Genomic DNA, 57,671 nt, shown 5'->3' with positions numbered 1-57,671 from the left:
CATATCTAAGAGTTTGTGACTAGCTTCAGCTCTTAAAATACTCTTTGCATCTCTAACACTTAACTCTTTTTTTCTATCTTCTTTGTTCATAGATTCAAAGATCTTAGAAAAAGATTCTTGAACTTTTGCCATCTCAGGAGGAAGATTTGTATCGCTAAATTCAACATGGATCTTATCAACTTCAAGTTCGATGATTTTATCGTCCATCTCTCCATCATTGACACGTCTCTCCATAACTTCTAAAAGTCTTTGATAATCATCTTTTTTGCTCTCGCTTGCACTCTCTGGTAGGGGAGGGAGAAGTTTTTCAACTATTTTATTTAAAACATAGTTATCTATTTTTTCTTGGTTTTGCCCCTCTTTTTCTTCTTTTACAATAGCAATAGCAGCGATAACTAGATCTCGGATCATTGACTCAACATCACGACCAACAAAACCAACTTCAGTATATTTGCTAGCTTCTACTTTGATAAAAGGAACTTTCATCATCTTTGCAAGTCTTCTTGAGATCTCAGTCTTTCCAACACCAGTAGATCCAATCATAAGAATGTTCTTAGGCATGATCTCACTTTGAAGTTCTTCGCTTAACTGCATTCGTCTATATCTTGTTCTAAGAGCAAGAGCTATTGTTTTTTTAGCATCTTTTTGTGAGATGACATATTTGTCAAGATACTCTACAATCTCTTTTGGAGTTAAATTCACTGAGTGTCCCCTTGAAGTGTAAGTACTTTTATGTTGTGGTTTGTGTAGATACATAGATCTGCTGCGATAGAGAGGCTCTCACGAATGATCTCTTCTTCGTCTAGATCTGAGTGCTTTTTTAAGGCTCTTGCAGCTGAGAGTGCATAGTTTGAACCACTTCCAATTGAAGCTATCTCTCCATCCTCAGGCTCAACAACATCGCCATTTCCTGTAAGAATAAATATATGGTCATTGTTTAAAACTATCATCATAGCTTCTAAGCGGCGAAGAACTTTGTCTTTTCTCCATGCTTTAGAAAACTCGATAACAGACTTTAAAATGTCGCCTTTTTTATCTTCTAAAAAATCCTCAAACATATCAAAGAGATTAAATGCATCAGCTGTACTTCCTGCAAAACCAGCGAGGATCTTGCCATTATGAAGTGTGCGGATTTTTGTAGCATTTGCTTTTAGAACTGAGTTTCCAAAAGTAACTTGTCCATCTCCACCAATTACAGCTTTGTTTTTACCTTTATAGGCAAGTATTGTAGTAGCATCAAACATCGTTATCGGTCTCCTTTAGGAGGAACAAGTCCCTCTTCAATTCCTCTCACTGAAGCTATGCTTTGTGACAAGAGAATTTTTATCATTTTATTCTCCCTGTACATCCACATGTAGTTTTGCGTGAATAGCGTGACCTAGCTTTAAGTCAAGCTCATGTTCACCTACAGTTTTTATAGCAACTTTATCTATTATATGCTTTTTATCTATCTCAATATTGTGTTGTTCAAGAAGTGCAAGAGCTACTTCATCTTTAGTAATTGCACCAAAAAGACTACCATTTTGTCCCATTTTTTTAGTAATGATAATTTCTAACTTATCAAGCTTTTTAGCGATCTCTTTTAAACTTGCAATCTCAGCAGCTTCATCAGCAGCTCTTTGTGCCTCATCAGCTCTGTGTTGTTCTAAAATCTCAGCAGTAGCATGTTTTGCAAAGCCTTTAGCTACAAGAAAGTTTTTTCCATAACCATCTTTAACTTCTTTAACTTCACCTTTTTTACCTAAACTTTTTACATCTTTAATCAATAATACTTTCATATAATTTTCCTTAAATTTTTTATCTTACAATCTCTCCAGCATAAGAGACTATTCCTCGAGTTAAGTTTCCTATTTTTTCATATCCCATATCGCCCAGTATTCTAGCACAGTGAGCTGAACGGCTTCCTACATGACAATAAAGTATAATATTTTCATCTTTACTTAATTTTGCATCATCTAGGACTTGAAAAAAACTGCTTGTTGGAACAAGTGCATCAGCACCTTTTATATGACCCATTTGCCACTCCATGTGCTCACGAACATCTATAAGTTTAAACTTTGTCATGCCTAGTTCTCTAGCTTCTATAAGTGATAGTAGCTCATCTGCATCTAGTTCTGCTTTATTTACAAGTAGCTCACACTCATCTTTACTCAATCCTCTTGAGTGATTGTGAACTATCTCTTTCATATCCATCTCTAAGCGTTTTTTTGCAGCGAATTCTGGTGTACAATAGATACCACAGTGACAAGTTCCATCTGTTGGAATTTCATTTTCTATAGCTGGTTTACAAGGACAGACTCTATCATCAACACTTTTTGGTTTATCTCCACTGCTATCAACCATAAAACATGGACAAAATCTTTTTCCATACATCATCTTGTTTCTAGCGAGACCTAGTTGTACGCCCTCATTTAATTCAGCTTCTGGATGGTATTGCCATCCAAATTGAGATAAAACTTTGTCTGTAAAGTCTATGGTTTTTTCTAACTCTGCTTGAAATTCATGAGAGTTTATATCTATCTTTATTATACTCATATGCCACCTTTTGTTATCTGTTTTTTCTAGCTTTACCTTCGATAATAAATCTTAAAGCATTTAGTTTTATAAAACCCTCTGCATCTTTTTGATTGTAAACTTCATCCTCTTCAAAAGTTGAGTACTCTTCTGAGAAAAGTGAAACACTAGAATTTCTTCCGACAACCATAATATTGCCTTTATAGAGTTTTAGACGCACATTTCCTTCTACAAATTCTTGAGATTTATCTATTGCAGCTTGGAGCATCTCTCTCTCTGGAGAGAACCAAAAACCGTTATAGATGAGTTTTGCATAGCGAGGCATCATCTCATCTTTTAAGTGAGTCGCTTCGCGGTCAAGTGTTATGGACTCCATAGCACGATGAGCTTTTAGCATAATTGTTCCACCCGGAGTTTCATAACATCCACGAGCTTTCATTCCAACAAAACGATTCTCAACAATATCTATACGACCAATACCATGTTTTGAACCTATCTCATTTAGAGTTTTAAGCATTGTAGCTGGACTTAACTCTTTACCATTTAGTGTTATTGGATCTCCGTTTTTATAACCAAGTTCAATATACTCAGCCTCATCTGGAGCATTCTCAGGAGAGCAAGACCATAACCACATACTCTCTTCTGGCTCAGCGTTTGGATCTTCTAAGATACCGCCCTCATAAGAGATGTGAAGTAGATTTGCATCCATAGAATAAGGTGATTTTTTACCTTTTTTCTCTATAGAGATACCATGCTTCTCTGCATAAGAGAGTAATTTTTCTCTTGAGTTTAGATCCCATTCTCTCCATGGAGCTATGATAGTTAGAGTCGAGTCTTGGCTTAGGTAACCCATCTCAAAGCGAACTTGATCGTTTCCTTTTCCAGTTGCACCGTGACTAACGCCATCAGCACCAGTTATTTTAGCGATCTGGGCTTGTCTTTTTGCAATTAGTGGACGAGCTATAGAAGTTCCTAGTAAGTATTCACCCTCATAGATTGTGTTTGCTCTAAACATAGGATAAACATAGTCTTTAACAAACTCTTCTCTTAAGTCATCTATAAAGATATTTTCAGGTTTGATACCAAACTCTAAAGCTTTTTTTCTTGCAGGCTCTAACTCTTCGCCTTGACCTAAGTCTGCTGTGAAAGTTACAACCTCACACTTATACTCATCTTGTAACCACTTTAAAATAACACTAGTGTCTAGTCCGCCAGAATAAGCTAAGACTACTTTTTTAACTTCTTTTTTCATACTAAATGTCCCTTTTGCAAAATAAATGTCGCGAGTTTACAATAAAAGAGATTAAAAGTGGGTTAGCAAATTGTGTAGAGTAGATTTAAGTGAAGAGTGTTTGATTCAAAAGGGAGTTAAACTCTTAGCCTTTTGAGTCAAATAGTATACCAACTACTTCTTGCATTTTTGGAAGAAAATCCATAGCTTGTTCAGCTGGAAATCGTCTAAGCATCTTGTTGGTTTTTTCTTCTATAACAGATACATAAAAAATATCATCTCTATCAACACCAAATTTAATGTCGGTGGTAATAGGCGACATCGCATCGTTTAGTTGTTTAACTAACTCTTGGACTTGCTCTTTAGAATTTATCTTTTCATTTGTGTTAGAGTTCTCTTTTTGAATCTCTTTTACAATATCAACTTGCTTAGGTTGTTTAACTACAGCTTCTACCTGTGCAGATTCTCTTCCTTGAGTTTCTTGCATATTTGTTTGTAATTGTTGTTGTCCTGCAACATTTGCTACGCCATCCATGACTTGCTCCTTAATTATAAAGAATACTATAAATACAAAATCGGCATATTCATAGATGACTTTAATTAAAAAGCACAAATTTGTAATATATGTCCTAAAAGCTACAAAAACTATGATAATCTTTCACGTATGAAAGACTACCTAGAACTACTAAAATCAGAACCCATTTTTAGAAGATTATCAACTATTCAACTCATCGCATATTTTGGTGCATGGTTTAGTAATATCGCCATTTATACGCTACTTTTAAATCTTAATACATCAGCATCTGTTATAGCTTTTGTTGCTATGCTTCACTTCCTAGCAGGTGTTATTCAAGCTCCTTTTTCAGGCTCTATTATCGATAGTTTTAAACCTAAGAAGATCTTGCTCATACTCATAACTATAGAGATCTTTGCAACGTTTTTCTTGATTTTTGTGACTTCAGTAGATGATATGTGGCTTTTGTATCTTTTGATATTTTTAAAAATGGCAGCTGCAAGTTTTTACTTTACAACTGAGATGTCACTTCTTCCTAAGATCTTAAGAGGTAAAAAACTTCAAAAGGCTAACGAACTTCATTCCATCATTTGGTCACTCTCATATACTTTAGGAATGGCAATAAGTGGTTTTTTTGTCTATTGGTTTGGTGTTAAAGTTGCTTTTATTGTAGATGCTTTGATGTTTGTTGTTGGTTTTATCTTGCTTTATAATTTAAAAATAGAGATAAATATAATTAAGACAGATGAAAACCTTTTTGAGATGATGAAGGATACTTTTAGATATATAAAAAGAACTCCACAGGCATTGCATCTTATGATTATCCACGCTTTTGTAGGACTTACTGCTTTTGATGCACTTGTAGTTTTAATGGTAGATCAGTACTATGTAGGCATCATAGCTAGTTCACTAGCTCTTGGTCTTCTTCACTCAGCTCGCGCAGTTGGATTAGTGATTGGTCCGATGCTAATTAGCCGCTTTGTAAATAACAAAACTTTAGTCTATGTTTTTATGGCTCAAGCTGTAGCGGTTTGGATCTGGGCAGTTTTAATGAGAGACTTTTATCTTTCACTTTTTGCTAGTGTCTTTGTTGGGTTTTTCACTACAACTCTTTGGTCTTACACTTACACTCTTTTGCAAAAAAATATAAAAGAGAAGTATTATGGACGCATGGTTGCATATAATGATATGCTATTTTTAAGTTCAGCTGCTCTTGTCTCTTTTATGATAGGTTTCTTAGCTACACATGACTTCTCTTTGCAGAGTATAGCTGTGCTTATGGGAGTTGGCTTTGTCCTTGGTGGGCTTTATTTTAAATGGATTTTAAAAACACAAACAATTAAGGATGTAAGTGATGATTTATAACTCTAAGATTGGAGATATTGATTTATCAAAGTTAACTAGACTCTATCCAGCCGCAGTTGTAGAGATGCAAGGCGATGAGGCGGAGATGAGTTTAGAATGGATAGAGATGAATGGGGAGAAAGTTAACCTAAAAGAGTATATATTGGTCTTTGATTTTACGCTTGCAAATGAAGAAAAAAAGAATAAAAAAATTCTTCATTTTAAAACAAAAGATGAGCTGATCAAAACCATGCAAGAGGTAGCACAATTTTTTCAAAACTAATCTCAAATGATACAAAAAGAGTCTTTCGCCTAGCCATCCCAGCAGCTTTAAAACATCTTGTAGATATTTTACAAATCCTTATAGATATGCTTATGGTTGGGATGATTAGTGTCTCAGCACTTGCGGCAGTGGGTCTTAGTATGCAGTTTATGATGGTTATAAATGTTTTGATGACTCTCTATGTGGTTGGTGGAAATGCTGTAATTGCTCGTTATATTGGTCAGGGCAGAAAAAAAAGAGCTTCTGCACTGCTTTATGGGCTTGGGCTTTTTGCTATATTTTTATCTATATTTGTAACTATTGGCGGATACTATGGAAGTTCTTATATTTATGAACTTATGGGAGCATCGCAAGATGTTATCTTAGAGGGTTCAAGATATTTTGAGATCCTCTCACTTGGAATCGTTCTTATATTTTTGGACAATCTTCTTTACAATGCACTCTCAGCAGCAGGAGACACTTCAAGCTCGCTATATATAAAACTTTTCTCTGCCGGTGTCAATGCTTTTTTTAACTATGTACTTATTTTTGGTCATTTTGGCTTTGATGCTTATGGAATTGAGGGAGCTGCCGTTGCTACTTTGATATCTTATTTTTTAAGTATAGTAGCCTACTATTTTCTTCTAAAGAGATCTAGTTCTAAGCTAAATTTTATACCAATTATCAAAATGAATGACATTATAAGAGCATTAAAAGTTGGTTGGAGTGCAGCGCTAGATCGTGGGATCTCGAGTATGTCTTTTTTAGTTTTTGTCTCTATCATCGCAGCCTATGGAACAGCAGGACTAGCTGGTTATCAAGTAGGGCTTCGAATAGAAGGTATCGCTTTTATGCCAGGGTTTGGTTTTTCTATAGCAGCCATGGCTCTAGTTGGTCAAAATATTGGCGCAAATGACAAAATAAGAGCCTATAATATGGGAATAATTAGTGGACGCGTAGCCTATGTTTTTATGGGAAGTGTTGGTGTGTTTATGATACTTTTTCCAGAGTTTCTAGTCTCATTTTTTACACAAGATGAGCTTACAATTGTAGTTGCATCGCAGTATCTTATACTTGTAGGTTTAGCTCAGATCCCACTTGCCATAATGTTTGTTTACTCTGCAGCGCTAAGAGGTGCAGGGGCTACAAAAACAACTCTGAAGATTAACTTTTGGTCCTTATGGCTTTTTAGGGTTTTGCCATCATATATAGCATATAAAATGGGATTTTCTTTGGTGGCTATATTTGTTATTATGAATATTGAAACTCTTTTAAAAGGAATTATATATTGGTATATTTATCAAAAAAGAGAGTGGTTAGATACAAAAGTTTAGATGAAAAATGTTACAATGTGTCCCAAAAATGAAAAACGATAACAAAGAGTCATATTGAATACACCACAAAAGACGAAACAAAAGACACTCTTACTATCCATCAGCGTACTTTTAGTATCGTGGATAGTGGGTTATGCCTTTTTAAACTATCAATTTACAAACTCTATAAATGAAGAGCTTGAGAAGATTACTAACTCAACTCAAAAACTCTTTAAAGCAAAACTGACTGAAAATAGTTTGGCACTCTCTCTTAAGCTTGATGAAATAATTAGCTCAGAAGGTTTAGCTAAAGCAGTCGCTAATGAAGACTATCAAGAGTTAGATGCAATAGTTTCACCATACTATGAACGATTAAAAATAGCTAACAAAGATATAGAGATACTTACATTCCGTTCTGCTGATGGCATGACAATTTATCGTGCACACAAGAGAGAGTTTAGAGGCGATGAACTTAACAAAAAAAGAACACTTATAGTTGATACTAACAATATGCAGAGATCTTTTAGTGGGTTTGAAGTTGGTAAGTTTGAGATGACTTATAGAACTACACAAGCTATATTTTACAAAAAACAATATGTTGGAAATGTAGAGCTAGGAGTTTCTCCAAGATACTTTATCAAAGATTTAGGCATTATATTTGATATAGAAGTAGGCATGGCTATTAAAAAAAGTATATCAGATCTTATTATTGAAGATGATAAAGTTTTCATAGATGAAAATTACAATTTAATTAGAGGAAGTCAAACCCTAAAAAACTACTTTACTGATAAAGAATCTATGCCTAATTTTAAAGTAAATATGAACATTCCTTTACAAAACCATTTAAGCCAAACTTTGGGTTATCTTATCGTTGGTCTTGATAGTTCAGAGATTGTCAATCAAAACAGAGACTTTATGTATAAGCTTCTTTTTATGGGCATATTGGTGGCGATACTGCTTGTTATAGTTCTACATAAAAGTTTCAATATGATGCTTGATTATTTTAAAAAAAAAGTATTTATAGATCATCTTACTGGTTTAAAAAACAGACAAGCCCTAAACATTAAACTCTACTCAGGAGAGGCATACGTTTTGATTTTGAGTAACATTAAAGAGTTTAGCCTTTTAAATGAGATCTACGGTATAGATGTTGGAAATGAAGTTCTGATTCAAGTAGCCCGTGAACATGAGAAGTTTGCAAAAGCTAATGGCTTTAACTCTTATAGAATATCTGCGGATGAGTATGTACTTCTTAGAGAGGAGAAAAATATTCAAGTAGATATTTATACGGAGATACTAGATAAGCTTCATCATAAAATAAATAATCTATCTATCTATGTTCCTATTATTGAAGAGACGCTAAGAGTTGAGATCTACTCAGGCGTCTCATTTGACCATGAACTCTCACTAGAACAAGCTCAAATGGCTATAAAAAAGGCTAAAGAAAAAGCACTTCCATATCTTGCCTATTCGCAAAATGTAGATAGTAAAAAAAGCTCACAACATATTTTAGGGATGAAAAAAATCATCAGACATGCATTAGATAACAAAAATGTTATTCCATTTTTTCAGCCAATTACAGATAGAGATGGAGTCATAATTAAGTATGAAGCTCTTGTGCGCATCATAAACTTTGAAAATGGCAAGAAAAATATTATATTTCCAGATGACTTCTTAGCCGTTGCAATTAAGAGTGGTTTATATATAGATGTAGCACATGAAGTGCTTTCTCAAGCCTTGGAAGTTTTTGCAACAAGACCTGAAAAAATTTCTATAAACCTCTTACCAAATGATTTTTTTAATTACTCTTTAATGGATAAGTTAGTAGAGTTGATAACTACTTTTAACTCACCACAAAAAATTGTTTTAGAAATTACTGAACAAGAAGGTATAGAGGATTTTGATAGACTTCATAGGGCTATAAAAGAGTTTAGAAGACAAGGAGTTTTGATAGCAATTGATGACTTTGGAAGTGGCTATGCAAACTATGCTCATATCTTAAAGATCAGACCAGACTACTTAAAGATCGATGGTTCACTGATTAAAAATATCTTAGAAGATCAAGAGTCACAGATTTTAGTAAAGAGTATTATTCGTTTTGCAAAAGATCTTAAAACAAAAACAGTAGCAGAATTTGTAGAGAGCAAAGAGATCTATGAGTTGCTTAAAGAGTATGGAGTTGATGAGTTTCAAGGCTACTATTTTGGTCGTCCTAAAGATTTTATAAATAATTACAAAGAGATAGAGATTATATGAAGTTACAAGAAGAGATAATAGAAATAATACAAGATAATAAAAGTCTTGTAGAGTATAAAAATAACCAAATCATTATTTTGAAAAAAAAGCTAAGAGATGGTATCTATAAGATAATAGATGATACGCAAGAAGCAAAAGAGGCACTAAGGTTTTCGATCAAAAAAGCACTAGATCTAAAGCAGAGTGATATAGTTGTAATCAAACAAGAACAGATATTTATAAAAATTTTTGATGTTGAAAAAAAGAAAAAGATCACTGAAAAAGATGCCAATACTGTAGCTGGTAGATTCAATGGTATAGAAGAGAGTGAGTTAAAAGATTTTTACAAAGAGTATTTCTCAAGAGCAGAGAGTAAGAAGTTTTTTAACAAAATAGTTAAAGCATTTACAGAGAAATATTTTTTAGAAGAAAAGATAGATAATGATAGATATGAAAAGTTTGTTTTTGCATATGTTCAAGCTATCATTATGCAAGAGTTGGTTAATGAATTTGATCATTGTGAAGACTTTTTAAAAGGTTTTAGCGGATATATATTTAGGATACATTTCAACGAAGTTTTTGAAGGTGTAGCTGAGTTTATGTTAAATGAGATCTCTAGATCAAATGACTTTATGGTTGAGTTTTTAAAGTACTACTCACTAAATATTATTATAGTTGATGGTTATAAATATAAAGTTCCATTGTTACTAACTGAAGAGGGGATGAAGTGGAATGTAGTCTCAATGCTCTCAGTTGCCAAGGTATATATCAGAACAAAAGTATCTATACAAGAGATAAAAGAGTATGCAAGGGAGTTAGATAAAAAGATAGTAGAGTTTTTTGTAGATGGAATCTCGCCAGTAGAGTACAACAAAGAGTGTAGAGAAGATAGACAAAAATTGACAGATCTTTTAAGAGTTGAAGCTAGAGTGCTTCAAGATATGTTGGATGATATATATGGCATCAAAGATCCAAAAGAAAAAGAACAATTAAGAATTGATATAGAAGAAAAAAAGCAAGAGATAAAAGATATAAAAAAGACAATAGAAAATATCTTATCTAAAGAGATAAAAAGAGGAGTGCTAGATAAGTACTTAAAACTAGAGCGAGAGATGGACAGTATTTTAAGAGACATCAAAGCTCAAGAAAAGATTTTAAAACAAAATACTGCATCATTTCTATCTATAAAAAAGTCACTTGTAAAAGCACTTATATCAAAAAAACAGCGAATATAAATATTTTTTGAGATAGGATTTTGCTATGAATTATCAAGACTATAAAAAAGCAGTAGATCTCTTAAATCTCTACTCACACCACTACTATGTTTTAGACGATGCTCTTACAACGGATGAAGTCTATGATAAACTTTACCATGATGTCTTAGCATATGAACTCACAAATAGCAAAGAGGTATTAGCAAACTCTCCAACTCAAAGAGTTGGAGACGCTATATCTAGTGGGTTTGTAAAAGCTTCTCATCTCTCTCGTATGTGGTCACTTGAAGATGTTTTTGACTCAGATGGACTTCAAAAATGGCTTACTAAAACCTACAAACTCGATAGCAAGATCTCTTTTTATTGTGAACCAAAGTTCGATGGTGCCTCACTAAATCTCATCTATGAAGATGGAGTTTTAACTAAAGGCATAACTCGTGGAGATGGAGAGATTGGAGAGTTAATTACTCAAAATGTAAAGACTATCAGATCTGTTCCACTTACAATAAAACATAAAGAGCGTATAGAGATCCGTGGTGAGGTTGTTATCTTTAAAGATGAGTTTGAAGCTATAAACGAGCTTAGACTTAAAAATGGTGAAGCTCTCTTTGCAAATCCTAGAAATGCAGCGGCTGGGAGTTTAAGACAACTTGATGCGAGCATTACCGCTTCAAGAAACTTGGTTTTTTTACCCTATGGAGTAGGAGAAAATTCTTTAGAGTTTAAACTTTTGAGTGAAGTTATGGAGTACATCTATGAGCTTGGCTTTAGAAAACCACCTCTTAGAAAAACTTGTGAGGGTTTTGATGAGATAGAGTCCATATATAAAGAGATGTTAGAAAAAAGAGACTCTTATAGCATGATGCTCGATGGAATGGTTGTAAAAGTAAATGAGATAGCATCGCAGATAGATATGGGCTATACAGTTAAAACTCCTCGTTTTAGTGTTGCTTATAAGTTTCCTGCCGTTGAGAAGATCACAACCGTAAGAGAGATTGTGCTTCAAGTTGGTAGAAGTGGAGTGGTTACTCCCGTGGCACAAGTAGAGCCAACCGACATCGATGGAGTTGTAGTTGAGAGAGCAACTCTACATAACTTTGATGAGATACAAAGAAAAGATATTCGCATAAACGATAAGGTAATCATTCTTAGAAGTGGTGATGTTATTCCAAAGATCATTAAGGTTTTAACTCATGAGAGAGATGGAAGTGAAGTTGCATATATAAGACCAACGGAGTGTCCAATTTGTGAGAGCGAACTTTTAGATGAGGGAGTTTTACTTAAGTGTCAAAACTTAGCGTGCTCAGCTAGAGTTGTAAACTCCATTCTCTACTTTGCATCAAAAGCATGTCTAAATATTGATGGTTTAGGAGTGAAAATAGTTGAGGCTCTTTTTAACTCAGGACTCGTAAAAAGCGTAGTGGATCTTTTTGATCTTACTCAAGAAAAACTTCTAACTCTTGAGGGTTTTAAAGAGAAAAAGGCACAAAATCTTTTGAGATCTATAGAAAATGCTAAAGGTTGTGACTATTTTAGATTTATAAACTCTTTGGGGATTGAGCATATTGGAGAAGTAGCTTCAAAGACTTTGAGCGAAGCTTTTGGATCTGCTTTTGTAGATGCTACTAAAGATGAGATAATTTTATGTGATGGTATTGGTGAAGAGATGGCTGAGTCTCTTTTGGAGTTTGTGAGAGTAAACCGTGAGACAATAGCCATTTTGCAAGATCTTATAAAACCGCTTGAACCTGTAAAAAGAGAAGAAGCACAGGAAAACCCATTTAAAGCAAAAACTGTTGTTTTAACTGGAAGTATGAGCGAGTCACGCGGAGTTATAAAAGAGTTACTAGAGTCTCTTGGAGCAAAAGTTTCAGGTTCAGTTTCTAAAAAAACAGACTTTTTGATCTATGGCGAAGATGCTGGAAGTAAGTATGATAAGGCTATGGATCTTGGAGTTGTTTGTTTAGATGAAGATGAGATGAGATCTAAGCTTATATGAGACTAGATAACTACCTTGTAGCTAACGCATTGGCTAAGAGCAGAACGAAGGCTGGAGAGCTTATAAAAGCCTCTTTTGTGAGTGTAAACTCTAAAGTAATAACGAAGAGTTCATTTGTACTAAAAGAGAGCGATGAGGTAGAAATAAAAGAGCATAAAGCTTATGTTTCTCGCTCAGCTCATAAACTAGCTTCGTTTTTAGATGAACTTGAACTTGAACTTGATCTTGAAGACTTTGTAGCTTTAGACATTGGATCTTCAACTGGTGGCTTTACAGAGGTTTTACTTGAAAATGGTGTAAAAGAAGTTAGCTCTGTAGATGTTGGATACGAACAACTTCACAAGAGTATAAAAGAAGATCCACGAGTCACTTCTTATGAGTCTTGTGACATTAGAGAATTTAAGAGCGAGAAGCACTTTGACATAGTTGTAAGTGATGTCTCTTTTATATCTTTGTTAAATATATTAGACGATATTGACAGACTCGCATATTCAAAAATTATACTTCTTTTTAAACCTCAGTTTGAAGTAGGGCGTGAGGCAAAGAGAGATAAACATGGTGTTGTAACAGATCCAAAAGCCATAGAGAGAGCGATGATCAAGTTTGAAGATGCTACAAAGTTAAAAGAGTGGAGACTTGTTAAAAAATCTCCATCAAAATTAACTGGCAAAGAGGGCAATTTAGAATATTGTTACTTTTTTACAAAATAAACTTGATAACCTCTTTTTTACCTTTATCGGTTATACTCAGCGAATGAAAAAATTAATTACTCTATCATTACTTTTTGTTATTGGTTTTTCTATACTGCATGAGTATGTTTATGTAGCATTAGAAGATGATCATTGCACTGTAGTAGAGTATATTAGCGAGTTTGACACACCACAACCTCATGGAGATCTATGTAGTATTCATTTTGAATACCATCAGTCATATTTACTCTCTAAAAAGGTTATGTTACAAAACATTGACTACAAAGTTACCGCAAACAAAACTGACAAAGAAATATACAACTTCAAAACCCATCTAGAATTTTATAAACCCCCAATCGCATAATCCTTTACGAAACAAAACTAGATTCTGAATCAAGTTCAGAATGACGAGATGTAGTTCAGAATGACGACATATTCAGAATGACGAGATATTAGTTCAACATGACGACATATTAGTTCAGGATGACACACACAACCGTCACTCCGTGCTTGACACGGAGTCTCATGAGATTCTGAATCAAGTTCAGAATGACGAGATGTAGTTCAGAATGACGACATATTAGTTCAGGATGACACACAACACTATTGATTACAAGAGGATACATAATGATAAAAATATTATTAGCAGTTGTCCTAATCTCAGCATCGCTATTTGCACAAAATTTTGATGCTTTTTTAGACAACGCACTAAAGAGTAGCCCTTACTTGAGATCTTCAAACTTAGAGATCTCTCAAGCAAAAGAGCAAGGTCGGATCCATACAAGATATGAAAATCCAACACTAGATCTAGTTTACTCTAGGTTTAAACCAGATGGTTCAAAAGATGAAAATGGATACAGCGTAAGCATTACTCAGCCCATTAGACTATGGGGAGTTAGTAGTGATGCAGATGCTCTCTCAAACGCAACTATTAAGAAAGCAACCTCGAGTTACGCTCTCTCTTATGCGGAGTTTATTCGTGATCTTTCACTACTTTTTACAGAGTATGCAGATCAAAGAAAAATGCATGAACTTTCAAAAGAAGAGTTAGAAATAGCAAAACATATTTATGAGATCTCAGTACAAAGAAATATGGCAGGGACTATTTCAAAGGGCGAGATGCTTCAATCTCAGGTTGATTTTGAAATGGTAGAGATAAAAGCACAAACTCTAAACCTTGACATACAAGAAAAGTACTTTACTCTTTTAGAATTTGCTGGAATTTCACAAGAGATAGAACTAGAATTTACTCATGAGTTTAAATTAGCTAAGGAAACATCGCCTGCAAATAACCCAGAGATAAATTTTCTCCTAAGCTATAAAAATGAAGCAAAAGCTCTTTCTCAAGTAGGTTCTCACAAAGTAAAGTGGGTAGATATAAGTGCTGAGTATGAGAATGAGCCAGATCAAGATGTGTTTAGAGTTGGAGCTTCAATTCCACTTGCTATTTTTAACGACTCAAAACAAGAGATGCAAATAGCGAAGCTTGAAGCAGACAAAACTCATTTTCTAATAGAGAACCAAGAGGCAAAGCTATCTATTGAGATAAAGAGGCTTAATAAACAAAGAGATCTGCTCTTGCTTTTAAAATCTAAAAATGAGAAGACTCTAAAAACACAAATAAAACTTTTAGATATGTTTGAAGATGGCTATAAAATAGCAAGTATTAACTTACTAGAACTTCAAAATATTAAAAATAGAGTGATACAAACAAAAGAGTCTCTTATAGAAATTGAGACTTCGTTAAGCAAAAATATTATCACAAATAATTATCTCATAGGAGTATATAATGACTAAGATTTTTTTACTAACAAGTGTTTTAGCACTGACACTATTTGCAGTTGACATACCAACAAAACATGCAAAAATGAGAGAGTTCTCAAAGTCCATAGAGTTAAACTCACAAATAGTCCAGCTCTCAAATGCAAAACAATCAGTTATGTCACTTGTTGGCGGTCACATAGAGAAGTACTTTGTAAAAGTAGGTCAAAGTGTGAAAAGTGGAGAAAAAATAGCTCTTATAGAGTCTATAGTCCTCTCAGATATGACAGCAAACTTCATCTCTTTAAAGACTCAACTAGACTCACAAGAGAAAAACTTTCAAGCCTCTAAAACTCTTTATGAAAAAGGGATGACTTCGATGCAAGAGTTAAACCAAGAGAGCATTAAAAGAGATGAAGCTTTAGCAAAACTAACATCTTTAAAATCTCAACTAAGTACTTTAGGCATAAACACAAGCTCACTAAAGCGAGCTTCATCTAGTTACATCCTTTATGCTCATAGTGATGGAATTGTCTCACAAATACTACAACCACTTCACTCAAGCATAAAAGAGGATACTCCGATCATCTTAGTTACAAAAGAACAAGCTTTTTATTTGAAGTCTTTTTTACCTCTAAAGTATGGATCTAGAGTAAGAGTAGGGCAAAAGATAGTTATAGATGTTGAGGATGACAAAATAGCTTCTAATGTTACTCAGATACTGCCAGAAGTAGATGAGAAAACACAAAGAATAGTCCTTCTCTCAAGCATAGATAGTAGTTTTAACAAGCTTTATGAAAATGCTTATACGAGTGCTAAACTTTACTTTGACAATACAAAAAGTTATGTAGCAGTACAGAGATCTGCACTCTCTTTTTTTAACAATGAATGGGTTATTTTTACCTCTAAACATGAGCAACACAAAGAAGAAGCTCACGATGAACACGAAGGTCATGAGCATGAAGAAGAGAATGAAAAACATACCAAAGAAGTAGATGAGCATGAGGGTCATGGTGAAGAAAAAGAAACACCTTACGGAGTTCGTGTTGTAAATATTGTAGCTCAAGATGAAGAGTTTGTAGCAGTTGAGGGATTAAGAGTTGGGGAGATCTATGTTAGTGACAAAAGTTACTTCGTAAAGTCTCAGCTACTCAAATCTTCCCTTGGCGGACATGGTCACTAAGGAGAGAGGATGCTAAATAATCTTATAGATATTTCACTAAAGTACAAGTTTTTAGTACTAACTCTTTTCATTGCCATTAGTGCTTTTGGTTTTAAAGCCTATAAAGATATACCCATAGATGCTTTTCCAGATATAACGCCAAAGCAAGTTGTCATCTACACTGAGAGTAATGGTAACTCCGCTGAGGACATTGAAAAACTCATAACTTACCCCATAGAGTCAGCACTCTCAGGAATGGCTGGAGTTAAGAAGATAATGTCAAACTCGTTTTTTGGACTCTCTTATGTTTCAGTCTTTTTTGAAGATAAAATGGACATATACTTTTTACGCCAACTTGTAAATGAGAGGCTTAGTAGTGTAGATATTCCAGAGGGTTGGGGCAAGCCAGAACTTGGACCAAACACCACAGGACTAGGTCAAGTCTTTTGGTACAGACTCAAAGATGCGAGTAGTAGCTACACACTTCAAGAACTCCGTGAGATGCAAGACTACATTGTCACTCCACTACTAAAAAGTGTTACAGGAGTTGAAGAAGTTATAGGTTGGGGTGGAGATGAAAAACAATACAATGTTTTAGTTGACACTAAAAAACTTCAAAATGTTGACATTACTTATGAAGATGTTATAACTGCACTTCAAAAAAGTAACCTCTCAGCAGGAGGTCAATACTTAGAGTTTAACCGTGAACAGTACTTGATCCGTGGATCTGGGCTTTACAAATCTTTAGATGATATTAGAAACTCAGTTTTAAAATCAAGCGAAGGTCAAGCTGTAACTATTGGCGATATTGCTGAGGTTGAAGTTGGCGTGGTTCCACGCTTTGGAGCAGTTAGCATAGATGGAGATGAAGCTGTTATGGGAATGGTTCTACAAAGAACTGCAACAAATGCTGCAAAAGTAGTAGGTCACATAAAAGAAAAACTTCCAACCATAAACTCTACGCTTCCAAAAGATGTGAGCATAGAGACTATTTATGACAGAACTGAGATAACAAACAAGGCGCTAGAAACTATGACATCTGCACTTATGATGGGGATGATTTTAGTCGCATTTATATTGTTTTTGTTTTTATTTGAGTTTCGTTCTGCATTTATAGTGATCTTGTCTCTACCAATATCGCTACTTATTGCTTTTTTGCTTATGGATTATTACGGACTCTCAGCAAATCTTATGACTCTAAGTGGACTAGCAATTGCGGTTGGGATGATCGTAGATGCGACTATAGTTGTAGTTGAAAACACCTTTCGTAAACTTCATAATGAAGAAGAAAACTCCAAATTAAAGGTAATTGCAGATGCAACAAAAGAAGTAGCAAAGCCCATAACATTTGCAGTTCTCATCATTGTAGCTGTGTTTATTCCTCTTCTCTCACTCGATGACTTAGCAGGAAAACTATACTCTCCTATGGCACTTAACATTGTCTTTGTCATGCTTGGCTCGCTTTTTGTGGCTTTAGTTTTAGTTCCTACTTTAGCGTTTTTCTTACTAAAACCTACAAAAAATTCACAAAACAGACTAATGGACGCTTTAAAAGGAGCATACGCTCCACTACTAATATTTTCACTCTCAAATTCTAAAAAAATCTTAGCTTCTGTTAGTATTATATTTTTAGCTTTACTTTTTGTGCTTTTACAACAAGGTCGTGAGTTTATGCCAGCACTAAATGAAGAGTCGATCATGTATAGAGTTATAGCCATTCCAGGGACTGCTCTTACTCAGTCGGTTGAAAATGCTGCAATGATAGAAAAACACATACTAAAAACCTACCCAAATGAGGTAAGTTCAGTGCTTTCTATGGTTGGTAGAAGTGAAAAAGGCGAGACTGCTCAGGCTAACTATATGGAAGTTTTACTCACTCTAAAAGATGGCATAAAAGATCTACCTGCTCTTACACATGAAATGAATGAAGATCTACAACATTGGTTTGAACACATTGCTTTTGTTCCAACTCAGCCCATTGCTATGAGGATAGAAGAGCTTTTAGAGGGTGTGAGTTCTGAACTTGCCATAAAAATATATGGCTATGACCAAAAAGAGTTAGATGCTATTTCTAAAAATATTCAAAATACAATAAGCGGTGTTCGTGGACTTGTAAGAATGGAAGTAGAGACTCAACTAGGTCAAGCTCAGATAAAAATAGAGCCAAACTACTTAGCACTTGCTCGTTATGGCATTAGTGTAGATGAGGTTATGCAGGTTATTCGTAATGGCATTGGCGAAGAAGAAGTTACTCAGATGATCGAGGGCATTAGAAGGTTTCCGATCGTTGCAAAGATCAAAGATGCAAAAAAAGACATTGAGGCTTTAAAAGAGGTAATTCTTCGCTCAAAAAATGGCTCACTTGTAACACTAGATCAGGTTTGTGACATTGGGATCTCACATGGAGCATCGTTTATAAAAAGAGAAAATCTTAGTCGTTATATGGTTCTCTCGATGGAAGTAGATGGACGAGATGTGGCTTCATTTGTAAAAGAAGCAAACAAGCTTATAAAAGAGAGTGTTGAGATGCCAACTGGTTACTACATCGACTGGGCAGGGGATTTTAAAAATATGCAAGAGGCTACTCAAAAGCTTATGGTCATCATCCCTATAACTATCTTTTTAGTTATCTTACTTCTATATACTGCATTTAACTCCATCTCAAAAGCGATGCTGATTTTAATAAATGTACCTTTTGGTTTCATAGGAAGCATAATAGCTCTTATAGTAAGTGGCATTTACTTGTCTATTTCCGCTGTTGTAGGGTTTTTAGCTATTTTTGCAATAGCCATCTTAAACGGCATAGTTTTAGTCAGTTTTATAGATGAGCTAAGAAGTAAATTTCCTAACGAAGATCTAAAAGTTTTACTAAAAGATGCAACACTACTTCGTCTTCGCCCAGTGCTGATGACAGCATTTACAACGCTATTTGGGATCTTACCACTTCTATATGCAAGCGGTGTCGGAAGCGAGATCCAGTACCCACTCTCAGTGGTCATAACAGGCGGGATCATAAGTTCAACTATACTTACACTTTTAGTTTTACCAGCTGGTTATTACTTGATGTATAGAAAGAAAACTTAGATATTCCTACTTGTTCCCACGCTCCGCGTGGTAACACATATAAAGTTAAGCTCTTAGAGTTAGTCTTCTCATCTCTTTTATAGCCTCAGCTAGACCACAAAAAACGCCTCTTGCTACTATGCTTTGACCGATGTTTAACTCGGTTATCTCTTTTATGCTCATCATATATGAAACATTGTGGTAGTTTAGTCCGTGACCTGCTGCTACTTGGAGTCCTAGTTTTTGTGCGTGAGTTGCTGCACTTTGTAGCGCTTCTAGTGAGTGTTCAAGCTTACTTGCCAACTCATAGCGAGGAAGTATAAGCTCTTTTATGGCGTGGTTTGAGTGAGGAAGGTTAGAGTTTAGCATTGCAAAAAGGTTTGCAAAAAGTCCTGTGTGAAGTTCTACCATCTCAGCGCCCAACTCTTTTGCCATCTCCATAGCTTCAATAGTCGGATCTACAAAAAGAGATACTGGAATTATGGAGTCGTGGAGTTGTGTTATTGCAAAGGCTATTTCATCTTCATATTTACATAGATCTAGTCCGCCCTCAGTCGTTACTTCTTCTCTTTTTTCAGGAACTAAAGTTGCACGATGAGGTTTTAAAACACTAACAATATTTAAGATATCTTTGTCAATGCTACATTCTAAGTTTACTGGTAGTTTTGAGTGCATCATAATGTTTTTAACATCTATATCTTGAATGTGTCTTCTATCTTCTCTAAGATGTATTGTGATCTGATCTGCTCCATTTGCACAAGCGACACTAAGAGCCTCTAAAATATCTGGATCATTTACTCGTCTTGCTTCTCTTAAAACTGCTACATGGTCTATGTTTACGCCTAATTTCATACTGCTCAATTTTTATCCTTTACATTTTTAACAAACTCTTTATAGTTGTTCTCAAGCTTTTCATGATCTTGTATCAACTCTCCAAAGTGAACTTGAATCTTTTTTTTCTCTTTAAATGGAGCCTCTTTAAAAGTTCTCTCTAGTGTGTCATTTATAAAGACAGGCACTACATCTAAGTTGTTTGCTTTTGCAATTTTTTTTGCACCACTTTGAAACTCTAAAATATCTGTGGTTTTGTTTCTCTCTCCCTCTGGGAATATATAAATGTTAAAGTCATCTACTTTTTTTAGAGTGTGTTTGATCTCTTTAAAAAACTTTAAAAGTCCTCTTCTGTTTTGTAGATCTACACTAATACAACCGCTATATCTAAAAAAATCACCATAAAAAGCGTCAAATAACTCTTGTTTTGCTATCCAAGTTCCACTCTTGTCATGCTTTGCAAATATGTGTTCCATAACTATAATATCTAGTAAAGAACGATGGTTTATAGCGTATAAGATCTTGTCCCTTTGAGGTATTTCACCTATAAGTTCTACTTCTATATTTAAAAACTCTATGATTGCGTTTGAGTATGATTGTCTATCTTTTGAGAGTTGTTTATAAGCTAGTTTTAGAGATATAAATGGATGAAAATATGTCTTTTTAAAGACTTTAATCTGTTTGTAACCAAGTTCAACCATAAAGATGAACTTGCCTAGTTTTCTTAGCATCTATTATTTGCGATGCATAGGGTGTTGATAATCGTTTCTCTCACAAGCACTAAACATTGTGATGACTCCGATTGACAAAACTGTAGCTAAAATAATTGTTCTCATATTGTTCTCCATGCAGTATATTTGTTTTAAAAACTCTTTTTTATTATATCATCTATTTTATTTATCTTAGAGGTATTCGCAAAACAAGATTTATCCCCACAAACCATAAAATCTTTATCTTGTGAAGCTCTTTTTACTACAAAAGGGTAGTTTAAAAATGCTAACTCATTAGCTGAGATCTCAAGGTTTTTTATATTTGACTTTATGACTCTATCGCCCTTTAAATATCTTAACATTTGAGATAACATATATGGATAAATAACAGGTCTTCGCCCAAGCTCATAAGAGTTGTACTCTAGCGTTTTAAAAGCAAAATGAGAATACTTGTCATCTTCTAAAAGGGTAGATAGTGAGAGTAGGGCATCGAGCATTATACTGACTGAACTTGTATATGTGTTGTCAGCTATCTCAGCTTTGGTCTCAAACTCTCCTTTACTAAAGTACCAACTTCCACGATCGTAAAACTTCTCTAAAGCTATGTTTGCAAACCTTTGAGCTTGAATGAGGTAGATCTCATCTTGTGTGGAATTAAATGCAGCTATAAGAGCCTGAGTTAAATAGGCATAGTCTTCTAAAAATGCTTCAACTTTTGGCACTTTATGTATAAGCGTTGTGTGATATAGTTTTGAGTCTATAAACATGCTTCGAAGAAGTGCATCTAAACTTTTTATAGCTCTTTGTTTGTACTTGTTGTCAATGTCTCCTAAAGTAAAGAGTGCTTTTATCATCATGCTAGACCAAGAAGTTTGGATCTTTTTGTCTATGAAAGGGTACTCTCTTTTAGATCTGATGTTTTGTAAAATCTTTTTAACATCACTAAAGTAAGAAGGAATAACTCCATTGTCAAAACGGATGATATTTTTACCCTCAAAGTTTCCACCTTGTGTTACGCTCATCTCCTTTAACATTGACTCTATATCTTCGTAGTTGTTGTTTTTCAAAGCATCGTAAACTTCATCGTAACTATAAACAAAGTAAGTTCCCTCTTCGCCCTCGCTATCTGCATCAGAAGCACTATAAAAAAGGTCATCTTCACTCATTGACTCATACCAAAAGTCAGCACACTCTTTTGCTGTAGTTAAAAAACTCTCATCTTTGTAAGTCAAGTATGCTTTTGCGTAAACATCGCAAAGTAAGGCGTTGTCGTAGAGCATTTTCTCAAAATGAGGAACTAGCCACTTCTCATCTACGCTATAGCGGCAAAATCCTCCATCTACAAGGTCGTAGATTCCACCTTTTTTCATAGAATTTAGAGTGTGTAAAATCATAGCTTTTGCAGCTTTGTCGTCGTAGAGTCTATCAAGAATTGTAAGTGCATTTAGAGTTGAAGCGTGAGGGAATTTTGGAGCAACTGTGAAGCCTCCATGTTTTGTTTCGTAGTTGTTTTTTACTTGTAGCATAAAGTTTTTTACAAAATCTTCTTTTAGTAGAGTTGCCTCTTTTGGATGCTCTTTTTTGTTTATAAACTCCTCAATCTCATCTGCATTTTTTAAGATCTGCTCATCATTTTCTAAGACTTTTTGACCTATGATTTTTGTAAGCTCAATAAAGCCCATACCCTCGATCGAGCTTTGAGATGAGTGCGGTGGAATGTAGGTTCTTGCAAGAAATGGCTTATTCTCTGGCGTACAAAATATAGAGGTTGGCCAACCACCTGAGCGGCGATTTAGTAGCATATAGACTTCTTGGTAGTGTTTGTCAATGTCTGGTCGCTCTTCTCGATCTACTTTTATAGAGATAAAATGCTCATTTAAAATGTCTGCACACTCTTCATTAAGAAATACATTTTCTTCCATAACATGACACCAATGACAAGAACTGTAACCGATGCTGATAAAAATAGCTTTGTTCTCTTCTTTTGCTTTGCTAAAGGCTTCATCACCCCACGGGTACCAGTTAACTGGATTGTCTTTGTGTTGTTGCAAATACGGAGAATCTTCTTTTTGGAGTCTGTTTGACATCGTTACTCTTTTGTGTTGGTTTTTATATTGTAGAGTAGGGAAAATTTTATGATGATATGCTTAAAGATTTGAGATGAAAAAAAATCTTATTATAAGATGATATTTCTCATATCTTTTAGCAACTCACATAAAAGGTCTGTTTCGTTTTCTATATAGTACTTTTGTAGAGTCTCTATCTTGTCTTTGGAAATTTTATCTTTTAGCCCTAAGATGATTTTGTCTATATCTTCATCAAGGACAAGTGAATAAGATTCAAATTTAGCTACAACATCATCTATAATCACTTGAAGTTCTTGTGTTGTGATGTTTTGAAGTTCAACTCTTGCTAGTGGTATGATTTTTTCTTCGATCTCTTTAAGGGTGTATTGTAGTTCTATAAAAAGCTTTGTAAATAGTTTATCGTTAGTTAAATCTTTCTCTAGATCTATACAAAGCTTATAAATAGTGTTGATTTTCAGATTGCCAGATGTGCCTTTTAGTTTATGGATAAAATCTTTCATCTCAGTAGAAGTTTTAGCGAATTTTAAAGACTCTTGTAGATCTACGGTATAGCTTCTAAAGAAGCCTGTGTAGTATCTGTATATAGACTGCTCATCACTACTGAGTTCTTTTTGTAAGCCTAAAATATCGATACCGTTGATGTCAACTAGTAAACTCTTTTTATTATCTATCTCTTTGACATGCACTATCTTAAAATATTTTCTAAGTAATTTCTCCACTTCACTCATGTTTATAGGCTTTGAGAGGTGTCCATTCATCTTTGACTTAAGACTAAGATCTTTGTCTTCTTGCATAACTGCAGCACTTAGAGCTATGATAGGCGTAATTGTGTCAAACTCTCTTATTTTCATAGTTGCTGTGTAACCATCCATGATAGGCATATGAATATCCATAAAGATAATGTCATAACTCTTTTCTTTTGCTTTTTGTAGAGCTTCTTCTCCATTATTTGCTAACTCAACTACAAAGCCGATATTTTCTAAGATTTTAGTTGCTACGAGCTGGTTTGTCTCGTTGTCCTCTACTAAGAGAGCATTATGTACTTTTTCTAGTTGGAACTTTTCATCTGAATCATCTTCTATTTTTTGTTCTTGATATTTTTTGTTAAAGAGTGTTTCATAGAGTGTTGATGGGGTGTATGGTTTGTTTAAAACTTTGTTTATAACAATGCCATCTTTTTTTGCTTTAGCTAAAAGAGCTTCTTTATTGTGAGCTGTTACAAACAAAATATTTTCAGTTGAGATACCATCTCTTTGGATCTTTTGTATAAGTTCTAAACCATCAAGTTTTGGCATTTTCCAGTCTATCATTACATAATCAAAATCAGCATTTTTTATCTTTGTATAAGCATCTTCTCCATCTACGGCAGTTTGAAGCTTAATTCCCCATGAAGTAAAGATGTTTGAGACATAATCTCTTTCTATCTCACAGTCATCTACAAACAAAAAGTTAGCTTGTTTAAATTGTGAGATTGTCTCATAGTTAAAGAGTTCATCTTTGATATATTTTAGTTTAAGAGTAAAGCCTAGTGTAGATCCTTTGTTTAGTTCACTCTTTAGCCAGATCTCTGAGTCCATTAACTCTACGAGTTTCTTAGATATCATAAGTCCAAGACCAGTTCCTCCATACTTTTTAGTAGTAGAACTATCTCCTTGCTCAAATGCTCTAAAGAGTTTTTTTTGTTTCTCTTGGCTTATTCCTATGCCTGTATCTTGAACTGAACACTCGATGGTGACATTTTCATCATCTAGATCTTTTAGCTCAAGATGAACATTAACATGTCCTTTATCTGTAAATTTTATACCATTTCCTATGAGGTTTGTAAAAACTTGAGTGAAACGAAATTGGTCGCCTATAAGAGTGTTTGGGATCTTTGGATCTACTGTAAATATATAGTCAAGCCCTTTTTCAAATGCTTTATAACTAAACATATCTGATAAGTTTTGCATCATATTATCTAGAGAGAATTCATCTTGAAGTATATCTATCTTGTTTGCTTCTATCTTTGAATAATCTAAAATATCATTAATAACACTGAGTAAAATTTTAGAGGAGTTAAGAGATTTTTGTAGATATTCTTTTTGAATAGGATTTAGATCTGTCTCAAGAGTTAGCTTTGTTAAGCCTATCATTCCATTTAGTGGTGTTCTTATCTCATGAGACATATTTGCTAAAAACTCAGACTTAGATCTGTTGGCTTTTTGAGCTAACTCTTTAGTGCGTTTAAGCTCATCTTGTTCGACTTTTCTTTGTGTTATATCTTTTGTACTTATAAGAAAACTCTTTTTATCTGGCATCATAGCCATAGACATACTTATGGTGATCTCTCCGCCACCTTTAATTACACAAGTCTTTTCAAAATTCTCTACATGTCCATTTTTCAAAACTTTTTGTGTTATATCTTGAGCTTTTTCTTTATCCTCTGGGATAGTCATATCTATACACTTTTTAGTTAGTAACTCTTCTCTAGTAAAACCGGTCATATCAAGATAAGCATAGTTAAACTCTAAAAATTTAGAGTCTAGATCTAGAATCGCTAAGCCATCTTTAGAAGTATCAAAGATAGTCTCAAAGAGTTGTTTATGTTCTTCATTTTTAGTAATATCCATACCAATAGTTGCTAGATAATCCATACTTCCATCATCTTTTTTAACTAAGGTATTTGACCACTCAAACATTCTCTTTTGACCATCTTTAGATATCCAAGCATTTTGGTGACTCTTTATGACCTTTCCATCTTTTGCATTTTCTATAATGCTTAAAACTTTATCTTTAATCTCAGGTGGTAGAAGAACCTTCCATTTGTATGGCTCGCTTGATATCTCTTCTTGTGTATATCCAGTAAACTCTTCTGCATAGTTGTTGAGTTTTATCATAACTCCATTACTGTCAACAACGGTGATAATAGCATTAGCACCATCAATAATACTAGAGACAAAGTTTTTTTCATACATAATCTGTTTTTGAAGTTTATGCTCAGCAGTTGTGTCTCTAACTGCGGTATATATTAGATCTTCATCTTCAATTTTAATAACTACAGCAGTAATAGAAGCATTGAAGGTAGATCCATCTTTTCTTTTAATGATAGTCTCAAAACTACTTCTCTCTTTAGATATAGATGCTACAAGTTTTTCTAACTCCTCATCTTTATACTTCATCTCCCAATCACTTACCTTTAGGTTTCGCATCTCCTCATCACTATATCCTAACATCTCACGAGCTAGTTGACTGTACTCTATAAGCTCAAGCTTTTTATTGATAATAAGTATGCCATCAGAAGAGAGCTCTAAAAGACTCTTGTATCGATTTCTTTCTTGATTTACCTTTGCATCTAAGAGTGTTAACTCTGTAATATCTTGGACTGTACCATAAGAAAATAGTGGGTTGCCATCTAAGTCAAACTCAGTATTACACTGTTCACTTACATACTTAATACTTCCATCTCTCATTATGATTCTATGTGCGATGCTGTAAGGTTTTTTTGTCTGAAGAGAGTTTGTGTAAGCTATACTTATTTTTTCTTTATCATCTGGGTGAATCATGTTTAAAAATAGACTATAACTTGGAGAAAAACTATCTTTATCTACTTCAAAAATATTGTAGATCTCATCTGACCACTCTATTTTTTGAGTTTTACTGTCAAGTTCCCAAATGCCTATCTTTGCTATTTTTTGTGCAGTTTGCAGCTGTTTTAAAGCTTTTGAGAGTTTATTTTCATTGTTATACTCATTAGTTATATCGCTTATGTAGCTTATGTATTGAGTAATGTTACCATCTTTATCTCGATCTACTATTGTTTGATCTAGCATCCATTTCTCTTGTTTGCCTTTTGTTATGATCTTATATGGAGTGTGTTTGAAAAAATCAACTTCACTTTTAGACAAGCTTAGTAACTCTTTTTTTACTTTTTCTACATAATCTTCATGGATACAATCTAGATATGAAATCTTATTTTTTAAAAAGTCTTTGGCTTTGTATCCAAATATTTTTGATATATTTTTTGATACATATTCAACACTCAGTTTGGCATCATTATTCCAAATAAAAAGTATAGCGTTAGTGTTATCAAATAGTTTTTCAGTAACTTTTTGCTTAAGATGTTTTTTCATTAATATTCCAAATTCTTATGATTGTTTGGATTCTAGCAAGAAAGATATAAATACTGCATAAATAAAAAAACACAAATCCTTAGACAAAAAAAAGACAAAGCAAAGCAAAGTGAATTTTGCAGAGAAGAGATAAATGCCTTTTTTAGTTAAGGTGTGTGATAATGACACTGTTTATAAAGACAAATCTACTTTAGATATAACAATTTTTAATAAAGGAAAAAAATGAATAGAGTTACACCATATGGAGCTGCACAAAGTGTTACTGGATCTTGTCACTTAGTAGAACTGCTAGGCTTAAAGATACTTATTGATTGTGGAATGTTTCAAGGCGAGTTTGGTTTAGAAAAAAACTATGATGATTTTGAGTTTGATGTGAATGAGATAGACTATCTTATCATTACTCATGGACATTTAGATCATATAGGAAGAGTTCCAAAGCTAGTAAAAGATGGTTTTAATGGCGTTATTATCGCAACTCAAGCAACAAAAGAGATAGCAAATATCATGTTAAATGATAGTGCAAAAATCCTCAAAGAAGAGTACAAGACTCTAAGAAGAAAAGCTAAAAGAAGAGGTGATGAGAAGAGAATAACAGAGCCACTATATACAATAGATCATGTAAAAGAGGTTTTTTTAAAAGAGTGGCAAATCCTTGAGTATCGTAAAGAGCTAAACCTCTCAAAAGATGTAGCTATCACATTTGGGGATGCTGGACACATCTTAGGAAGTGCCTTTGTGATGATAGACTACAAAGATAAAGAGAGTAAAAAAAGAGTTGTTTTCTCAGGAGACATAGGAAGTAAAGAGAGAATGATCTTAGATCCACTTGACACACTCAGTAGTGCTGATACTCTTTTTATAGAGTCAACATATGGAGATAGAAATCATAGATCTCTAAAAGAGAGTATAAAAGAGTTTAAAGAGACTGTAATAAACACACTAAAAAGAGATGGAAATGTCATCATCCCATCTTTTGCAATTGAGCGAACACAAGAGATACTTTGGCTTCTTAACAATATGCAAGCGGATGGAGAACTCCCAAAATGTCAAGTTTTTTTAGATAGCCCACTTGCTACAAAAGCAACAAGACTATATGCTAAATATCCAGTGCATCTAAACGAAGAGCTAGAGCTTCACGCACAGGAGAATGGCAATCCTTTTAAGTTTGCCTCGCTAAATATAAGCGCTACAAAACAAGAGTCTCTTTTGATAAACAAAGTAAAAAGCAGAGCTATCATCATAGCAGGAAGCGGGATGTGTCATGGCGGTCGTATAATGCACCATCTAAAACACCGTTTATGGAATGAGAAAAACTGTGTTATTTTTGTAGGTTTTCAAGTTGAGGGAACTTTAGGAAGAGAGATCATTAACGGATATGAGTATGTGAAAATATATGGAGAAGATATAATAGTAAAGGCTCAAGTAGAGACTATAAATGGCTTTTCAGCTCACGCAGGACAAAATGATATGATAGAGTGGATGTCAAATATACGAGACCTAAAGAACTTGTATTTAATCCATGGTGAGAAAGATAAGATGAAAATCTTTACACAAAAGATAAAAGAAGAACTAGATCTAGATGCCAAGATAGTTAAGTATGCTGAGATTGTGGAGTTATAATAAGAAGAACTTTAAAGACTACACTCAATGCACAGCGCAGATGCTAACTAAAGGCTTGTATATATCTCTTAAGTTATAAAGATTTGCTATCCAAGAACTTTGTGCTAAAATAACTGAATTTATTAAGCATTCACAAATAACATGAATGCTGTCAAATATCAGGATAGAAAAGCATGATTAATGACTCAACAAAAGATTTGACTCCTCTTGATATGTCTTGTATGAAAGGCATATCATCTATACAAAAATTTCTGATAAAACAAAATGCAAAAGTAGCACCTCGCATCTTAAGCCTCGCATCTGAGATGTACTCTCAAACAACAACAAAGTCAGATATTTTTGAGTGGATTATGGAACTATAAAGCAAAGGATGAAAATGGCAAACGTACCTCATCAATTTGAAAAATTAACTTCCAGAGAAGAAAAAATAGTCGTCATGATTGGTGCAGGTATGTCATACGGTTTGGTGCCTATGGCAAACGAATTAAAAAAATCATTAGAGTTAGTTACTAATAATTTATTAATTAAAGACGATACGCTATCAGCAGAAGGTGACCCGTATAAATATGCTGATATTGTCTTGAAGTATATACATAATCAAGATAAACTAGTTCTTGCACAGAATATGGGGATTATTAACAATCCAAAATGGTTTGCTAAAGTTGGTCTACCTCTAAGAGGCACGACACCAAGACATAGAGTAATTGCTCGTTTTGCCAGAGAAAACTTGCTTCACGAAGTATGGAGCTATAACTGGGACACTGTTTTAGAATCGGCTTTGGAGGCCGTTGGATTTACACGTGGACGGAAAGATGGAATAAGACAACCTTGGAATACACTTTTTGACTGTATGATTACTTATGATAATTTAACTGCCATTCCTACGGATGGTTTTTTTAAAGTTTATAAGCCTCATGGTTGTTTACATGCTATGAAAAAAGCTCAGGAATTACAAATAAGTAATCATACTGAATCAAAAAAAATTGCTGACCGTTTTATGGTAGGATACAATGAACTATCATCAGATAAGAAGTGGACAGACCAAGAGCCTGGAGCTACTTTTCTAAGTTTGATGCATACAAGTCTAAATCATCATGTAGTGGTTATCGGATGGAGTCTGCCAGAAAAATATGTGCATGACAAACTGGAGTATATAATGAAACCTATTAAAGTAGAAGTAGAACATCTTTCCATTATTGACCCATCTTATCAAACAGGACATGCCACTATTGCTAATCGTTACAAACTGAATCAAAATGACACACATTTTGCAGTTTCTTCAACTCAAAAAGGTTTAACGACAGATAACCTCTTTTTGGCATTACAAACAAAATATTCATTGAAGCAATTGCTAAAAAATACAGATGAACAAAGTGACGAGTGGAATACCATTAAAAATGTTCTTAGTCAATGTGATTTGGGAAATGCTAAAAATGCACTTATCTATTGGGCGGATGATTTTTTACCAGCATGGATTCGTTTGTGTTGGCGTACCGGGCACTTAAAAGTTAGAACTTTTAATCCTTTTGACATTCGATTAGAAAAACAAGATGTGCATATTCCCTATCAAGGTATTGAAACTATTCGTATCGATATGGAGATGGCAGCTACAATTTTCCATTACATTCAAAACTCAAAAATAAATTGGGATTTCTCAACATTTCCAGGAGGACTTTGGGATTATGAAAACACTCGATTGGTAATTCCTCTACCAAATGCAACATTTTCAACATTACATGTAATAAAACCTCTTGTTAAAATGATTGAAGAAAAAGTAGCATACATCACAAGCATTGTTATTATGCCAATAACGCATAATGCTCTTCATAATTCATCAACTAATATATTAAGAAATTCAATTATGCAAATTGTGTCAAAGCCACAATTACTGCAAGATAATTTCTGGAAAAGTACCAACAATCTTATAGACTATGAGGACATAATATGAATTCTATTGAAACAATTAAAACATATCTCACAAAAAATTATCGCAATCTTTATGATGATTCTTTTTCATTTTGTGAATCTTTGGAACAAACACAAATAAAACCGACATGGCTTTGGATTGATGAACATTTAAAAACTACAACAACAAAACAAGATGGTGGGCTGATAATAGATCCAGAAATTGGAGTATGTCTTTTTATTCTCCCTTACAATTCACAAAAATTAAACACTCAAATTGCCAAAGCACTTAATTATCGCTCTAAACTTTTGTTTGAATACTTGCCAGAATCTGCAGATGTCAATGGAATGTGGAACATAATAGTGCATTGGTATGTTGAAGAAAAAGATTTAAGTGATTGGGTAAAACAAGTCGCTGATATTCGAAGAGAGAGTGCACAAATTGAAGAGGTACCTATTGATGCCATAATATATAAGCAAAATGAAATTGAAAATGCATGTGTAAAACATCGATTTCCAAGATTGCTGCTTCAAACGCGTTCAATACTTTCAAAAGAGAAGTATGATGATATCGAAAAATGGTCAAGTGCCAATACTAAAATCAAGCTTGCTGTACAACAAGCAAAAAAGCATTTAATAGATAAATTTGATGAAAAATTACATCAGCAAATATTTAATGAAATTGATGTTTTTATTGACAAAGAGGAACAAACTGAAGAAACATCTGAAGTATCTTTAAGGGATACTAAAACTTATCAAAATATTTCTATAAACAATTTTCGTAATATTAACAAGTTAGATATTCCATTAGGCGACAAAAACTCTATTACTGCATCAATTGTTCATGGTCCGAATGGTACAGGGAAAAGTAGTATATTTGAAGCATTTTCATTTGGTCTTGGCAATACATCGAAACGGTATAGAAATTATTTTGATGATAATAACCACAATAGAAGGAATGCTTACAAAAAAGAGTATCTTTTTCCAATCAATAAAAAGGATTCTCCTACAATTAATATCAATGCAAAGAATCATCCTATTGACTGTGAGCATGATGTACACGAAAGTTCAAAACGTCTAAACATGATTTCTGGCACACTTCTTTCACAAGAACAAACTGGCGAGTTTACCAAAATGCCTAGAAGTGAACTTGGTAATATTATTCTTGGACAATCATCAACGTTGGCAATGGCATTGCAAGAATTTATTACATCAAGATATAGTCAAGTACGTGAAACTCAAAAAGATTATTTAAGACGCTATGGAATTAATGCTCAAGTAAGGAAGATTGATACAGCATCTCACAAAGTCATTGGCTCATATCTCAATCAAGTATTTACAGTTCCATCATCTTTTTTAAATTGGCTTTCGAATCATCAATTGTCAGAACATCCATTTTTTATGGCTGCACAAATATTCAAAAGTGAATGGAATGATTTTTCTGCTCAAAAAGTGATTTATGAAAAAACAATAGTTAGTGGTAGTGAAAACCAAAAACAACAGATAATTTCAAAACTTTTATTAAATAAAGGGAAACTATTATCGAAAAATCATGAGTTTTACAATTCAGTAAATAAATATGCAACACGCTTTGATTATGATTTAATTGCAGACATCGAAAAATGGTCGCAGTGGCTTCAGGCACAAACATCTTTAGCCAATAAAGATTCTTCTCATATTACAGAAATTAAAATTCAACGCAATGAATTTTCAAAACAGCGAGAAAAAGTTATAAAAAATGGACAACGACTAAAAGCGAGGGTTGAACATATTCAAACAGTTCAAATTTTCATGGATACACATTCATGGGATGAAATATCTCCTAATGAATGTCCTACATGTGGGTCTGATTTAACAAATCGCCAAGGTGCCCATCAGGCTATCTCATTATTATTTCAGCAAAGTCAAAGTGAACAAAATACTCTTCGAGATGAATATAAAACACTCAGCGATAAAATTAAACAATTGGATTTAACATTACTTAGTTTGGGTAAAATGCCAAATCCACTTTCATCTGAAAGACAGATTGAACTTCAAGAAAAGCTACTTTGGCTAATTCCAAATGATATATCTTTTAGTGATTACCTTTCATCAGAATCAAATACAATATTTCTTAAAGAGATCATACAGATTGTTCAACTACGCCAACCAATAAATGAAAAAATATATACTGAAGATGAAATAAATGCAATGTCTATAGATATTGCAAAAAAAATTGAACATGAAATTAATAGTATTAAAGAAAATTTTGAACAAGAAAGAGCTTGGACACAAGTTGAAAAAGCCATTAATGAAGAAATAATGCATATTATTGATGAACATTTACCATCAACTTATCAATTGCTATGGATGGAAATTGCTGAGGCATTAACACCTGCACCGTGGCAATATCAAGGTAAAGTTCAACTTGACGCTGACTTGAAAAACAAACAATCAGCCGTAACTGTTGATATAGTTGGAGATGATGATGGTATTCAACGTTTGGCACACTATATACTTAACGGTGCCGAAATTCATGTCTTAGGATTAGCATGGTTTTTCACGAGATATTTAACTTTCGGAAGATTTCAACATGCAGCTATTGTTTTAGATGATCCTGCTCAGGAAATGGATCAACATACCTTCAAGGATTTGTGTAGATTTTTTGAAATATTAGTACGCTTACACCGTGTAAAAAAAATTCCTCTTTCCTTTGTTGTGATGCTACATCAAGATGAACGAGCCGTTGAACTTGTAAGGATGTTAAATGGTTGGCTACATCAATTACGATGGAATCATGATGGTAATGTTGATATGATGACATTAAAATTAATGACCGATGAATTTAAAGCACCATTCCCAAATTTTTTAAGTATTGCATAGACGAGCCTCTCTGAAATTAAATTATGTCCCTATTACGAGGGACAACATCTAACTTTTAACACGTTTATACAACACAGATATATTGCTTGTTTTAAATATTGATGAAAGGAAGTTATAATACTTGGAATATTAAGCTAAATAAAAAAGGTAATTCATGCACCCATTAAGACTAGATATTGACAACTCTGTCTATTTACAAGTTTTATTTTTTGTAAAACAGTTTAAAAAAGATGTACAAAAAAGTTCAAGACTTATAGCTTGCAAATTGTTTACGAAGAAAGCTTTTCAAAGTCTCTTTTAAACATACTTACTTTCATCTCCAAAGATAAAAAATTATCCGCCATAAAATTTAAAGACAATCTAAAAGAAAAAATAGAACTTCTAAAGCAATCCCCATTTAAGTGTAGAAAATTAAGATCTATAAATAATAAAACTATCATAATTTAAGAAAGCGTTTAAAATTCCAGTATCTACTTTCAAACTATTTTGAACTTTTATTTCTTTCTATAATGCGACATAAAGTAGTTAAAAGAGTGTTTTAGAGCTTTGTTTGTTAACTCTACAAAGTCTTTGATCTCTTTGTAATTTTCTTCGGCTTTACTTGAGAGGGTGTCAAACTTTTCGTTTGCGTCTTTATAAAGGCTCTCAAGCTCTTTTGCACCTATATCAAATTGTTTTTTAGCTTCTTCACTTAGATGGGAACTTGCTTCTTTGATCTCATCTATCTCTTTTTGGAATTTAACCAACTGTTTCTTTGCTTCTGTAACTATTTCGTCTTTCTTCATAATATACCCTTTTATTAAGTTTACTTATCTTAATTCTATCATAGATAATTTGATATATATATTTGACCTAACAGTTGCTTAAGTAGAGACTATGAGTGAATCTACATTTTAATTGTAAAAATTATTTACCAATTGTTTGGGCAAATGTTTCTAACTCAGCATCTGAGTACTTAGCAACTTGACCTTTCATTACAGCTTTCATAACTCCGCCGTAAGTTCCACTTTTGTAGCCCTTTAATGCTGTTGCGATCTCTGTATGTGATAAATCTGCAACAATTTTTGATTTGCCAAGTGCAACTTTTTCAAAGTTAACGCCATGACAAGCTGCACAAGCTTTTGGTTCTACTGCGCCCATGAGAACGACACTACTAATAAATAATACGAAAGCAATTTTTTTCATCTTAAACCCTTTTTTGTGTTAAATCTTTTGAGAGTATACTACTCTACACAAAATTAAAAACTTATCTATTAGAAAATTTTAAATATATTCAGAAAAATTTTATATTTTAATTATCAAAAACTGGCGTTACATAAGATTTTAAAATACAAGCAGATATACTAAAGGCGAAGATACTTTTTAAGTAAAAATAAACTAAGTGAAGGTGTAGATGCTAAAAAAAGTTGTAGTCGTTTTTATATTGATCTTGATAGTTATAGCGATGTTTTACTATAAAGACAAAGTAAGAGAGCAAAAGATAAATCACATCATGGATCAAGTCTCTATCGCCCTAAAGTCAAAACTCAAATCTGACAAGATGGATGATCTAAAGATGGCACTCTTTTTATCTAAAAATAAAGCTCTGGTTGATGCTTTAGAAAATGATGATGAAGATCTAGGCTACAAACTACTCTCAGATATAACTACAACCATAAAACAAGAAACAGATCTATTGATAAGAGCTCAGATCATAACAAAAGAGTTTAACATCTTCGCTAGAAGTTGGGATGATATGTATGCTGGAATGCCACTGGGTGAGTATAGAAAAGATTTTAAATACTTTGAGACTAACAAAGCACCAAGAACTTCCATAGAGATAGGAAGACGACTTGGCATAAAAGCCACAGTTCCCATATATAAAGACTCTGAGTTTTTAGGTTTTGTAGAAGTTATATCTTTTTTTAAATCTACCACAGAGTTTTTTAGCTCCATGGGTGTAGATATATATGTTTTATTGGATATAGAGCATATAGAGACTGCGGTACTTATGATGGAAAATTTAATGATAGATGAGTATATTGTCTCAAACAGAAACTACAACTATGATCACATTCAAACCTTAAAAAAGATAGATTTCCAAAAGCTAAAGTTAGATGGACTAGCTTATGAAGATAGTAAGTATATCTTTTATGAGACTATGTATGATGGAGACTATAAAGATATAGGTGGATTTGTTTTTGTGCTTGAGGAGAAATATTTAGACTACTTTAGAAATCCAGAAGATGATATATCTTTTCTCATAAATGTTACAAGAAGCGGACTCTATGATGTTGTAAAAAGAGAGAAGTATAACAACAATGTTTATAGTAAATACTCGGCTAACTCTATGGTTTATCTCCAAGATGTAATAGATACACAAGATAGACAGATCTTTTTGGATGAGGCTTATGAAAAGTTCGATGCGTACTCAAAAGATGAGCTTATACAGATGATGCTAGAGAGAAGTGTTGTTAAAAAAATAGATGGAAAGATAAAATGAGAATCCTACTTTTAGAAGATGAATATTCACTGCGAATTAGTATAGAAGAGTTTTTAACAGATATAGGTTATGAAGTAGATGGTTTTATGGATGGGCTTGAGGCATATGATGCCATATATGAGAGAGTTTATGATATCTTGATTTTAGATGTAAATGTACCATCATTAAGTGGTTTTGAGCTTTTAAAAAAATTAAGAGAAGATGATAAAAAAATTCCTGCAATATTTTTAACTTCTATGAGCAATATAGATGCAGTAAAAAAAGGCTATGAAACGGGCTGTTGTGACTATATAAGAAAACCATTTGACTTAGAAGAGTTAGAACTTCGCATCGACCAAGCATTGGCTAGTTTTTTACAAGATGATAGCTCTTTAGTGCATTTTGGTTATGAACTTTCATATGATATGAAAAGAGGCAAACTTACCTTAGGACAAGAAGAGATCTTGCTTAGAAAAACAGAACAAGAACTCTTAGAAGTGCTTATAAAAAATAAAAATGCAGTTGTATCTACTCAAATGTTTCAAGATGAGGTTTGGGGAGAATATGTTGAACCTGCCACCATTAGAGTACAACTCAATAACTTACGCAAAAAATTACCAGATGATGTTATACAAAATAGAAGAGGCTTAGGGTATATCATTGAAAGATAACCAAAATTCAGCAAAATACGCACTAATATATACATCTTTAGTCTCTATGATACTCTTAACTCCGCTTTTCTTTTACTTTGTATATATGAAAAATATTCACTCTATAGAAAATGAGTTACTACTAAAAGAAAAATCAATACTAATCATAAAAGCGATGCAAGAGTACAATCAACATGAAGAGTATTTTGAATATCCAAGATTTAAAACATTTGAATCAGGGCTTTATAATGAGAGGTTTAAACCTATTTTTTCTCTTATAGACTATAAGATAAAGTATTTTAAAGATGGCTATCACTTAGAAGACAATGACGCTTACTTAATAGTAAAACTTCCAAAAGGTAGATATTTTGGAGCCTCTTATCTTATAGTAAAAAACAAACTCTCTTTTGCTTCTGTTTATGAAAAAGTTTTATATATACTCTTTAGCATAGTTATTCTTATCTTTACACTTAGTGTATTTTTTCTACAAAGTTTTGCAAAGCCATTTCAAAGAATGAATAAACAGTTAGACAACTTCATAAAAGACTCTATGCACGAGATCAATACACCACTATCAATCATAAATGTTAATATTGACCTCTACAATAGAAAAAATGAACCAAATAAGTATATGCAAAGAATGAAGGCTGCATCTAAAGTTTTATCCAACATATATAACGATATGGACTATCTGATAAAGCATGAGAGGTTAGAGTATGAAAAACAAAATATCAACTTCGATAAGTTTTTAGGAGAGAGAATAGAATACTTTAGTGAAGTAGCTCTTATGAAAAATATAGTTATAAAATCAAATATACAAGAGTCACTGCTAGTTTATATGAATCCAAAACAACTCCAAAGAGTTATAGACAATACTCTCTCAAACGCAATCAAGTACTCATATGAAAACTCAAAGATAGATATAAGTCTTCATAAAAAGGAAGAAAAACTTTATATGAGCATAAAAGATTATGGTGTTGGGATAGAAAATGTTGAGAACATTTTAAGCAGATACTATAGAGAAAATATCAATAAAGGTGGCTTTGGCATAGGTCTGAGCATTGTAAAATCTATAATTGATAAAGAAAACATACAACTCATCATAAACTCAACTCCGAAGAAAGGAAGTGAATTTTTGTACGTATTTACTTCTATAAATAAATAAATCTAATAAATAAACATCATTTTACATTAATTTTACAATGAAGAGATAAACTTGTTTCTGAAATAAAAATAGGAGGAACAGAGTATGAAAAAAACTGTGATGATATCGCTGTTAGTGGGTGCTTCACTTTTTGCTGCTGATTATAGTGGTGTAATAGAAAAACCCAATGCAAGTAAGATAATCAAAGATGATTTACTAGCTAAAGCTACAGTCTACGCTATGCCAGAAGGTTGTATAACAACAGATAAGGATGCTATTGCAAGAGGTGCTTATATATTTCACAACTTAAATAGTAAACAAGCAGGACAAAAGCCACCAAAAGGCATAGATATAAAAGATAGTGATACTAAACAGTACGGAAACTGTGTAGCTTGTCATAATATTGAAAAAGCTCAAGGTGGTGGAAACATAGGTCCAGATCTAACTCGATACAAGGCTATGTTTATGGATAGTGGTGTTAGAGACCATCAGTTTGTTTTTCAGAAAATTGCTGATCCCCGTATAGACAACCAAAACACACACATGACAATTAACTTAACTACTAAGTTATTTACAACTAAAGAGATATGTGAAATTACTTCATATGTTATTTCAACAAAATAAGGATAAACAAATGCAAAGAAGAGATTTTTTTAAACAACTAGGTGCAGTAGCTGCGGTAGCTGCGATAAGTCCAGCAATAAGTTTTGCAGATGAAGCAAAAAAACTATCAGGACCAAATGATCTTTCATATAAAGCAGCAGTAGATGCAATTACTGGTGGAAAAGGTGCAGAAGAATCTTCAAAAGTAAACTTAAAAGTTCCAGAGATTGCTGAAAATGGTGCAGTTGTTCCTGTAACTGTTGAGGTTGAGTCTCCTATGACTGATAGTGATTATGTGAAATCTATTCATATCTTAGCTACAAAAAATGCTAACACTAGATGTATTGATGTACATTTAACTCCATCAAATGGAAAAGCTATGTTTGCAACTCGTATAAAATTAGGTGGGACTCAAGATGTAGCTACCGTTGTTGCACTTAGTGATGGCACATTTTTAACTGCAACTCAAAATGTAAAAGTTACTATTGGTGGATGTGGTTGATATTCAATCATTTAATAAAAATCTAAATTGAATGCTCTGAACAATTATTCAGTTGGATCCTGAATCAAGTTCAGGATGACGTGTACTCCGTCATTCCGTGCTTGACACGGAATCTAGTTTATAGATTAATCAGAGGGTTCAAATAAAATAAAATAAATTAAGGAAAATAAAAATGTCAAGTAGAAAATCACTTATTAAGATTAAGCCAAAAAGTTACAAAGATGGTGAAATAGTTAAAGTTAGTTTTATGGTTATGCATCCTATGGAAACAGGAATGCGTAAAGATAAAAAGACTAAAGAAGTTATTCCGGCAAAGTACATAAACAGTGTTAAGTTTGACTATAACGGAAAAGTTATTACAACTATGAATGTGTGGGAGTCGCTATCTACAAACCCTGTTTTTACAACATATATGAAAGTAAATGGTGAGGGAAAACTAAGTGTTACGTTTAGTGATAGTACAGGTGAAGTTCACGAAAAAAGTATAAAGATTAAACCAAAAGGATAATCAATGAAGGGCACAATTAAAATAGTACTTTCTCTCACGCTACTTTGGTCACTCTCTTTTGCGAGTGAGCAGTTTTCTATGAGTGATGCAGATCGTGAAATGTATGCTGAGATGTTAGAAGATAATCCGGCTGATATTATGGTGGGAAATGGTAGCGAACTTCTTGAAGAGTATTGTGGTGGAGATGCTGGACTTGCAGAATTTTTAAATGTTAGCGAAGATGAATTACCAGCTTATATAGCAGGTTTTCCACGATATTTAAAAGATTTTAAACAAGTAGTTGCTCTAGATCAAGTACTTCAAGCTCTAATGAGTAAAAATGGACACAAGCCATTTGCTCTAAAGAGTTCAGATATGTTTGACATGGGTGCTTATGCGAAGTCTATAGCAAATGGAGAAAAAATTCAAATAGATGTAGATGCAAATAAACATATAAAAGAGTCTTATGAACTTGGCAAACTCACTTTTGAGCAAAAAAGAGGCTCAAGAGGACTCTCTTGTCTATCTTGTCACTCATCACAAGTTATAGGAAGTGTCTTAAGAACTCAACCATTACCAGACTTAAGTGCAAAAGGTAATGCACCAGCTGCTACTTGGCCGGCGTATAGAATGACAAAGTCATCTCTTAGAACTTTGCAACGCCGTTTTCAAGGATGTATGAATAACGCTTTGTTAGCAGTTATTCCTTTGGGCTCACCTGAGATGGTAGGACTTGAAGTATATCTGACTCAAGAAGCCAAGGGATTTGAAATAGCTATCCCTGGACTAAAAAGATAAGGGTGAAATAATGGAAATTTCAAGAAGAGATTTTATGCACATAGCTGCTATCTTTGGGCTAGGTGCGGTTAGTGTTGGATGTTCTAAAAGTGGCGTTAGAACTCCTGCACAGATATCACTAAAAGATATTTATGATTTTAAGGCAACTGGAAACTTTACTCTTTTGCATATGTGTGATATTCATGCGCATTTAAAGCCACTATATTGGAGAGAGCCATCTACTTTAATCTCTGCTCCAAATCTTGTGGGAACTCCTGGTTTTTTATGTGGTGAAGCTTTTGCAAAACACTATGGACTAGAGCCTAGTAGTTTAGATGCTTACTTTGATACGCATATAGATTTTGAGACTTTAGCTAAGAAGTTTGGAAAGATGGGCGGAGTAGCTCATATGAAAACCTACCTAGATCATGTAAGAAAAGAGAGAGGGGCTGAGAATGTTCTCTTTTTAGACTCTGGAGATACATGGCAAGGAACAGGTGTAGCACTAAAGACAAGAGGCGAGGCGATAGTAAAAGCTCAAAACTACTTAGGTGTAGATGTGATGGTTGGACACTGGGAATTTACTTATGGTAAAGAGAGGGTAAAAGAGCTCATAGAGATGCTAGATGCTAAGTTTATCTCTCAAAATATAGTAGGAAATGACCCATTTGCTGATGAGTATGAGGAGTTGATTTTTGAGCCTTATACAATTGAGCAAAGAGGTGGAGCTAAGATTGGAATCATAGGACAATCTTTTCCATTTACTTCAACTGCTAATCCTAGAGAGTTTACAGAGGGGTGGAGTTTTGGCATCAGACCGGAGACTCTTCAAAAGTATGTAGATGAGTTAAGAGGTGAGCACAAAGTTGATTGTGTTGTTGTCCTCTCTCATGATGGTTTTAGCGTTGATCAAGAACTAGCTCGTATGGTTCATGGCATCGACTTCATTCTTAGTGGACATACACATGATCCATCGCCAAAACCTATAGTAATAGATGGTACAGTAATTGTTATAGCTGGTAGCCATGGTAAATATGTTGGTCGCCTAGATATAGATGCAAAAGATGGAAAAGTCCATGGTTATGAGTATAAACTTGTGCCAATAGCATCTAATCTAATTCCAGCAGATCCAGAAGGTGTGAAGCTTGTAGAAGAACTTTATGCTCCTTATGCTGATGAGATGAATGAAGTTTTAGGTAAAACTAAAAACACTCTATATAAGAGAGATACGTTTTTCTCAACTTTTGATCAACTTATAAACGATGCTATCATGGATGAAATGAAATGTGATATCTCTTTTACTCCAGGATATAGATGGGGAACTACAGTCTTAGCAGGCGAAGATATTACTATGGACAATGTCTATGAGATGTGTGCGGTTACTTACCCTGATGTATATACTTTTGAGCTAAAGGGTGAAAATATTGCAAAGCTTTTAGAAGATATAGCTGACAATGTTTTTAATGCAAATCCTCTCTATCAACAAGGAGGAGATATGAGTCGTTTAGGTGGAGTTACATATAGCATAGCTGTAGGTAATAAGGCTGGCGAGCGAATATCTAGTCTAAAAGTTGGCGGAGAAGCCATTGTTTTAGATAAAATATACATTGTCTCATCATGGGGCGGAAACTTGCAAAATGCAGGACAAAATCTTCAAAAAGATAAAATCAGACCAGTGTATGATGTGGTTCGTGATTATATTAAAGATAAAAAGGTGGTGGATGTAAGCAACGAGGGAAATGTTGTTTTACTAGACTATGATTGTGGGTGCCCGACTAAGGGTTCACAAAAAAATAACTTGTAAAGGAAAAAGATGAAAATATTAAAAATAAGCCTAATTGCAGCACTTGTTTGTGCAGCGAGTGTAAGTGCAGATGATGCAAAACCAAAGAGAAGTCTAAAGGGCAATATGCAAGAAGTTTATAACACACTTCCAAAGAGTGTAGATAATCTAGGTGCTGCTTTTACTGAGGGTGTTTTTTATGGTCGACTAAGAGCTAACGCTTTTAGATGGGACTGGAAAGATAAAGATCAAGATAACAAAGCTTTTGGTGCAGGTGGTAGTATTTTATATAAAACTGCTCCACTCTATGGTATTAGTGCTACTGCAGGACTCTACTACTCAAACAGTCCAATCTCTAACTGGAGACAAAGTAACAATAGCGTGGGTGAAGTGAAATCAGGGAAAGATACATTTAGTAGATACAATGTTGATAAAGATGGCGATTGGGAGATGGCAGTTTTAGCCCAAGCATACCTACAATACAACATCTCAAAAACAGACTTTAAACTTGGTCGTCACACTTTTGAGTCTGCACTAACTGCATCTAATGACACTAAGATGATCCCAAATACTTTTGAGGGTGTGAGTGTTGAATCAAAAGATCTACCAGATACAACTCTAAAAGCTGCATATTTCACAGCTCAAAAACTTCGTGATCATACTACCTTTCATGATGTTTTAACATTTAATGATGGAACTTCAAACTGGAACAACAATGATGATTCTGGTGTGCATAAAGGTCTAACATATAAAAGACTACAAGATTCAGGAAAAGATGTTGATAATGAGCTTATAGTTGTAGCAGCGAGTAACAAGTCCATACCAAACCTTAAGGTAGATGCGACATATACAGCAGTTCCAGATATGGTCTCAAGCCTTATTGGAGAGTTAAACTATGCTATACCTGTTGGCGGTGTGACAATTACTCCGGGTGTTCGTTATATGAAGCAGTTTGATGATGGGGCTGGAAAGGTTGGTGGAGCAGCTCTAAGTGGTAAAATAAATGCTGCTAATGCTAGAACAAATGGTTATAAGAGTGGAGATTCTCTAGATGCTTCTCTTTGGATGGCTCGTTTAGTGGCATCTGTTGGAGCATTTAAAGGGCTTGTAGGATACTCAAAAGTAGAAGATAAGGCTGATATCGTTGCCCCTTGGCGTGGATTCCCAACTGGTGGATATACTCGTGCAATGGCACAAGTAAACTGGAGAGCAAATGCTGAGACTATGATGGTTGAAGCAAAGTATGACTTTGGCAAAGCAAACATATTAGACGGTTTTACTGCTATGGCTCGTTATGCTATTCAAGATTCTGATGAGAAAAAACAAGGTAATGGCGGTGGACAAGCTGACTTATCAATTTTTCACATGGATTTAAAACAGCAAATCACGCCTCAACTAGATGCTAAATTTCGTTTAGGGATAGTTACTGCTGATAGCAGAGTTAGCGGTAAAGATGAAGACTCATATAATGAGTATCGTTTTGAAGTTAACTACTTGTTTTAAAAATATGGAGCACAAAGCTCCATATAGAAAATATTACTAAAAGGTTGTGTGTATGAAGTCATTACTGTTAATAGCGTTAGCTTTTCATTCTCTTTTCTCCTTTGAATATAATCTTGAGCCAAAAAAGATAAACAGTCAGATCTACTGTTTTTTTGGCAAGCCCCAGATAATGGACACACACAACAACGGTGATATAAGTAACTCTTGCTTTGTAGATCTGGGCAAGAGTTATCTAGTAATAGATAGCGGACCTAGCTATAAGTATGCGCGAGATACACATAAGGCGATGAAAAAAATCAAAAATCAAGAAGTCTCTTTTGTTATAAATACTCATATCCATGATGACCATTGGCTTGGAAATGGATACTACAAAGAAAATGGTGCAACTATCATAGGTGCTAAAATATTTGCAAATACACCCAACGCAACTCCAATTAGGATGCAACAATACATCTCTAAAGAAGCTTTTGATAAGACCGAAGAAGTTTTTCCTACAAAGCATATAGAAGGGGTGCAAACTCTTGAACTTGAAGGTGTTAAAGTAGAACTAACAAGTTTTGATAAAACTATTCATACAGACAATGATATGATAATTTACATACCATCACAAAGCGTTGTATTTGCAGGTGATTTAGTCTTTAATGAGAGGATAATGTCTCTTCGCGGAGGAAATATAAATAACTGGATTGATGTCTTAGATGAGATAGAGGCAAAAAATAGCAAGTATATCATCGGTGGACATGGGAATATATACACAAGAGATAGTACAAAGATCACAAAGAGATATCTTGAAGCTCTTAAAGAGTTTGTGTTAGAGTCTATTGATGAAGGGCGAGATATTACAGATACACTTACTAATTCTCATATGAGTGAGTTTGAAGATTTAAAATTATATAAAGAGATGCATACTATAAATGTTGAGACTGCGTATAGAACTTTGGAGTGGGGTGATGAGTAGTATAAAGTTTGTAGCTCTTTTTCTAATCTTTTTTTACTTTACTTTAGATGCGCTAGAATTTAAAAGCTATGAAGAAGCAAAAGTCCTCCAAAAAGATAGTAAAAAGCTTATAATGCTTGAAGTTATGCGAAGCAATTGTCATTACTGTAGCGATATGCAAAGAGATGTTTTTGATGATGAAGAGATGGGTAAGTGGATAAATGAGAGATTTATCCCTGTTAAAATAAATCTCGATAGCGATTCACCTCCACTCGGGATAAAAGTTAGTTTTACCCCTTCTTTCTTTTTCATAGATATAAATGACAATATAAAAAAGAAAATTCCTGGTTCGTGGAATATAGAAGACTTTAAATCACTAACAAAGGATATTAAATGAGAAGATATTTTACTTTAATTTTACTCTTGTGTGCGATACTCACAGCTGAGACAAAGTTTGCCCAGCCAAAGCCATCTTTTGACAATCCAAGACAAATAGTCTTCTCAATCAAGAGTGCAGATGATGCAGAGATTCATCATGTACTAAGTAGTGCCAACAACGTTTTAAAGTTTTATGGATCTGATAATGTTCAGATGAGAATAATAGCTTATTATCATGGAATCAAAGCCCTACAAAGTGTTCATAAAGATATAGCTCTAAGAGTGAGAGCTTTGATGCTTCTTGATGTTGAGTTTGTAGCTTGTGGAAATACAATGACTACAAAAAAGATAGATGAGAGTGAGCTTGTCCATGGTAGTGAGATAGTTACTGCTGGGATAGTTGAGATTGCAGAGAGGGTTAAAGAAGGTTGGGTAAATATAGTTCCCTAATTATTTGAAGCATTCAATTGAATGCTCTGAACAATTGAATGCTCTGAACAATTGAATGCTCTGAACAATTAGCGAACTAGATCCTGAATCAAGTTCAGGATGACGTCTCCACTGTTTCAGGATGACACCCCCACCGTTTCAGGATGACGTCTCCACCGTCATTCCGTGCTTGACACGGAATCTAGTTTATGGATTAATCAGAGGGTTCAATTTATACTAAAATAAATAAAGGAAAGAAAATATGAAAAAAATAGTTTTAGCATTGATGCTATTAGTTGGTTTAAGTAGTGCTGAGGATATAACTCCAAAGCTGGTTATAGATCTTACTGCTGGAAATATAGAGACTTTTGAAAAAAGAATACTAAAGGCTATCGTTGTAAATAAAAATTATTATGAGAGCCAACTTCAAGAGTTAGAAGTAGCAGTTGTAGTACATGGAAGTGCTTATAGGTTCTTTGTAAATGATCCAAGTAAGACAAAATACAAGGTTGATAAAGAACTCTTGAGTAAGTACAAAGAGTTTCATACTAGAATAAAATCTCTTGAGAGCACTTATAATGTTGAGTTTTTTGCTTGTAAAACTGGAATGACTAAAAATGGGCTTGAAGATAAAGATATGCTTAGTTTTGTAAAGATAGTTCCAACTTCTACTATAGCGTTAATAGATAAGCAAAATAGAGGCTATGCTTTTCTTCTTGTTGAAGACAAATAATCAAGTAAAAGATAATAGATAAGAAATCTTTATTGGCTATAATTATCCTAAAAATAGGTGTGACTATATGAAAAAACTTCTTGTTTTACTTTTAACTCTAAGCATCACTCTCTTTGGTGCTTCGAAGTTTATGATGCCAGATGAGGCTTTTAAACCAAAGGCTACTATAAACGCTTCAATGCAGATAGAAGCTACTGTAGAGATAGCTAAAGAAATATATCTCTATGCCGAGCAGTTAAAAATAGAGGTAAAAAAGGGCAGTGGTGTCTCTATAGCAAAAGTTGAAAAACCAAAGAGTGTAGAGCATCATGAAGAGATGGTCTACTTAGAGTCTCCTACATTTATAATTACTTTGCAAAAAGATAGTCAAATTAGTGGGATGCAAAACATTGAGTTTGTACTCTCATATCAAGGCTGTTCTGAACAAGGCCTTTGTTATGAGCCACTAAGTGAGACTTTTAGTTTTGAAGTAGATACAAGTAAGCTTGAACTTGCATCTACAGCTAAAAGTGATGTCGTAACTAAAGATGTACAAAAAAGTTTTGAAGTAGCACCTAAAGAAGAGAGTGTCTCAGAAACAGATGCTATAGCAAACACTATAAAGTCTGGAAATATCACACTTGTACTTTTAACATTTTTAGGATTTGGACTTCTCTTAGCTCTTACTCCTTGTGTCTTTCCTATGATTCCTATCATCTCTGGAGTTATCATCTCTCAAGGCGAGGGGATTACTACTAAAAGAGCTTTTGGCTTATCAGTTGTTTATGTTCTTGCTATGGCAGTTGCGTATACTATTGCTGGTGTTTTGGCAGGTCTTTTTGGTGCAAACCTTCAAGCCGCACTTCAAACTCCATGGGTAATCTATTCGTTTGCAGGGGTTTTTGTTGTCTTAGCTTTTAGTATGTTTGGATTTTATGAGTTAAAACTTCCCGATTCTTTAGTCGCAAAGGTGAGTAAAAATAGCAACAGAGGTGGCTATGTCGGTGTTGCTATAATGGGATTTTTATCGGCTCTTATAGTCGGTCCATGTGTAGCAGCTCCACTCGCTGGTGCACTAGTATATATTGGTCAAACAGGAGATGCTGTTCTTGGTGGTTTGGCTCTATTTTTTATGAGTATCGGTATGGGGATTCCACTTATCGCAGTTGGGGTTAGTGCAGGAAAGTTTATGCCAAAACCTGGAGAGTGGATGACTATGGTCTCAGCTATCTTTGGTGTTATGATGCTCTTTGTTGCAGTTTGGATGCTAGAACGTGTGGTAGATACATATGTAACTATGCTTCTTTATGCGATGCTTGGTATCGGCTTTGCCATCTACTTAGGAGCGTTTGAGAGAGAGACTCATATCTTTAAGAGAAGTGTAGCCCTTATATCTTTTATATACTTCACGGCACTGCTTATTGGAGCGCTTGGAGGATCTACTAGTATGATTAAGCCTCTTTCATTTTTACAAAGTGCAGCAAGTACAACACAAGTAGAGACTAAAGATCTAGACTACACAACAGTAAAGTCTATAGCTGAACTAGATGAGCTTTTAGTTAAACACAAGGGCAAAAAAATTATGCTTGATTTTTATGCTTCGTGGTGTGTATCTTGTAAAGAGTTAGATGCTGTTACTTTTGCAGATGCAGGGGTACAGGCAAAGCTTAGTGAGTTTGTTTTTATAAAAGCAGATATTACAGAAAATTCTAAAGAACAAAAAGCTTTGAGTAAAAAATATGGAGTCTTTGGACCTCCAGCACTTATATTTTTTGATGCTTCGTCAAACATTATAAGCTCTAAAACTATTATTGGTTTTGTTGGACCTGATGAGTTTTTAGCACACTTAAATCAAATATAACTTACTTAAGCCTCTCAACTAGAGGTTTTGTATCTTCTAGAAGCATAATGGGTTCTATAAAAGGTGCAACTTGAGCTAAAAAGTTTAACATACTCATAATGGGAGCACCATAAAAAAATTTTACTTTATTGTTATAGTGCCAAAGTCTATCTGCGTATTGATAAATTAAAAATGAGTTATCTCCGATATTGTCACCATCTGTATCAAAACCTGCATATCTATCCCAGTAGTTATACTCCACTACATTTAGCATAGTTTTATATCCAGCTGTATTTTTTACAATATCATCTATATTTCCTTCAAAGACATTATTAGTGATTTTATTTTGTCTGATGGTCATGTGAAAACCTATAGCTTCTTTATTGTAGGAGATATCGTTGTTTGTAATATATCTTTTTATAGATTGCTCATTTGGATTTGAGTCTATGTAGATAGCTTTAGCGTTGTATCTGAGTTTATTTGAGTCAAAGATAGTTGAGCCTTGTTGAAGTATAACTCCTATACCAGCAGCTCCATTTGAACTTAGTATGGAGTTGCTTATGATCTTGGAATTTTCATTCATCATCATTATTATAGATACAGAGTTATATTTAAATATATTTTTTTCTATAAGAGTGTTTTTACTGTGAGCTATTTTTAGAGCAAACCTTGAGTTGGTTATATTATTATTTAAAATTATGTTGTCGTGAGAGTAGTTTAGATTTATATCTCTTGTTTTAGTGATAGTGTTTTTAGTGATAAGATTGTTATTAGAGTGCCAGATTTTTAGGGCATCTCCTCTTAAGGCTATATCAAAATCTTTTGAACTTATGAAGTTTTCTTTGATAGTAGAATTTTGCACCATATACATATCTATGCCATATAAAGAGTCTAAAATTTTGCAATTTGATATGTTGATATTTTTTGCTTTTTCTATTTTTATACCACTATCGAGTGAGTACATAAGAGAGCCACTATTTTGGATAATAAGTTTGCTAAGGCTAACATTTGAGCTTTTTATGGTTATTACACTTCCAACATTACCACCATCAATAATGACGCCATCTTCAACGCCAACTATGGTTAATGGTTTAGTAATTATGATGTTACCACTATAAACACCGCTATATAGTTTTAGTGTTGCACCAACAGGAGCTTTATCTATCGCCTCTTGAAGAGAGCTTGCATTAAGAGTATAGATGAAAAGTAAAAAGAGTAAAAATTTTCTCATCTATGCTTATAACTTCTAGTAGAACCTATGGATCTCTTCCATAATGTTTGCAAATTCAACATTGTCACCTTTTTCTTTTAAAAACTTTACAAGATATTCCTGAGATGCTTCAACACCATCTTGTTTTTCTATTTCTAAAAGTTTTGCATAAAGATCGGCTATGATCTCTATTACATATTTTGAGATTGTTTTTCTTGAAGCATGGTAACCAATGATCTCACCAGTATCTGTATTTTTTCTTATCTCAAACTCTGTAAAGATCCAGTAGTATCTTCCATCTTTTGCAAGATTTTTCACAACAGCATTGATGTTTTTTCCCTTAGATATTGTCTCCCAAAGAAGTTTAAAAACTACGCGTGGCATATCAGGGTGGCGAACGATATTATGAGGTGAACCTATAAGTTCTTCTTCTGTATAACCTGAGACTTCTTTAAAGTAGTCATTGCAATATGTAATCTTACCTTTTGAATCAGTTTCACTTACAATATATCTTTTTGGATCTAAAGGAATTTCTTCATCTCTTGGAGTTGGTTTAGTCATTTTATATCCTTCCATTTAAAAGTTTTATAAGTGCTTCTGGAATCTCTTTAAAGTTTAAAATTCTCTTGCCATTATGTTTTTTAGAATAATCAGCGGCAGCATCATATGTTGCAAAAGCTGGTAAATCATCGCCAATAGGTGAAACCATATTTGAGCCATAAACATAAAAAGCGCCTCTAGCATTTATTGGTTTTAAGGTTGTAAAATCTGTTACTATAACATCTTTCATATCATCTTCACTTTTTACACCTACATCAAACCACTTCCCCGGATGATGATAAAACTCTATCATCGCCTTTGGGCTCACAAAAAATACTTTTTTACCATTTGTCAGTTCTATCTTAGCCACCCAATTAGGGGCTTTATGAACTTTCATCCCTTTTACTAATCCCTCAGTATCTTTTGTATAGTCCATCTCATAAGAGAACAATACACTAGATAGTAGTACTACTGCTATAAATATTTTTATCACTTTGACCTCCTAAAATTAAACTAAATCTTTTTTCTCAAATATCTTGTAACCTAAAAATGCAAATAACAACCCAATAAAGAGAGGATAAGCAATGGAGACTAAAACAAAAATACCTTGGCACATAGAGTCAAGTATATAAAATGCAACAGGTCCCATAACTGTAAGCTCAGGGTCAAAAAGCGAGATAGCAGCTACGCGAAAGATCTCCATAGGATTTATCATAGCTATAAAGATGATAAGCTCCTCATTAAATCTGTTTTGCATCATAAGTGAGATAAGTGCAATATCTATAAAAGCGAGTAGAAATATCCAGATAAAAAACGCAATTCCAAGAGCTACTTCACTAGACTTTACAAATGAAGATATAAAAAAAGCTATACCTAAAAATGCACTACTCATAGCAAAAAGAAGCCCTGTATATAAAAAGAAGATATTCCAAGGAATATCTGCACCCTTAAATGCACCATATATAATTGCAATAACCATAGCAAATAAAACAGGAAGATAAACAGTAATAAAACGACCTATTATCTTGCCCCAATAGTATTGTTTTAAAGATATTGGAAAAGAGAGCATATACTCTAAGATGTGATTGTCTCTATCTCCAGAGATAGATCTAACTGTGGTTATGAGGATAAATATAGGCAGAATAACTATTGTTATCTGTATATACATAAGAAGAAGTCTGCTAAGACCACTAAAGCCCATAACTTGTGACTCTGTAACTCCTGCTATAAAAAACAGAGCAATAAGCCCTCCAAACACAAGAGAGTAAACTACAAACCATTTAGCTCTAAGGGACTCTTTTAGGTCCAAATATGCGATTAAGTATAAATTTTTCATTAGTATCCTAGTATCTGTTTTCTAATTTTTGGATTTGCCATATGCTCACCTCTTAACATTTTGATGCTAACTTCATCAAAGTCTATTGTCTCTTCTGCACTATCTTCAAAGGCAACAAAGCCATAAGACATTGGAGTTTTTTCTCCTATCTTGTAGTGTGCTTGTGTTGCATCTATATAGCGAGCTGAGTCTTTTGTAAAGACTTTTGCACTCTTTGCATCTAACTTATTTTCATTACTCCACAAGACAAGACATCCTATATCATCAAAATAATATATGTTATCATTTTTTGCAAGTGATGCACTATGCTTATTACTCTTATCTACTTCCATATGACATTTTGGACATACTCTACTTTTACTCTTTGGCTCTTTGGCACTAGAACTTTGAGTAGAATTACAAGCAGTAAAAAAGCTTAAAGCAAAGATGATTAAAAGATTAAAACTTTTCATCCGAAACCACTTTTCCTAGATCCATATAAATCTGACGATTAACAAGATCTTTTACTTCTTCTAGTCTATGTGTTACAAAAAGAAGAACTTTTTCATCTTCATTTTGTTTTAATAGTCTATAAAAGTCATCCCTAGCTTTAGGGTCTAAGTTTGCAGTAGGCTCATCATAGATGATAATATCACTCTTTTTTGCCAAAGATATAGCTATAAGCAACTTCTGTTTCATTCCACCACTAAGTTTGAAAAAAGATTTTTTCATATTTGTAGCAAGATCTAATTTCATTTCATTTGCATAATGCATGATTTTGTCTTTATCTACATTTGCACTTATAGAGATATAGTGCATAAGTTCTTCAATATTTAACTTGATAGGAGGAGGAAGTTGTGGAACGAAACTTATCTCTTTTAAAACTTCAACTCTGTGTTTTATAGGATCACGCCCGTTAATAGAGACGCTTCCAGCATCAGCGTGGTAGTAACCTAAAATAGAGCGGATAAGAGTAGTCTTTCCAGCTCCATTTGCACCCATAAGTGCTATAGACTCATTTTTGTTAAACTCACAGCTCACACTGTCTAGTGAGATGTGAGCACCAAATTTTTTTGTTAGATTTTCTATTTTAATCATGATTTACACCAAATTTTTTAGTCTGAAGTCAAACTTTAGTGCATCTGCATGACATACATCAATACATCTACCACAAAGTGTACAATCAGCACCAGTTATATACTCTCTTGTGATACCTTTTTCTTCTCTTTGTTTGTCGTATTTTGCTTTTGTAATCTCTAAAACTTGATTTTCAAAACATACATCGCTACAAACCATACAGTGGTCACAGTTATCATTCCATTCAACTCTAAGAGCAGAGATCTTACCGATATATCCATAAGTAGTACCTATTGGACAGATGTAAGTACACCAAGCACGGCGAGAGTAAAAAACTTCTATGGCAAAAACAACAACTACCCAAAAAAATGCTAATGACCAACCATAAACAATCATTCTACTGAGTATTCCAACTACATTAAAAGTTTCGAAAACTAAGTAACCACTTGTAAAAGATAGAATTAAAAACATAGCCCAAAAGATATGTCTAACTCTATGGTCAAACTTTCTCTCTTTAATGATCTTTTTACTAACTAGTGTGTTGTGCCATTTTTCGCCAATCTCACTAATAATTCCATAAGGACAGACCCATGCACAGTAGCTTCTACCACCTAGTAGTAGATATACTAAAACAATAGTTGTGATACCAATTATTACATTTACTGGTAACTCATGTGTAGCTAAGAAAAGTTGCATAGTAGTAAAGAGATCTATCATATGAAAACCCAAAAATCTTGAGCCGCTTAGCGTACCTTCTAGCATCTGCAAGTCAATAAAAAATGACAAGAAGAAAAGGAGATGCACAGCAATAACAACTACCCATCTCTTCATTCTATAACTAAAAATTCTTTTTCCATCTCTTGTAGTATCAAAAAATGTAGAGAAAAAGCTTGATTTTTTGATGGTTTCTCTATTGTTATATTTATCCATTTAAATACTCCCCTTCATGCTAAACATTTTTAGTTTTGCTCTTCTTTTGCTCTTGCTGGAAACTCTCCAATTTCTTTTGCAAATCTTTTTAGATCTTCATCTTCAAGATGCATTAATAAGCCTTTCATGACCATGTTTTCTTTTCTACCAGCTTTAAAGTCAACTAAACTTGTGTAGATCTCTTCTTCACTTTGTCCAAAGATTGGTGGTCCCATCATAGCTTTTCCATTTTGAAAGCCTGAACCATTTACTCCGTGACAAGAAGAACACTTACTTTTGTACTCGTTACTAACTTTAAATGCTCCAGCATTTCCAGCTTTGTCTCTTAGTGCTTTTAGCTCTTCATCTTCTTTTTCTCTATCTGATTTTTCTTCAACTTGCGCTATTGCTGCAACTTTTTGGTTGCTTCCATCGCCAAAGTCTTCAATAACTTTTGCTTGATGTCCACCATGAAAAACTGCATCATCCATCGCAGTAAAAACCATTAAACCAACTATAAAAAGTGTTAAAACACCTACTACTATATTTTTCACTATCTGTTCCTCATTTTTGTTATCTCTTTGTTAAACTCAAATATCTCTTGAGCCAATCTTTTAATATCTTCATCACTCATCATTTTCACAAGATCATTCATTAGTGGATTTGATTTTTTACCAGTTTTAAAAGCTACAATTTTGTCGTAAATGTAACCACTATCTTTCCCTAAGAGTGATGGACCGATGATTCCATTTGCATAGTTATCATGACAAGCAGAACACTTCACTATAAACTCTTTAGAGAGTTTTTTTACCATCATAGATATCTCTATTTTTTCATATGGACTTCTTACATGCATATTTGCCTCTAGATTTGTTCTAGGTTTTCTTCTAACTGCCGCATCTTCATTAGCAGGAATAGAGTTTGGGTCATACTCGCTCTTGATATTATAGTCATAGTAGTAAGATTTACTCTGAGACTCATCACTATCTTTTTGTGCCACTTTAACAGCATGAGCATCACTATTTTGAACTACTTCTATCTTTGGTGTCGCATTTGATTTTGACTGCTCTTTAGCTTCTTTTTTATCAGCACTATCACTACAAGCAGTAAATGTAACCATAAACACTAAAGCAGATGTCAATATTTTAATTTTAGATATCCTCATAACTCTCTCCTATTTTTTACTTGCGTAATATTCTTCATAAGTAACTCTCGGTTTAATCACAATAGATGGAACTGATGTAGGGCAAACTTCTTGACAAGCTCCACATCCAATACAACCATCATAAATTTCAGGACGATTTCCACCGCCTCCATCTGGTACCATAGCTATAGCACTAAGTGGATTTGGAATAGGACACATATCTGCACAAAGAGTACATTGTTTGCCCTCAAACTGTGAAAATTTCTCTAAAAGCTCAACTTCAAGCTCGTGTAAGTTTACAACTGAGTCATTAAACTTACTCATTCTATCAGTATAACCAGCAGGAATCGGAATGTTTTTCATAGCGATACAGGTATTTGGATGCTCTAGTACTGCTATACCCATATGTATATCTTCAGGTTTTTCACAACCATGATCCAGTGCTCCAGTTGGGCAGGCTAAAACACAAGGTACAGCGCTACAAGCCCAGCAACCTCTCTCGTTTGCATCTATATAAGGTGTTCCAACTCCATGTCCATGAGCAATATCAGCTAACTTAATAGAGTGATATGGGCAAACTTGAAGACACTGCCCACACTTTATGCATAGAGCTAGAAACTTTTTCTCATCTACAGCTCCAGGGGGTCTTAGTCTATTTTCTGCTCTTAGAGCGTATGGGCTAAAGATCATCCCACCACCAAGAGCAAGTCCTAGTACCCCAAGTGCGGAGTATTTTATAAACTCTCTTCTATCTGTTTGTACTTTTTGCATCTCTATCCTTTAATCCTAACTGTTGGTTTCTCATCTTCAAGTAAAAAAAGTGGTTTAGTAAATGGTGCTAATTTTGCTAAAAAATTTAGCAAAGAGATAACAGGAGAGCCATAAAAAAACTTTACATTTGGATTGTAGATCCACATTTGATCTGCATATTGATAGACTTTATGTGGAGTATCTCCGACATTATCTCCATCTCTATCAAATCCTATATAGTTATCCCAGTAATTGCCTACTATCTCATTTACATATGTTTTACTTCCTCTGCTATCGTTTATAACATCTTCAATGTTTCCCATAATGACATTATCACTTATGATGTTGTTCTCACTAAGTGAATGAAAATGTATAGCCTCAGAATTATATAAAATTTTATTTCCTGTAATCCAGTTGTTAGTCTCTGGCTCAAATGGAGATCTATCTATATAAAGCCCTTGCGCACAATAGATGATTGTGTTGTCTTTGATTGTAAAGTTTGAGACATCTTTAAGTCCTATGCCCATACCAGTTGCTCCTAAAGAGCTTTGTACACTGTTTCCTATAGCTACAGTATCTTTTGAATACATGAAAAATATACCAACACTATTAAACTTATATGTATTGTTTTTTACTAAATTTTTACCAGCGTACATAAAATGTAGAGAGTATCTACAATACTCTCCATAATTATCTACAATTTCATTTCCGTGAGAGTACCAAATAACCATATCTCTTGACTTTATAAGAGAGTTTTTCTTGACGATATTGTCATTTGAATACCAAAGTCTAAGTCCATCACCACGAACTCCTAAATCTAAATCTTTTGACGTAATAGTGTTGTTAGATACAATGGAGTTTCTAACCATTTGCATATCTATACCAAAAAGACAATCTTCAATAACGCAGTCACTAATTTCACAATGTTTTGCATCAATAACAGTTATAGCTGAATCGATCTTGTCATGTCTGTCACCACTACCTACTATCTTTAGGTTTTTAAGAGTTACATATGAACTGTTTACACTTACAACAGTTCCAGAACCTTCTCCATCAATAGTAACACCATCTTCTATTCCTATAATAGTGATAGGTTTATTGATGATTATATTTCCTTTATAAACACCAGCACTAAGTTTTATAATAGAGCCGTGTGGTGCATCATCTATAGCTTTTTGAAGAGTATTTGCTCCAAAAAGCCCAGTGATAAAAAAAGAAACAGTAAAGATTATTTTAAACATGTTAAACCCTAAATTTTATTTACGCTTGTGTCTCATTTAGTGCTTTTTGTTTTGCAAAAAATGCTAAGAGGCTAAGTAAACCTATAAGAACTATCATATAAAAACCGATAGTCGGATATGAGTGAGTCGTAAACTGTGCTATTTTACCATCTCCAAAAACTGTTGGCATAAAAGGTTTAATCTTAAAAGCTCCCCAGTCATGTAAATTGTGTCCAAACCAGTATAACCAATAAGAATAGTCAGCTACAAAAAGTATAGGTAACGATGCAGGAATAAGCATCACATAGTTTAAATACTTGTTGTTATAAGCTATGAAGTAGATCATGAAAAGTGAAAGTAAAAGTAATGCATAGATGCCAATCTCTCTTTCAAAAACACCACCAATCCACATAGGATCCATCCCAACATAGTGATTGATTGTGTTCATTTCATGAACTTCTCCACTAAATCCATCGAAGTGGAAAAAGACAGGAATACCTTCAGGAAAAGCTTCTTTTGGATAGTTAGGAGCTTCTAGTGAAACCGCCCAAATTGGAAGTGATGCTACACCAATTTCTGATGAGGCAGTTATCATTTTTTCTAAATCATTATGAGCATCTTTAGGGGTAGAGATACTTTTATATCTTCCTTGATTGTAAAGATTCCATACTTTGGCACTAAAAGATGATATTTCATCTCCCTTGTGATTGTCTATCTGTGTTAAAACTCCATTAAAAGCTATCATCGGAAATGTAAACGAGATAGTTAAAATAAGTAAAGCTAAAAGAGCAAAGATTCTTGCTTTTTTTAAACTTGTGTGCATGTGTTATCCTTAAGAGTGAAAATAATTCTAGACTTTTAAAATCTATAATTATATAATTTTTATTATAGCTAAAAATATTTTAACTTATCATAGATATAAGTCAATAATATGGATAAATATAATAATTTATGAATTTTATTATACGTATAAGCTATAACAAAAACAACAAAATTATAATCAATACTTTGATATAAGTCAAGGAAATTTAAAGAAATTTATGATATAGGCATTTTTTCTTAAAAAGTGACAAATTTCATTTTTAAAGCAGAAATTTCAAAACTTTGTTTTAAGAATTACAATGATTTTTGTGATGTAAAATAGGAAGTAGAGGAGTTGTCTCCTCTACCTTATTGCGAGTATAACTTAGACTTAGATTTTAGAATAAGTTAGCATTGTCGTCAACCCATTTCAGGTATTCAATAATGTCTTTTGTTTCTTCTTTACTCATGTTTTGATTAGGCATTCTTAGTTTGAAGTAATCAATCATGCTCTTAACATAAGGCTCTTCATACATTTTTTCTGGATGTAAGATAAAGTCACTTACCCACTTTTCAGCGTTTTCATGTCTTTGTAGAACACCAGTTAAATCTGGGCCTGATGATACTTTACCAATAACGTGACAACCGTTACAACCACCTTCAGCAAAAGTTCTTTCACCCCTAGCAGCAGCAGCAGATTGTTTAGTAGCAATTTCTCTTACAAGTGAGTCTTTTGCACGAATTCCAACGTCAGCAGTTTTAACCATTAGTTGCCAAATCATATTTTCAAAAAGGATAGCTTTTTCATAATCACCTTTTTTATAAGCTGCATCAGCTAGCTTTTTCTGTTCAGGTATTTGATTGTATTGATCGAATGCATCAGTTACAAGATCAGCTACTACTTTATGTTTGTCAAACTTGTTGTCTTTTAAGAACTTAACAACCGATTGAATAACAGCATCTGTAGCATCATTTACTGCAACAGTTTTCTTATATTCAGCGATTAGTTGATCATTTGACATTGTTTGCATTTTTAGTTTTTGAGCCGAAGTATATTTTTTATTCGGATCTTTA

At 33.8% G+C, this 57,671-nt stretch carries 54 protein-coding genes (1 of these 54 running past the window's edge); 29 read left to right on the top strand and 25 right to left on the bottom strand.

Translation table 11 applies throughout. The annotated features are described in order from the left end of the window. The 6 genes from hslU to M0Q24_RS02945 form a co-directional block, all read right to left on the bottom strand. On the bottom strand, window positions 1-702 hold the 5' portion of the coding sequence (hslU, locus tag M0Q24_RS02970) for an HslU--HslV peptidase ATPase subunit (RefSeq protein WP_295047021.1). It extends 627 nt beyond the left edge of the window; the window shows 702 of its 1,329 coding nt (coding positions 1-702); the start codon lies at window positions 700-702; the stop codon falls past the left edge of the window. Next, window positions 699-1,244, bottom strand: a complete 546-nt coding sequence (hslV, locus tag M0Q24_RS02965) for an ATP-dependent protease subunit HslV (RefSeq protein WP_295047019.1) — start codon at window positions 1,242-1,244, stop codon at window positions 699-701. The genes hslU and hslV overlap by 4 nt, the downstream gene beginning before the upstream one ends. An 87-nt stretch (window positions 1,245-1,331) precedes the next feature. Beyond that, on the bottom strand, window positions 1,332-1,778 hold the full coding sequence (gene rplI, locus M0Q24_RS02960; RefSeq protein ID WP_295047016.1) for a 50S ribosomal protein L9: 447 nt from the start codon (window positions 1,776-1,778) through the stop codon (window positions 1,332-1,334). 19 nt (window positions 1,779-1,797) lie between these two features. After that, window positions 1,798-2,535, bottom strand: coding sequence for a ferredoxin-thioredoxin reductase catalytic domain-containing protein (locus M0Q24_RS02955; RefSeq protein ID WP_295047014.1), 738 nt, complete (start codon window positions 2,533-2,535; stop codon window positions 1,798-1,800). 13 nt (window positions 2,536-2,548) lie between these two features. Further along, window positions 2,549-3,766: an argininosuccinate synthase gene (locus M0Q24_RS02950; protein ID WP_295047011.1), complete on the bottom strand. Its 1,218-nt coding sequence runs from the start codon at window positions 3,764-3,766 to the stop codon at window positions 2,549-2,551. A gap of 124 nt (window positions 3,767-3,890) precedes the next feature. After that, window positions 3,891-4,280, bottom strand: a complete 390-nt coding sequence (locus M0Q24_RS02945) for a flagellar protein FlaG (RefSeq protein WP_295047008.1) — start codon at window positions 4,278-4,280, stop codon at window positions 3,891-3,893. 129 nt (window positions 4,281-4,409) lie between these two features. On the opposite strand from M0Q24_RS02945, the gene M0Q24_RS02940 reads away from it, so the two are divergent. From M0Q24_RS02940 to M0Q24_RS02890, 11 genes are all read left to right on the top strand, one after another. Further along, window positions 4,410-5,624 carry an MFS transporter gene (locus tag M0Q24_RS02940; protein ID WP_295047005.1) on the top strand — a complete coding sequence of 405 codons (1,215 nt, stop codon included), beginning with the start codon at window positions 4,410-4,412 and terminating at the stop codon, window positions 5,622-5,624. Continuing rightward, window positions 5,614-5,886 (top strand): hypothetical protein, encoded by a 273-nt coding sequence (locus tag M0Q24_RS02935; protein ID WP_295047083.1) that lies wholly within the window; start codon window positions 5,614-5,616, stop codon window positions 5,884-5,886. Before M0Q24_RS02940 ends, M0Q24_RS02935 begins: the two co-directional genes overlap by 11 nt. After that, window positions 5,871-7,199: an MATE family efflux transporter gene (locus tag M0Q24_RS02930; RefSeq protein ID WP_366934168.1), complete on the top strand. Its 1,329-nt coding sequence runs from the start codon at window positions 5,871-5,873 to the stop codon at window positions 7,197-7,199. The genes M0Q24_RS02935 and M0Q24_RS02930 overlap by 16 nt, the downstream gene beginning before the upstream one ends. A gap of 54 nt (window positions 7,200-7,253) precedes the next feature. Continuing rightward, window positions 7,254-9,434, top strand: coding sequence for an EAL domain-containing protein (locus tag M0Q24_RS02925; RefSeq protein WP_295047001.1), 2,181 nt, complete (start codon window positions 7,254-7,256; stop codon window positions 9,432-9,434). Next, on the top strand, window positions 9,431-10,648 hold the full coding sequence (locus M0Q24_RS02920; RefSeq protein WP_295046998.1) for a hypothetical protein: 1,218 nt from the start codon (window positions 9,431-9,433) through the stop codon (window positions 10,646-10,648). The genes M0Q24_RS02925 and M0Q24_RS02920 overlap by 4 nt, the downstream gene beginning before the upstream one ends. 25 nt (window positions 10,649-10,673) lie before the next feature. After that, on the top strand, window positions 10,674-12,626 hold the full coding sequence (gene ligA / locus M0Q24_RS02915; RefSeq protein ID WP_295046995.1) for an NAD-dependent DNA ligase LigA: 1,953 nt from the start codon (window positions 10,674-10,676) through the stop codon (window positions 12,624-12,626). After that, window positions 12,623-13,336: a TlyA family RNA methyltransferase gene (locus M0Q24_RS02910; RefSeq protein WP_295046992.1), complete on the top strand. Its 714-nt coding sequence runs from the start codon at window positions 12,623-12,625 to the stop codon at window positions 13,334-13,336. Before ligA ends, M0Q24_RS02910 begins: the two co-directional genes overlap by 4 nt. Before the next feature lie 43 nt (window positions 13,337-13,379). Next, window positions 13,380-13,679 carry a hypothetical protein gene (locus tag M0Q24_RS02905; protein WP_295046990.1) on the top strand — a complete coding sequence of 100 codons (300 nt, stop codon included), beginning with the start codon at window positions 13,380-13,382 and terminating at the stop codon, window positions 13,677-13,679. Between the two features lie 263 nt (window positions 13,680-13,942). Next, window positions 13,943-15,112, top strand: a complete 1,170-nt coding sequence (locus M0Q24_RS02900) for a TolC family protein (RefSeq protein WP_295046987.1) — start codon at window positions 13,943-13,945, stop codon at window positions 15,110-15,112. Next, window positions 15,105-16,259, top strand: coding sequence for an efflux RND transporter periplasmic adaptor subunit (locus M0Q24_RS02895; RefSeq protein ID WP_295046983.1), 1,155 nt, complete (start codon window positions 15,105-15,107; stop codon window positions 16,257-16,259). The genes M0Q24_RS02900 and M0Q24_RS02895 overlap by 8 nt, the downstream gene beginning before the upstream one ends. Window positions 16,260-16,268: 9 nt before the next feature. Next, a complete protein-coding gene (locus M0Q24_RS02890; protein WP_295046981.1) occupies window positions 16,269-19,322 on the top strand; it encodes a CusA/CzcA family heavy metal efflux RND transporter in 3,054 nt (1,017 codons plus the stop codon). Between the two features lie 45 nt (window positions 19,323-19,367). Here the strand turns inward: M0Q24_RS02890 and M0Q24_RS02885 are convergent, their stop codons facing one another. The 4 genes from M0Q24_RS02885 to M0Q24_RS02870 all read right to left on the bottom strand — a co-directional run bounded on the left by M0Q24_RS02885 (window position 19,368) and on the right by M0Q24_RS02870 (window position 27,038). Beyond that, the gene (locus tag M0Q24_RS02885; protein ID WP_295047077.1) at window positions 19,368-20,153 is read right to left on the bottom strand and encodes a pyridoxine 5'-phosphate synthase; all 786 of its coding nucleotides are present in this window, start codon (window positions 20,151-20,153) and stop codon (window positions 19,368-19,370) included. 5 nt (window positions 20,154-20,158) lie between these two features. Further along, window positions 20,159-20,863: a 1-acyl-sn-glycerol-3-phosphate acyltransferase gene (locus M0Q24_RS02880; RefSeq protein ID WP_295046978.1), complete on the bottom strand. Its 705-nt coding sequence runs from the start codon at window positions 20,861-20,863 to the stop codon at window positions 20,159-20,161. A gap of 131 nt (window positions 20,864-20,994) precedes the next feature. After that, window positions 20,995-22,929, bottom strand: coding sequence for a thioredoxin domain-containing protein (locus M0Q24_RS02875; RefSeq protein ID WP_295046975.1), 1,935 nt, complete (start codon window positions 22,927-22,929; stop codon window positions 20,995-20,997). Between the two features lie 89 nt (window positions 22,930-23,018). After that, the gene (locus tag M0Q24_RS02870) at window positions 23,019-27,038 is read right to left on the bottom strand and encodes a PAS domain S-box protein (RefSeq protein WP_295046972.1); all 4,020 of its coding nucleotides are present in this window, start codon (window positions 27,036-27,038) and stop codon (window positions 23,019-23,021) included. Window positions 27,039-27,260: 222 nt separating this feature from the next. Between M0Q24_RS02870 and M0Q24_RS02865 the strand changes: the two genes are divergently transcribed. From M0Q24_RS02865 to M0Q24_RS02850, 4 genes are all read left to right on the top strand, one after another. Next, window positions 27,261-28,658: an MBL fold metallo-hydrolase gene (locus tag M0Q24_RS02865; protein WP_295046969.1), complete on the top strand. Its 1,398-nt coding sequence runs from the start codon at window positions 27,261-27,263 to the stop codon at window positions 28,656-28,658. Between the two features lie 173 nt (window positions 28,659-28,831). Further along, window positions 28,832-29,020 (top strand): hypothetical protein, encoded by a 189-nt coding sequence (locus tag M0Q24_RS02860; protein ID WP_295046967.1) that lies wholly within the window; start codon window positions 28,832-28,834, stop codon window positions 29,018-29,020. Window positions 29,021-29,034: 14 nt separating this feature from the next. Continuing rightward, window positions 29,035-30,606, top strand: a complete 1,572-nt coding sequence (locus M0Q24_RS02855; RefSeq protein WP_295046964.1) for a hypothetical protein — start codon at window positions 29,035-29,037, stop codon at window positions 30,604-30,606. Next, on the top strand, window positions 30,603-33,425 hold the full coding sequence (locus tag M0Q24_RS02850) for an ATP-binding protein (RefSeq protein WP_295046961.1): 2,823 nt from the start codon (window positions 30,603-30,605) through the stop codon (window positions 33,423-33,425). Before M0Q24_RS02855 ends, M0Q24_RS02850 begins: the two co-directional genes overlap by 4 nt. A 494-nt stretch (window positions 33,426-33,919) precedes the next feature. Here the strand turns inward: M0Q24_RS02850 and M0Q24_RS02845 are convergent, their stop codons facing one another. Both M0Q24_RS02845 and M0Q24_RS02840 read right to left on the bottom strand, forming a co-directional pair. Beyond that, window positions 33,920-34,210, bottom strand: a complete 291-nt coding sequence (locus M0Q24_RS02845) for a hypothetical protein (protein ID WP_295046958.1) — start codon at window positions 34,208-34,210, stop codon at window positions 33,920-33,922. 121 nt (window positions 34,211-34,331) lie between these two features. Beyond that, the gene (locus M0Q24_RS02840; protein ID WP_295046956.1) at window positions 34,332-34,610 is read right to left on the bottom strand and encodes a cytochrome C; all 279 of its coding nucleotides are present in this window, start codon (window positions 34,608-34,610) and stop codon (window positions 34,332-34,334) included. Window positions 34,611-34,818: 208 nt separating this feature from the next. Between M0Q24_RS02840 and M0Q24_RS02835 the strand changes: the two genes are divergently transcribed. The 14 genes from M0Q24_RS02835 (at window position 34,819) to dsbD (ending at window position 47,652) form a co-directional block, all read left to right on the top strand. Further along, a complete protein-coding gene (locus M0Q24_RS02835) occupies window positions 34,819-35,907 on the top strand; it encodes a cache domain-containing protein (protein ID WP_295046953.1) in 1,089 nt (362 codons plus the stop codon). After that, complete coding sequence (locus tag M0Q24_RS02830) at window positions 35,904-36,557, top strand: response regulator transcription factor (protein ID WP_295046950.1); 654 nt, start codon at window positions 35,904-35,906, stop codon at window positions 36,555-36,557. Before M0Q24_RS02835 ends, M0Q24_RS02830 begins: the two co-directional genes overlap by 4 nt. Further along, window positions 36,547-37,701 (top strand): HAMP domain-containing sensor histidine kinase, encoded by a 1,155-nt coding sequence (locus M0Q24_RS02825; protein WP_295046948.1) that lies wholly within the window; start codon window positions 36,547-36,549, stop codon window positions 37,699-37,701. Before M0Q24_RS02830 ends, M0Q24_RS02825 begins: the two co-directional genes overlap by 11 nt. 84 nt (window positions 37,702-37,785) lie before the next feature. Continuing rightward, window positions 37,786-38,304: a sulfur oxidation c-type cytochrome SoxX gene (gene soxX, locus M0Q24_RS02820; protein WP_295046945.1), complete on the top strand. Its 519-nt coding sequence runs from the start codon at window positions 37,786-37,788 to the stop codon at window positions 38,302-38,304. 10 nt (window positions 38,305-38,314) lie between these two features. Beyond that, entirely contained in the window at window positions 38,315-38,785 is a 471-nt protein-coding gene (gene soxY / locus M0Q24_RS02815; protein WP_295046942.1) for a thiosulfate oxidation carrier protein SoxY, read from the top strand. A gap of 172 nt (window positions 38,786-38,957) precedes the next feature. Next, window positions 38,958-39,293, top strand: coding sequence for a thiosulfate oxidation carrier complex protein SoxZ (gene soxZ / locus M0Q24_RS02810; protein ID WP_295046939.1), 336 nt, complete (start codon window positions 38,958-38,960; stop codon window positions 39,291-39,293). Window positions 39,294-39,296: 3 nt separating this feature from the next. After that, window positions 39,297-40,070 (top strand): sulfur oxidation c-type cytochrome SoxA, encoded by a 774-nt coding sequence (soxA, locus tag M0Q24_RS02805; protein WP_295046936.1) that lies wholly within the window; start codon window positions 39,297-39,299, stop codon window positions 40,068-40,070. A gap of 10 nt (window positions 40,071-40,080) precedes the next feature. Beyond that, a complete protein-coding gene (gene soxB, locus M0Q24_RS02800) occupies window positions 40,081-41,853 on the top strand; it encodes a thiosulfohydrolase SoxB (protein ID WP_295046933.1) in 1,773 nt (590 codons plus the stop codon). 9 nt (window positions 41,854-41,862) lie between these two features. Next, window positions 41,863-43,335 (top strand): OprD family outer membrane porin, encoded by a 1,473-nt coding sequence (locus tag M0Q24_RS02795; protein ID WP_295046930.1) that lies wholly within the window; start codon window positions 41,863-41,865, stop codon window positions 43,333-43,335. A gap of 52 nt (window positions 43,336-43,387) precedes the next feature. Beyond that, window positions 43,388-44,293, top strand: a complete 906-nt coding sequence (locus M0Q24_RS02790; RefSeq protein WP_295046927.1) for an MBL fold metallo-hydrolase — start codon at window positions 43,388-43,390, stop codon at window positions 44,291-44,293. Beyond that, a complete protein-coding gene (locus M0Q24_RS02785; protein ID WP_295046925.1) occupies window positions 44,286-44,669 on the top strand; it encodes a DUF255 domain-containing protein in 384 nt (127 codons plus the stop codon). Before M0Q24_RS02790 ends, M0Q24_RS02785 begins: the two co-directional genes overlap by 8 nt. Further along, window positions 44,666-45,100: a DsrE family protein gene (locus tag M0Q24_RS02780; RefSeq protein WP_295046922.1), complete on the top strand. Its 435-nt coding sequence runs from the start codon at window positions 44,666-44,668 to the stop codon at window positions 45,098-45,100. Before M0Q24_RS02785 ends, M0Q24_RS02780 begins: the two co-directional genes overlap by 4 nt. 241 nt (window positions 45,101-45,341) lie before the next feature. Continuing rightward, the gene (locus M0Q24_RS02775; protein ID WP_295046920.1) at window positions 45,342-45,812 is read left to right on the top strand and encodes a DsrE family protein; all 471 of its coding nucleotides are present in this window, start codon (window positions 45,342-45,344) and stop codon (window positions 45,810-45,812) included. Window positions 45,813-45,879: 67 nt separating this feature from the next. Further along, window positions 45,880-47,652 (top strand): protein-disulfide reductase DsbD, encoded by a 1,773-nt coding sequence (gene dsbD, locus M0Q24_RS02770; RefSeq protein ID WP_295046917.1) that lies wholly within the window; start codon window positions 45,880-45,882, stop codon window positions 47,650-47,652. 1 nt (window position 47,653) lies between these two features. On the opposite strand, the gene nosD is transcribed toward dsbD, so the two are convergent. From nosD to M0Q24_RS02705, 13 genes are all read right to left on the bottom strand, one after another. Further along, a complete protein-coding gene (gene nosD / locus M0Q24_RS02765; protein WP_295046914.1) occupies window positions 47,654-48,862 on the bottom strand; it encodes a nitrous oxide reductase family maturation protein NosD in 1,209 nt (402 codons plus the stop codon). 15 nt (window positions 48,863-48,877) lie between these two features. Then, on the bottom strand, window positions 48,878-49,402 hold the full coding sequence (locus tag M0Q24_RS02760) for a PAS domain-containing protein (RefSeq protein ID WP_295046912.1): 525 nt from the start codon (window positions 49,400-49,402) through the stop codon (window positions 48,878-48,880). 1 nt (window position 49,403) lies between these two features. Further along, window positions 49,404-49,874 (bottom strand): nitrous oxide reductase accessory protein NosL, encoded by a 471-nt coding sequence (locus M0Q24_RS02755; protein ID WP_295046909.1) that lies wholly within the window; start codon window positions 49,872-49,874, stop codon window positions 49,404-49,406. Between the two features lie 15 nt (window positions 49,875-49,889). Beyond that, window positions 49,890-50,717, bottom strand: coding sequence for an ABC transporter permease subunit (locus M0Q24_RS02750; protein WP_295046906.1), 828 nt, complete (start codon window positions 50,715-50,717; stop codon window positions 49,890-49,892). Continuing rightward, window positions 50,717-51,169 carry a hypothetical protein gene (locus M0Q24_RS02745; RefSeq protein WP_295046903.1) on the bottom strand — a complete coding sequence of 151 codons (453 nt, stop codon included), beginning with the start codon at window positions 51,167-51,169 and terminating at the stop codon, window positions 50,717-50,719. The genes M0Q24_RS02750 and M0Q24_RS02745 overlap by 1 nt, the downstream gene beginning before the upstream one ends. Next, a complete protein-coding gene (locus M0Q24_RS02740) occupies window positions 51,156-51,794 on the bottom strand; it encodes an ABC transporter ATP-binding protein (protein ID WP_295046900.1) in 639 nt (212 codons plus the stop codon). The genes M0Q24_RS02745 and M0Q24_RS02740 overlap by 14 nt, the downstream gene beginning before the upstream one ends. A 3-nt stretch (window positions 51,795-51,797) precedes the next feature. After that, a complete protein-coding gene (locus M0Q24_RS02735) occupies window positions 51,798-52,703 on the bottom strand; it encodes a NapH/MauN family ferredoxin-type protein (protein WP_295046897.1) in 906 nt (301 codons plus the stop codon). A gap of 29 nt (window positions 52,704-52,732) precedes the next feature. Further along, a complete protein-coding gene (locus tag M0Q24_RS02730; RefSeq protein WP_295046894.1) occupies window positions 52,733-53,236 on the bottom strand; it encodes a c-type cytochrome in 504 nt (167 codons plus the stop codon). Beyond that, window positions 53,236-53,847, bottom strand: coding sequence for a hypothetical protein (locus M0Q24_RS02725; RefSeq protein WP_295046891.1), 612 nt, complete (start codon window positions 53,845-53,847; stop codon window positions 53,236-53,238). Before M0Q24_RS02725 ends, M0Q24_RS02730 begins: the two co-directional genes overlap by 1 nt. Window positions 53,848-53,856: 9 nt before the next feature. Then, the gene (locus M0Q24_RS02720; protein WP_295046888.1) at window positions 53,857-54,597 is read right to left on the bottom strand and encodes a 4Fe-4S dicluster domain-containing protein; all 741 of its coding nucleotides are present in this window, start codon (window positions 54,595-54,597) and stop codon (window positions 53,857-53,859) included. Window positions 54,598-54,599: 2 nt separating this feature from the next. Beyond that, window positions 54,600-55,817, bottom strand: a complete 1,218-nt coding sequence (locus tag M0Q24_RS02715) for a nitrous oxide reductase family maturation protein NosD (RefSeq protein ID WP_295046885.1) — start codon at window positions 55,815-55,817, stop codon at window positions 54,600-54,602. Between the two features lie 19 nt (window positions 55,818-55,836). Next, a complete protein-coding gene (locus M0Q24_RS02710; protein WP_295046882.1) occupies window positions 55,837-56,619 on the bottom strand; it encodes a cytochrome C in 783 nt (260 codons plus the stop codon). A 376-nt stretch (window positions 56,620-56,995) separates the two neighbouring features. Continuing rightward, on the bottom strand, window positions 56,996-57,671 hold a 676-nt coding region (locus tag M0Q24_RS02705; RefSeq protein WP_295046880.1), incomplete at its 5' end, for a cytochrome c.

This window comes from Sulfurimonas sp., from assembly GCF_023228785.1.
Taxonomy (GTDB): Bacteria; Campylobacterota; Campylobacteria; order Campylobacterales; family Sulfurimonadaceae; genus Sulfurimonas.
This window is presented reverse-complemented; position numbering and strand designations above follow the sequence as displayed.

Excerpts from the sequence above, each read along its gene's own strand:
- M0Q24_RS02795 (WP_295046930.1), top strand. The coding sequence starts at position 41,863 with ATGAAAATATTAAAAATAAGCCTAATTGCAGCACTTGTTTGTGCAGCG.
- soxY (WP_295046942.1), top strand. The coding sequence starts at position 38,315 with ATGCAAAGAAGAGATTTTTTTAAACAACTAGGTGCAGTAGCTGCGGTA.
- M0Q24_RS02900 (WP_295046987.1), top strand. The coding sequence starts at position 13,943 with ATGATAAAAATATTATTAGCAGTTGTCCTAATCTCAGCATCGCTATTT.
- M0Q24_RS02710 (WP_295046882.1), bottom strand. The coding sequence starts at position 56,619 with ATGCACACAAGTTTAAAAAAAGCAAGAATCTTTGCTCTTTTAGCTTTA.
- M0Q24_RS02910 (WP_295046992.1), top strand. The coding sequence starts at position 12,623 with ATGAGACTAGATAACTACCTTGTAGCTAACGCATTGGCTAAGAGCAGA.
- M0Q24_RS02790 (WP_295046927.1), top strand. The coding sequence starts at position 43,388 with ATGAAGTCATTACTGTTAATAGCGTTAGCTTTTCATTCTCTTTTCTCC.
- M0Q24_RS02870 (WP_295046972.1), bottom strand. The coding sequence starts at position 27,038 with ATGAAAAAACATCTTAAGCAAAAAGTTACTGAAAAACTATTTGATAAC.
- M0Q24_RS02735 (WP_295046897.1), bottom strand. The coding sequence starts at position 52,703 with ATGGATAAATATAACAATAGAGAAACCATCAAAAAATCAAGCTTTTTC.
- M0Q24_RS02760 (WP_295046912.1), bottom strand. The coding sequence starts at position 49,402 with ATGACTAAACCAACTCCAAGAGATGAAGAAATTCCTTTAGATCCAAAA.
- M0Q24_RS02955 (WP_295047014.1), bottom strand. The coding sequence starts at position 2,535 with ATGAGTATAATAAAGATAGATATAAACTCTCATGAATTTCAAGCAGAG.
- M0Q24_RS02950 (WP_295047011.1), bottom strand. The coding sequence starts at position 3,766 with ATGAAAAAAGAAGTTAAAAAAGTAGTCTTAGCTTATTCTGGCGGACTA.
- M0Q24_RS02740 (WP_295046900.1), bottom strand. The coding sequence starts at position 51,794 with ATGATTAAAATAGAAAATCTAACAAAAAAATTTGGTGCTCACATCTCA.
- M0Q24_RS02945 (WP_295047008.1), bottom strand. The coding sequence starts at position 4,280 with ATGGATGGCGTAGCAAATGTTGCAGGACAACAACAATTACAAACAAAT.
- soxA (WP_295046936.1), top strand. The coding sequence starts at position 39,297 with ATGAAGGGCACAATTAAAATAGTACTTTCTCTCACGCTACTTTGGTCA.
- M0Q24_RS02835 (WP_295046953.1), top strand. The coding sequence starts at position 34,819 with ATGCTAAAAAAAGTTGTAGTCGTTTTTATATTGATCTTGATAGTTATA.
- M0Q24_RS02750 (WP_295046906.1), bottom strand. The coding sequence starts at position 50,717 with ATGAAAAATTTATACTTAATCGCATATTTGGACCTAAAAGAGTCCCTT.
- M0Q24_RS02745 (WP_295046903.1), bottom strand. The coding sequence starts at position 51,169 with ATGAAAAGTTTTAATCTTTTAATCATCTTTGCTTTAAGCTTTTTTACT.
- M0Q24_RS02855 (WP_295046964.1), top strand. The coding sequence starts at position 29,035 with ATGGCAAACGTACCTCATCAATTTGAAAAATTAACTTCCAGAGAAGAA.
- M0Q24_RS02850 (WP_295046961.1), top strand. The coding sequence starts at position 30,603 with ATGAATTCTATTGAAACAATTAAAACATATCTCACAAAAAATTATCGC.
- M0Q24_RS02780 (WP_295046922.1), top strand. The coding sequence starts at position 44,666 with ATGAGAAGATATTTTACTTTAATTTTACTCTTGTGTGCGATACTCACA.
- nosD (WP_295046914.1), bottom strand. The coding sequence starts at position 48,862 with ATGAGAAAATTTTTACTCTTTTTACTTTTCATCTATACTCTTAATGCA.
- M0Q24_RS02785 (WP_295046925.1), top strand. The coding sequence starts at position 44,286 with ATGAGTAGTATAAAGTTTGTAGCTCTTTTTCTAATCTTTTTTTACTTT.
- M0Q24_RS02830 (WP_295046950.1), top strand. The coding sequence starts at position 35,904 with ATGAGAATCCTACTTTTAGAAGATGAATATTCACTGCGAATTAGTATA.
- soxB (WP_295046933.1), top strand. The coding sequence starts at position 40,081 with ATGGAAATTTCAAGAAGAGATTTTATGCACATAGCTGCTATCTTTGGG.
- M0Q24_RS02890 (WP_295046981.1), top strand. The coding sequence starts at position 16,269 with ATGCTAAATAATCTTATAGATATTTCACTAAAGTACAAGTTTTTAGTA.
- M0Q24_RS02715 (WP_295046885.1), bottom strand. The coding sequence starts at position 55,817 with ATGTTTAAAATAATCTTTACTGTTTCTTTTTTTATCACTGGGCTTTTT.
- M0Q24_RS02860 (WP_295046967.1), top strand. The coding sequence starts at position 28,832 with ATGATTAATGACTCAACAAAAGATTTGACTCCTCTTGATATGTCTTGT.
- soxX (WP_295046945.1), top strand. The coding sequence starts at position 37,786 with ATGAAAAAAACTGTGATGATATCGCTGTTAGTGGGTGCTTCACTTTTT.
- M0Q24_RS02775 (WP_295046920.1), top strand. The coding sequence starts at position 45,342 with ATGAAAAAAATAGTTTTAGCATTGATGCTATTAGTTGGTTTAAGTAGT.
- M0Q24_RS02720 (WP_295046888.1), bottom strand. The coding sequence starts at position 54,597 with ATGCAAAAAGTACAAACAGATAGAAGAGAGTTTATAAAATACTCCGCA.
- M0Q24_RS02885 (WP_295047077.1), bottom strand. The coding sequence starts at position 20,153 with ATGAAATTAGGCGTAAACATAGACCATGTAGCAGTTTTAAGAGAAGCA.
- hslV (WP_295047019.1), bottom strand. The coding sequence starts at position 1,244 with ATGTTTGATGCTACTACAATACTTGCCTATAAAGGTAAAAACAAAGCT.
- rplI (WP_295047016.1), bottom strand. The coding sequence starts at position 1,778 with ATGAAAGTATTATTGATTAAAGATGTAAAAAGTTTAGGTAAAAAAGGT.
- M0Q24_RS02865 (WP_295046969.1), top strand. The coding sequence starts at position 27,261 with ATGAATAGAGTTACACCATATGGAGCTGCACAAAGTGTTACTGGATCT.
- M0Q24_RS02905 (WP_295046990.1), top strand. The coding sequence starts at position 13,380 with ATGAAAAAATTAATTACTCTATCATTACTTTTTGTTATTGGTTTTTCT.
- ligA (WP_295046995.1), top strand. The coding sequence starts at position 10,674 with ATGAATTATCAAGACTATAAAAAAGCAGTAGATCTCTTAAATCTCTAC.
- M0Q24_RS02725 (WP_295046891.1), bottom strand. The coding sequence starts at position 53,847 with ATGAGGATATCTAAAATTAAAATATTGACATCTGCTTTAGTGTTTATG.
- M0Q24_RS02935 (WP_295047083.1), top strand. The coding sequence starts at position 5,614 with ATGATTTATAACTCTAAGATTGGAGATATTGATTTATCAAAGTTAACT.
- M0Q24_RS02875 (WP_295046975.1), bottom strand. The coding sequence starts at position 22,929 with ATGTCAAACAGACTCCAAAAAGAAGATTCTCCGTATTTGCAACAACAC.
- soxZ (WP_295046939.1), top strand. The coding sequence starts at position 38,958 with ATGTCAAGTAGAAAATCACTTATTAAGATTAAGCCAAAAAGTTACAAA.
- M0Q24_RS02845 (WP_295046958.1), bottom strand. The coding sequence starts at position 34,210 with ATGAAGAAAGACGAAATAGTTACAGAAGCAAAGAAACAGTTGGTTAAA.
- M0Q24_RS02840 (WP_295046956.1), bottom strand. The coding sequence starts at position 34,610 with ATGAAAAAAATTGCTTTCGTATTATTTATTAGTAGTGTCGTTCTCATG.
- M0Q24_RS02920 (WP_295046998.1), top strand. The coding sequence starts at position 9,431 with ATGAAGTTACAAGAAGAGATAATAGAAATAATACAAGATAATAAAAGT.
- M0Q24_RS02940 (WP_295047005.1), top strand. The coding sequence starts at position 4,410 with ATGAAAGACTACCTAGAACTACTAAAATCAGAACCCATTTTTAGAAGA.
- M0Q24_RS02880 (WP_295046978.1), bottom strand. The coding sequence starts at position 20,863 with ATGCTAAGAAAACTAGGCAAGTTCATCTTTATGGTTGAACTTGGTTAC.
- M0Q24_RS02895 (WP_295046983.1), top strand. The coding sequence starts at position 15,105 with ATGACTAAGATTTTTTTACTAACAAGTGTTTTAGCACTGACACTATTT.
- dsbD (WP_295046917.1), top strand. The coding sequence starts at position 45,880 with ATGAAAAAACTTCTTGTTTTACTTTTAACTCTAAGCATCACTCTCTTT.